This is a genomic window from Mesorhizobium sp. WSM2240 (assembly GCF_040438645.1).
In the GTDB taxonomy this organism is placed as follows: Bacteria; Pseudomonadota; Alphaproteobacteria; order Rhizobiales; family Rhizobiaceae; genus Allomesorhizobium.
The window spans coordinates 4,344,471-4,387,500 of the sequence record NZ_CP159253.1; the positions used below are offsets into that span (position 1 = coordinate 4,344,471).

Below are 43,030 nucleotides of genomic sequence, written 5' to 3' on the forward strand. Positions count from 1 at the left end.
TCGGACCGTGGATTCACAAATATCCTCACTTCGCGGTGCCAAATCCGGCCATCGGCTTTCTCCAGGAGGCGTTGCGATGGTGGGACCGCTGGCTGAAGGGCGTCGCGACCGGTGTAGAGAGCGACCCGGCGTTGCGGCTCTATCTGATGGATTCGGCGCCGCCGCGAGACTGGTATGAGGAGCGCCCGGGCCGCTGGATCGCCGAGCAAAACTGGCCTTCGCCCAACATCACTGCGCGCCGGATGCATCTCGGTGCAGACGGCGTACTCTCCGAAAGTACCGGTGCGCTGCCGGCTACCCCAGTATCCACACCGCAGGATTGCGGCATGGCCGGCGGCGAATACTGCGCCATCTGGCTCGGGCCTGAACTGCCGGGCGACCAGCGCGTCGACGACGAGAAGTCCATCTGTTTCGACACCGCTCCGCTCGCCGAGCATACCGACATCGTCGGCGCGCCGGTGCTTCGCCTTAGACTGTCCGCCGACCGCCCGCGCGCTATGGTGGCGATCAGGCTTTGCGACGTGCAGCCCGACGGCGCCTCGACGCGCATCACTTACGGCGTCCTCAATCTCTGCCATCGCAACGGCCACGAATTTCCGAAGGACATCGTTCCCGGTGACGCGATGGACATCGCACTCAGGCTGGACGACATCGCCTATTCGATCAAACCGGGCCACCGTCTGCGGGTGGCTGTCTCGTCGACCTACTGGCCACTGGTGTGGCCGTCGCCGGAAAAGGTCACGCTGACCGTGCATGAAGGTGTGCTGGAACTGCCGGTCCGACCGTCGGGCGCCGGCAACGAGGTCTCGTTCGAGGAGCCCGAGGCGGCCGCTCCCTGGCAGACCGAAACGTTGCGGCAAAGCTCCAACAGCCGCATCGTTGAACGTGATCCCGCCACCGGAAAGGTCTCGTTGAATATCGTCGATGATTTTGGTGAGAAGCGCGACAACGACCATGGCCTGGTCACCGGCGGGATCGCCCGTGAAACCTGGACCATCGATCCTGACGATCCGCTTTCCGCCCATGGCCAAACGCATTGGACGGAGAGCTTGTCGCGAAATGAATGGTCGGTCAGGACCGAAACATTCACCTCCATGCGCTCCGACGCGGAGAATTTCCATCTTACCGGGCGAATCGAAGCCTATGAGGGGGCAAAACTGGTGTTCGAGCGCGATTTCGAGGAGAAAATCCGCCGCGGCCACATCTGAGCGCCCAACATGGTTGATCCAGAAACGACATGCCATTTACGCCACGTCATGTCGCATTTTGCCTTGCGCCAGCAGCGGTGTTGCGGCCAATATTCAACACACAAAATATACAAAAATGATGTCGGCAAAACCGCCTGAGTGAGGAACCTCAAATGTCTAACGAACTCGATTTCCTGAGCCGTCACGTTGTCGCCGGTCGGCTGAGCCGGCGCGATTTCCTCGGTCGCGCCGCAGCCCTCGGCGTCACCGCGACCTTCGCCAATTCGCTGCTCGCCGGCGCGGCGCGCGCGCAAAGCCCTGTCAGGGGCGGCACATTGAAGGCCGGTCTGGTTGGCGGTGAGTCCACCAACAGTCTCGACCCGGCGAGTTTCCTCACTCAAGTGCCGTTCCTGTTCGGCAAGTGTTGGGGCGAATACCTGCTCGGCACCAATCCCGATGGCACCCTCAGGCACTGCATCGCCGAAGAATACGGCGCGTCCGACGACGCCAAGGTCTGGACCTTCAAGATCCGCCAGGGGATGGAGTTTCACAACGCCAAGACCGTCACCGCGGAAGACGTCGTGGCGACGCTGGAGCGCCACTCCAACGAGGACTCCAAGTCCGGCGCGCTCGGCATCATGCGCGGCATCGAATCCATGAAGGCAAGCGGCAACGAGGTGATCGTGACGCTCAAGGAGCCGAACGCCGACCTGCCCTATTTGATGACCGATTATCACCTGATCATCCAGCCGAACGGGGGCAAGGACAATCCGGCCGAAGGCGTCAGCGCCGGCCCCTACAAGGTGGTCGTCGACGAGCCGGGCGTGCGCCATGGCGGCGAGCGTTTCGCCAATTACTGGGACGCAGACACAATGGGCTTCGCCGACCAGGTGGAAGTCATCGTCGTCAACGACTCAACGGCCCGCACCTCCGCGCTGCAGGGCGGCCAGGTCCACATGATCAACCGCGTCGAGCCCAAGATCGTCGAACTGGTCAAGCGCATTGCGGGTGTCAAGATCGAAAACACCAAAGGACCGGCGCACTATGTCTTCGTCGCCCATTGCAACACCGCGCCGTTCGACAACAACGACCTGCGCATGGCTTTGAAGCTGGCGATGGACCGGCAGGAGATGCTCGACAAGATCCTGCTCGGCTACGGCTCCGTCGGTAACGATTTCCCGATCAATTCCGCCTATCCGCTCTTCCCAGAGGGCATTGAACAGCGCACTTTTGATCCCGACAAGGCCAAGTTCCACTACCAGAAGTCGGGCCATGACGGGCCGATCCTGCTTCGCACTTCGGATGCCGCCTTCCCCGGCGCGGTTGATGCCGCCCAGCTTTACCAGCAGAGCTGCGCCAAGGCCGGCATCCAGATCGAGATCAAGCGCGAACCGGCCGACGGCTACTGGACCGAAGTCTGGAACAAGCAGCCGTTCTGCACCTCCTATTGGGGCGGGCGTCCGACGCAGGATTCCATGTATTCAACCGCCTATACAAGCGACGCGGACTGGAACGACACGCGCTTCTTCAACGAGAAGTTCGACAAGATGGTCATCGCCGCGCGAGCAGAACTCGACGAAACCAAGCGCAAGCAGATGTATCGCGACATGGCGCTCATCGTGCGGGACGAGGGCGGCCTGATCCTGCCGATGTTCAACGACCTGATCGATGCGGTCAGCGACAAGGTCGGCGGCTTCGTGACCGGCAAGACCCACGAGCTATCGGACGGCTACGCCCTGGCCAAATGCTGGCTGAACGCCTGAACGGGGCGTCGCCGTCATGGGCGGACCCATCCTGAAACTCGTCGCCCAGCGCATCGCGCTGGGCGTCGTTCTGCTTTTCGCGGTGTCGGCGCTGATCTTCGCCGGCACCCAGATCCTGCCCGGCGACGTCGCCCAGACCATTCTGGGCCAGAACGCGACGCCCGAAGCGGTCGCCAATTTGCGCGAGGAACTCGGCCTCAACGACCCTGCCATAATCCGCTACTTCCGCTGGCTCGGCGGCGTTCTGACCGGTGATCTCGGAACCGCGCTCTCCAACGGCCAGGACATCGCCACCTCGCTCGGCGGTCGGCTCTGGAACACGCTCTTCCTCGCTTTTTGGGCCGCAGCCGTCTCTGTCCCGCTCGCCGTCATCCTGGGCCTGCTTGCGGTGCGCTACCGCAACGGCGCGGTCGACAAGACGATATCGGGCCTCGCGCTCGCCTCCACCTCGCTGCCGGAGTTCTTCATCGGCTACATCCTGGTCTTCATATTCGCGGTGAAGCTGCAATGGTTTCCGGGCATCTCGACCGTTTATGAGGGCATGCCCTTCGCCGATCGCATGAAAGCAGTGGCGCTGCCCGCAACGGCGCTGACGCTGGTCGTGCTCGCCCATATGATGCGGATGACGCGCGCCGCGATCCTCAATGTCATGCAATCGGCCTATATCGAGACGGCCGAGCTCAAGGGGCTCGCGCCTTTCGACATTATCCGCAAGCACGCCTTCCCCAATGCCATTGCGCCGATCATCAATGTGGTCATGCTGAACCTCGCCTTCCTCATCGTCGGCGTCGTCGTGATCGAGGTCATCTTCGTCTATCCCGGCATGGGGCAATATCTGGTCGACCACGTCTCCAAGCGCGACGTGCCGGTGGTGCAGGCGGTTGGGCTGATCTTCGCCGCGGTCTATATCGGCATGAACATCGTCGCCGACATCGCCGCAATCATCGCCAATCCGCGCCTGAGGCATCCGAAATGACCGCCGCCGCGCTTCAATCCATCCGCCGCATCCCGATCGGCGCGCTGATCGGCCTGATCCTGACCGCGACATTCCTGTTCATCGCCATCTTCGCGCAATGGATCGCACCCTACGGCCTCGGCGAGATCGTCGGCGGCGTCTGGGAGCCGATGTCGGAAAAATTCTGGCTCGGAACCGACAATCTCGGCCGCGATCTCCTGTCGCGCATGATCTATGGCGGCCAGACCACGATCCTGATCGCCGCGCTGGCAACGGCTTTGTCCTTCTCCCTCGGCTCCGTGCTCGGCTTCACGGCGGCCGTCGTCGGCGGCTGGTTCGACACCCTGATGTCGCGCTTCGTCGACCTCCTGATGTCGATCCCGACGCTGATCTTCGGTCTGGTCGTGCTCTCGGTGCTCCCCACCACCCTGGTCACGCTGATCCTTGTCATGGGCATCCTCGATTCCACCCGCGTCTATCGCCTCTCGCGCGCGGTCGCCGTTGACATCAACGTCATGGACTTCGTCGAGGCGGCCAAACTGCGCGGCGAGGGAACGCGCTGGATCATCTTCCGCGAGATCCTGCCCAACGCGCTTTCGCCGCTGGTAGCCGAACTCGGGCTGCGCTTCATCTTTGCCGTGCTCTTTCTCTCCGCCCTTTCCTTCCTCGGCCTCGGCGTTCAGCCGCCCGCCGCGGACTGGGGCGGCATGGTCAAGGAAAACAAGGAAGGCATCGTCTTCGGCATTCCGGCGGCGCTCATCCCGGCCGCGGCGATTGCCGCACTCGCTATCTCGGTCAATCTCGTCGCCGACTGGATCCTGAACCGAACCTCGGACCTGAAGGGAGGGCGCGGCAATGGCTGATATTCTGGCGCGTCCTTCCGTTGAAGTGGAGCCGCAGCGGCCCCTGCTCGACATCCGCAATCTGCGCATTGAGGCGCGCGTCTATCCGCCCGGCGAAGATCCGCGCAACATCGTCATCGTCGACGACGTTTCGCTGAAGCTCGAGCGCGGCCGCGTGCTGGGCCTTATAGGCGAATCCGGAGCCGGCAAATCGACGATCGGCCTCTCCGCCATGGGCTATGGCCGTGGCGGCGTGCGTATCACCGGCGGCGAGATCCTGCTCAATGGGCGCGACATCCGCAAGGGCGGCGCGCAAGGCCTGCGCAAACTGCGCGGCCGCGAGGTCTGCTACGTCGCGCAATCGGCTGCCGCCGCCTTCAACCCGGCGCACCGACTGATGGACCAGGTGGTGGAATCCGCGCTGCTGCATGGCACGGCTTCGCGCGCCGAAGCCGAAAAGCGCGCCGTCGCGCTGTTCAGGAAGCTAAGCCTGCCGGACCCGGAAAACATCGGCCGGCGCTTTCCGCACCAGGTTTCCGGCGGCCAGTTGCAGCGCGTGATGACGGCGATGGCGCTGTGCTCGGAGCCGGACCTGATCGTCTTCGACGAGCCGACCACTGCGCTCGACGTGACCACACAGATCGATGTCTTGGCGGCGATCAAGGACGCGATCCGCGACACCGGCGTCGCCGCGCTCTATATCACCCACGATCTGGCTGTGGTGGCGCAGGTCTCCGACGAGATCATGGTTCTGCGCCACGGCAAGCTGGTGGAATGGGGCGGCACGCGTCAGATCATCAAGGATCCGCGGCAGGAATACACCAGTGCGCTGGTCTCGGTGCATGAGATCGAGCATCAGGAGAAGAAGCCCGGCGCGACCCCCTTCCTGTCGGTGAAGAACATCACCGCCGCCTATGGCGGAGGCACGGTGAAGGTTCTGAAGAACGTCACCGTCGACATATCTCCCGGCCAGACGCTTGCGGTGGTCGGTGAGTCCGGTTCGGGCAAGTCCACCCTGGCGCGGGCGATCACCGGTCTGCTGCCGCCGATGGAAGGCAGCATCACCTTCTCCGGGCGAAAGCTCGCCAATCGCTTGGCCGACCGCAGCAAGGAAGATCTGCGCCAGTTGCAGATGATCTACCAGATGGCGGACGTCGCCATGAACCCGCGCCAGACTGTGGGCACCATCATCGGCCGGCCTCTGGAGTTCTATTTCGGCATGCGCGGCAAGGAACGCGACCGCCGCGTCGCCGAACTGCTCGAGAAGATCGAGATGGGCAAAGGCTTCATCGACCGTTATCCGGCCGAGCTCTCCGGCGGCCAGAAGCAACGCGTCTGCATCGCCCGCTCGCTCGCCGCCAAGCCGAGCCTGATCATCTGCGACGAGGTGACGAGCGCGCTCGACCCGCTGGTCGCCAACGGCATCCTCAAGCTCCTGCTCGACCTGCAGAAGGAGGAGGACGTCGCCTATTTGTTTATCACCCACGATCTGGCGACCGTCAAATCGATCGCCGATTCCATCGCTGTCATGTATCGCGGCGAAGTCGTGCGCTACGGCCCGAAAAGCCAGGTGCTGACGCCGCCCTTCGATGACTACACCGACCTGCTGCTTTCATCCGTTCCGGAGATGGAGATCGGCTGGCTGGAAAAGGCGATCAAGGGAAGACGGATGGAGAGCGCCGGGAATTGAGGTTCGTTGCCAGCGATACCTTTTTGGTAAACTGCCCCGCATGAACAAGAACACATCCATTTCCCTTGGCCCGCACTTCACTGAGTTCGTCGACCGGCAGGTCGAAGACGGCCGCTTCGCATCCGCCAGCGAGGTCGTCCGCGCCGGGCTGCGGCTGCTGGAAGAACATGAAGCCTATGTTGCGTTCGTGAGGGCCGCCTTGATTGAAGGCGAGCAAAGTGGTGAACCGCAGCCGTTTGACCTTCAGGAGTTTCTCTCCGAGATGCATCGCGAAAGAGCAAAATGAGTGGATTCCGGCTCTCGCCTTCGGCGCGTGCCGATGTCCGCGAAATTTGGTTCGATACGTCGGACACCTGGAGCGAGGCGCAGGCTGATCGGTACATGGCCCATATTGAATCGACTTGCGCCAAGCTCGCCGCCGGCGAACTTACCGGACGATCCGCCGGAGAATTCCGAAAGACTATTTTAAGATCGCGGTGGAGTCTCACTTCGCCTTCTACAAATCGTGGGACCGGACAAGCAAATTGACGTGATGCGCATCCTTCATCAGAAAATGAATTTCCCGGCGCGCCTTCGCCGTCATTAGAACCATTTGGCCTCGACATGCCCCTCCGCACCAAACTCCTCCTCATCGTCCTCGACGGCCTGCCTTGGCGCAATTGGCGCAGATTCATGGGCAATCTCGAAGGCTGGGTGCAGTCGGGCGAGGCGCGCGTCTGGAAGATGCGCTCCGTCCTGCCCTCGACCTCGGCCTCCTGCTACGCGTCGATCCACACCGGCGTGGCGCCGCAGGTGCATGGCGTGGTGTCGAACGAGACGCTGTTTCGGGTCGAGCAGCCGGACATCTTTTCCGAGGTGACGAAGGCCGGCGGCAGGACCGGCGCGGTGACGCATTCCTTCTGGTCGGTCTTCTTCAACCGCGCGCCCTTCGATATCGTGCGCGACATCGAATATGACGAGCCGGGCGGGCCTATCACCCATGGCCGCTTCCACACGATGACCGGCTACAATCACAAGAACCAGATGACGCCGAGCGACATCGACCTGTTCGCTACGCTCACCATGCTGACGGAACGCCACGGCATCGACTACGGCATCCTGCACACGTGCACGCTCGACTCCATGGGCCACCGCTACGGCCACGATTGCGGCGAAATGGACCAGGCGCTGTTCGTCATGGACGCGCAGCTCGCCGCCTTCCTGCCGCGCTGGCGCAACGCCGGCTACGAGGTGATCGTGACAGCCGATCACGGCCAGACCGGTCGCGGCCACCATGGCGGCCATGACGACGAGATGCAGGATTTCGCGCTCTACTATTTCGGCAGGGGCGCAGGGCCGAATGAGGATGTTCTGCTCGACCAGTTGCAGCTGGCGCCGACAGTGCTTTCACGCCTGGGCGTGCGCATCCCGGAGACGATGCGGGCAAAACCCTTCCTGGACTGAATGCGATCATTCAGCGCCCGCCAAGCGGCGGATGCTCCTCTTCGCTTCTCAGGCGAGCCAATCCAGTTCGTAGGCGCGGATGTAGTCGATCTGCATCTCGGCAGGCGTGGCCAGCCCGTCGGCCGGCTCTCCTGCCACCCCTCCGACGGCCAGATTGGCCAACATGTACATAGGTTCGTGCAAATCGTCCGGCGTGTCGGTGCGAAAAACCTCGACATCGTCGAAATACCAGACGAGTTCCTCCTCGGTCCAAAGCACGCCATAGGTATGAAAGCCTTCAGTGTCAGGCACATTGACCGCCGAGGATACCGTGGTCCGGCTCCCCGTCTCGTTCGAATGCACCGACACCTGGAGGGTGCCCGGGTCCTGTCCGCGCATTTCCACGACATCGATCTCGGGCGGCCAGGATCCGTCCGCCGGCAGCAGCCAGAAGGCCGGCCAGGTTCCGTGATTGTCCGGCATGTCGGCGCGCATCTCGAAATAGCCGTAGGTCTGCGAGAAGGACTCGTAGGTCGTAATCAGCCCGGACGTGTATTCGTAATTGTTGATTTCCGGCTTGATCGCTTCCGGCGTCTGCGCGGCGGTGATGGTGAGAACGCCGTCGTCGACGCTGAACGGGTTCACGGAACTCGTTGGGCCGTAATCGTGATCGATATACCACTGCCTCTCGCCGTTACCCGGCAGCGTGCTTCCGTTCGGCTGGCCCCACCAGAAATTCGAGTCCCAGGTGCCGCTCTCGCCGTCCCATAGGCTGAGCGTGTCGAACTCGTCCGAAAAGGACAGGCGCATCTCCGATTTGTCGAGGCTGAGCTTGAACTGCGCTGGGTGGAACTCATCAATGCTGGTGTCAGCGAAAACCAGGATCTCGCCGTCGCCGAGATCGAGCCGCGTGTCGGCGCCGGTCTGGGTCATGTTCGCACGCACGGCGTCGAAGGAGATGAATCCGTAGCCGTCGAGGCGCACCTGATCCGGTGCTCCGAAATCGAGAACCAGGTCGCTTCCGTTGCCCTCCGAGACGATGAAGATGTCCGCACCTGATCCGCCCTTCAGCACATCGTCGCCCGCGCCGCCGTCGAGCGTCTGCCGGCCGGAACCGCCGGTGATTATGTTGTCGCCCGAATTTCCGAAGGCATAGCGCCCATTGCCGGTAACTGTCAGGTTCTCGATATTGTCGGGCAGTGTATAGCTCATCCAGGTGTTGATGGTGTCCACGCCTTCGCCGGCTCTTTCGAAGGCGCTGTTGCGGGTGGAATAGAGATAATAGATGTCATCACCCGATCCTGCCGACATGACCACGCTTACGGAACTGTCGCCCCACATCGAATCGTTGCTGGAACTACCGTAGAGCCGCGGGCCGGAATTTGTCGCCGAGAAGTGATTGACCGAAGATCCGCTGTAGGGAAGGGCAACGCCTTTGGCGTTGAGCACGGTAGCCATATGGCCTCCTGTTTCTGCGTTTTATCCTCCCCGCGGCAGGCTAACATCCATATCCCACCGGCGCGACCAGGTTCGCGCTAAAATTGTGCAACACCGGGTAACCAGAATTGCGCTCCAGGCTTCGATCGATCTCTGGTTTTGTCTTTCTGGTCATGTGTCGGTCTTTCCTTGTTTGAGGCCAAGCGGATGCGTTCCCGCGCTTCTTGTCGAAGCCGGGGGCGTGGGGAGCGGCGCATGGCAGCGACGCCTAATCAATTTAATTAGTTGACGCGCTGCCATGCGCCGCCGGCGTTTTCTCCCCTGATCGCCGTCCGGCCCATCGCCCTACCCCGGTATGCCTGGGAATAGAGCGCGGGCGCACAGGCGCGACCCGGGGCCGGAGAGACCCGCGCGACCCAGCAGGTATCGTCTCCGGCGCCACACTTGCCTGGATGCCGGTCGTGTACACCCGTCCCCACCAGCAAGCTGCCGGGACTGAGTATGATGGAGGCGCCAGGCGTGTGGATGAATCGGGAGCGAGAAAGCGAAGAAATCTTACAAGCTATTGATTTCAGGACGTAAAAATATTTTCCGGGGCAGGATTCTATTCACTGGCAGCGCTTGGCCGGCAGAAATTTCGCTGGGTCAGCGCCAGCGCCTCACCAAACCCATTCCCCCTTGCCGAGCACAACTACCGCCTCGATGATCCGGGCAAAGCTGGCGCGTGCCCGCGAAGCCATATGCCGCCCACGCAGATAGCCATGCACGAGTCCCGGCTCCTCGTGCCACCAGGCCTTCCCTCCCGCCGCGACCACGCGGCTGCCATAGGCCGCGCCGTCGGAGGACAGCGGATCGCATTCGGCGGTGATGATCACGGTCGGCGGCAGATTGGCGAAATCCGCGTCGGCGAGCGGCGTAAGCGTGATGTCGCCGGTGCGGTCGATTCCGCCGGTGCGGATATGCTTGTAGAATTCCAGGTCGCGCGCCGTCAGCATCGGCGCCTCGGCATGAGCAATATACGAGCCCTTCGAAGCATCGCCGCCGAGCCCCGGATAGATCAGCACCTGTCCGATCGGGTGGCGCTTATGGCCGCGCGTCGCATGGCTGACCGCGGCCGCGAGATTGCCCCCGGCCGAATCCCCGCATAGAAGGATCGGCCGCTTGTAAGTTGTCGCCGCCCATTCGAAAGCGCTCATCGCATCGTCGAACGCTGCTGGATAGACGTGCTCGGGCGCCAGCCGGTAATCGACCGAGACCACCTCATAGCCACTGCCCGCGCACAATTCGGCGCAGACATCGTCATGGCTGTCGAGCCCGCCGAGGATGAAGCCGCCGCCGTGAAAGTAGAGCACCATGGCCGAGGCTTCGGGAGCGGCGGTGCGGTAGATGCGGATTGGAATGGCATGCGTGGGCGTGCTGATCGTCGAATCCTCAGCGGCCACGCCTTCGGGATAGCCAGCGTGAAAAGCGCGGCACATCCGGTTGTAAATCTCGCGCTGCTGTCCGATCGTGTAATCGACGGTGTCGGGCGGGTAAAAGCTGGCGGTCTTCTCGATGAAGGCCCAGGTCTCGGCGTCGATCAGCTTTTCATAATCGGCCATTTTCTCTCCTGGCGGAGCTACCTGCCCTTCCAGACCGGATCGCGCTTCTCGGCAAACGCGCGAAAGCCCTCCTGGTTGTCTTCGGAAGCATAAAGTTCGTCCACGGTGCGGAATTTGCGCTTGGTGATCCAGTTCATCGCATCCTGGAATTCCATCGCCTCGGCGCGACGCGCAACCTCCTTGATCGCTGCGAAAACCAGCGGCGGCCCACCGGCGAGCAGGCGGGCGATCTCCCACACGCGGTCCTCGAGCTTCTCTTTCGGCAGCACCTCATTGACCAGTCCCCAGCGATGCGCCTCCTGCACATCCATCCAGCGCCCGGTGAACAGCAAATCCATCGCGACATGATAGGGAATGCGCTTCGGCAGCTTCACCGTCGCCGCGTCGGCCAGCGTACCGGCGCGGATTTCAGGCAGGGCGAAGCTCGAATGGTCCGAGGCGTAGATCAGGTCGCACGACAGCGCGAGTTCGAAGCCGCCGCCGACCGCCATGCCGTTGACGCAGGCAATCACCGGCTTGTTCATGTCGCGCAGTTCCTGCAAGCCGCCGAAACCGCCGACGCCGTAGTCGCCGTCGACCGCATCGCCGCCGGCTGCCGCCTTCAGATCCCAGCCGGCGCAGAAGAACTTGTCGCCCGCTGTTTTCACGATGGCGACGCGAAGTTCCGGATCGTCGCGGAAGGCCTGGAACGTCTCGCCGAGCTTTCGCGACGTTGCGAGGTCGATGGCGTTGGCCTTTGGCCGATCGAGGGTCACTTCGAAGACGCCGCCCTCGCGGCGGGTAGTGATGACTTCGGGCATCAAATTTTCTCCTTGGCGCCGGCTTGCGAGACTCCCTCCCCCTTGCGGGGAGGGTGGCCCGGAGGGCCGGGTGGGGGTGGCGCAGAACCGAACGCTTGGTCTCCCTCGGTCGCCTTCGGCGCCCTCCTCCCCGCAAAGGGGAGGAGGGCGTGTTCTTTGTCACCATCAGCGCATCGGCGATCCAGGCGCCCCGGCGCTCGCCACAGACGATCAGCGGGTTGATGTCGAGTTCCTCGATGCTGTCGGCGTTGTCCGCCACGAAGGCGGCAATGCTCAGAATCGCGTTGATTGCCGCATCGAGATCGGCCTTCGGCCGGCCGCGATAACCATCGAGCAACGGAAACAGTTTTAGCCCGCACAGCTCCGTTTCGATCTCGTCACGTGTTGCAGGTAGCATCAGCGTGGCTGAGTCCTTCAGCAGTTCGACCAGCACGCCGCCCGTGCCGAGTGTCATCACCGGCCCGAACAGCGGATCGCGCGTGAAGCCGACAATGAGTTCGGCGACGCCGCCCTGCACCATCCGCTCGACATAAAGGCCGGTTCCGAGCGGCAACAGCGCCACGGCAGCCGCCTGTACCTCTTCGGCAGATTTCAAATTGAGCCTGACCGCGCCAAACTCGCTCTTGTGGGCAACGCCCAGAGCCTTCAGCGCCACCGGAAAACCAAGTTGCTCGGCGGCGGCGACGGCATCGTCGGGGTTGGATGCGCGGCGGCCAGCCGGGACGGGCAGGTTTGCCTTGGCAAGCAAGGCTTTCGCCTCGGCCTCGTCCAGCGCCAAGGAACTCCCCACCGGCTCGGGCTCTGCCCGAGTCGCCTCACCCCACGAGGGAGAGATGGCGGGCGCAGCGAACGAGTGAGAGTTCCATGCACCTAAAGACGCCGCCATCGGACGCTTCCACGCCTCACCGACAAACGCCGCCGCTTCGATGGCGTCCATCGCCTCTTCTATCCCGTAAAGGGGCACGATGCCGCGCCTCATCAGGTCGGCGCAATATTCCTCCGGCAGGTTCTCGGGCAGTGAGGCGAGGATGCCCCCCTTGGCGTCGTTGGTCTTCAGCGCGGCCTCGAAGGCGCGCAGCGTCGCCCACCAGTCGTCGTCCGAGCAGCGGTCCTTGCGCGGGAAGTCGATGACGAGAACGTTGAAGTCGTAGCCGCCGGAGACCATCGCCGTGAAAGTCGCGGTCATCGCCGGCTCGTTGTTCCAGATGAAGGTGTGGTAGTCGAGCGGGTTGGCAACAGCCACCAGAGGCCCCAGCGTTGCCTTGACGCGCTTCCAGTGCTCCTCAGTCACGGTCGGGAAGTGGACCTTGCGGCCCTCGGCGCTGTCGGCCATCACCGAGGCCTCGCCGCCCGAGCAGCTCATCGAGGAGATGGCGTAGCCGTCGAGCGGCCCCGCCGCGTGCATAAGCTTGAGCGCTTCAAGAAAAGACTGGATCGAATTGACACGCGGGATGCCGAGGCGCCTGAGGAACGCGTCAGACGCCGCATCGGATCCGGCAAGCGAAGCGGTATGCGAAACGGTCGCCTTGCGCGCCTGTTCGGAGCGGCCGACCTTCATCGCCACGACCGGTTTGCCGAGCTCGCGGGCGCGCGCTGCCAGCCGCTCGAAGCCGGCGACTGAATCGAAGCCCTCTATGTGGAGACCGAGCGCGGAGACGCGGTCGTCCTCGATCAGGCCGAGGGCCATCTCTGAGAGGCCCGTCTGCGCCTGGTTGCCCGCTGTCATCATGAAGGCGACCGGCAGGCCGCGCTTCTGCATGGTCATGTTGATGGCGATGTTCGACGACTGTGTGATGATCGCAACGCCACGCTCTCCGGCCGTCAGGCGCTCGCCGCCATGCTGGTCGGGCCACAGCAGCGCGCCGTCGGCATAGTTGATGAGGCCGTAGCAGTTCGGCCCGATGATCGGCATGTCGCCGGCTGCCTCGACCAGCTCGCGCTGCAGCCGCTCGCCGTCCTCGTCGTAGTCGCCCGTCTCCAGGAACCCCGACGCGAAGCAGATCGCGCCGCCCGCTCCCTTCTCGCGCAGTGCCTTGACCATTTCGACGGTGAGGTGGCGATTGACGCCGATGAAGGTGGCGTCCGGCGCGCCGGGCAGGTCGGCGACGGTCCTGTAGGCCTTGACCCCTTCGACAGTGTCCTTGGTCGGATGCACCGGCCAGATGTCGCCGACAAACCCCATCTTCAGCGACTGCTTCACCACGCTCGTGCCGAACGCTCCGCCGCCGATGACGGCAATGGATTTCGGGCGCAGCATGCGTTCGAGTTTATGCATGTTGGCCGTTCAGCCCCCAACCGCCCGCAGCAGCGCGCGCGAAATGATATGCCGCTGGATCTCGCTCGTTCCTTCCCAGATCCGCTCCACCCGCGCGTCGCGCCAGATGCGCTCCAGCGGCAGATCGTCCATCAGGCCCATGCCGCCGTGGATCTGGATCGCCTCGTCTGCGACGAAGGCCAGCATCTCCGTCGCCTTGAGCTTGGCCATCGCCATGTCTTGGTCGGTGACCGTGCCCTGGTCGTATTTCCAGCCGGCCTCGAACACCATCAGATCGGCGGCCTTCAGTTCGGTCGCCATGTCGGCGAGCTTGAACGAGACGCCTTGGAACTTGCCGATCTGCTGACCGAACTGTTCGCGCTGCGCGGCATATTCGATGGCGTGGCCGAGCGCCCGTTCGGCGCGGCCGAGGCAAGTCGCGGCAACCTGCAGCCGCGTCGCGCCGAGCCATGAATTGGCGACCTCGAAGCCCTTGTGGACCTCGCCGAGCACCTGTTCCTTGGGCAGGCGGCAATTGTCGAATTCGAGGATCGAATTGGTGTAGCCGCGATGCGAGACGTTGCGGTAGCCGTCGCGCACCGTGAAACCCGGCGTGCCCTTGTCGACGAAAAATGCAGTGATCTTCTTGCGCTTGCCGCGCGGCGAATCCTCCTCGCCCGAGGCCATGAACACGATGGCGAAATCGGCGATGTCGGCGTGCGAGATAAAGTGCTTGGTGCCGTTGAGCACCCAGTCGTCCCTGTCCTGGACAGCCGTCGCCTTCATGCCGCGCAGATCGGAGCCGGCGCCCGGCTCGGTCATCGCCAGGCAGTCGGACTTTTCGCCGCGAATGCATGGGAACAGGTATTTCTCGCGCTGTTCCGGCGTGCCGGCCAGAAGAATGTTCGACGGCCGGGCCACGCAGGTCCAATGCAGCGCGTAATTCGCCCGGCCAAGCTCCTTCTCGTAGAGCAGCCAGGTCACCGTATCGAGCCCCGCGCCGCCGACATCTTCCGGCATGTTGGCTGCGTAGAGCCCGGCCTCGCTCGCCTTGGCCTTAAGCTCCTCAATCAGTTCGCGCCGAAGATGCCCGGTGCGCTCGACCTCCGCCTCATGCGGATAGAGCTCGTTCTCGACAAAGGCCCGGGTCGTATCGACGATCAGGCGCTGTTCTTCGGTAAGGCCGAAATTCATGTTCACATCACCTGTTGCAAGGCTGACCGTCTCTTTGTGCGTCCTTCGACAAGCTCAGGATGAGGCGGGTTGCGCCAACCCTCAAAAATGCGGGGCCAGCACCAACGGCCCTCATCCTGAGCTTGTTGAAGGACGCACAACCCAAGTTCACCGCATCACCCCTTCTTCTTTCTCGGTTTGCCCGCCTTCGCCTTCTCGGCGGCCTTCGAAACCGGCTTCTTTGCTGCCAGCTTGGACAGCCGCTTGGTGTAATCGTTGTGCAGCGCGCCGGCGCCCCAGCCCTTGCCCTTGTTCTGCTTGCCCAGCGCTTCCATTATCGCGACAAGATTGTCGTCGCGGATCTTTTCGAGCTCGCGGATCGACAGGCCGTGCGCCTGTTCATCGGACTGCGTGGCGATCAGGTCGACCAGTTCGTCATTGAACTCCGGTACGTCCATCAGCTTGGTCCACGGCCATTTCAGGCAAGGCCCGAACTGAGCCATGAAGTGGCGCATGCCGGCCTCGCCTCCGGCGACGCGATAAACCTGGAACATGCCCATCTGCGCCCAACGAAGGCCGAAGGAGTAGCGCATGATGTCGTCGAGTTCCTCGACGGTGCAGATGCCGTCCTTGATCAGCCACAGCGCCTCGCGCCAAGCGGCTTCGAGCAGGCGGTCGCCGACGAATGCCTCGATCTCCTTACGGATGACCACCGGCTTCATGCCGATCGAGGCATACATCTCCTTTGCGACCTCGATCGCTTCGGGCAGCGTGTCCTTGCCTCCAACGATTTCGACCAGCGGCAGGAGATAGACCGGATTGAACGGGTGGCCGACGACCAGCCGCTCCGGATGCTTCATGGCAGTCTGCATGTCGGACGGCTTGATGCCTGAGGTCGACGAACCGACGATGGCGTTCGCCGGCGCGTGCGCGTCTATCTCCGCCAGCACCTTGTGCTTCAGGTCCAGCCGCTCGGGCACGCTTTCCTGGACGAAGTCTGCGTCCGCCACTGCTTCCGCGATGGTTCTGGCGAAGGTCAGCTTGCCTTCTTTGGGCAGGCCGCCGGGCAGCATCTGTTTGTAGGCGCGGCGTGCGCCCTTCATCACCTCGCCGACCTTTCGCGACGCTTCTGGGTCGGGATCGAAGATCGAAACGTCGATGCCGTTGAGAAGCAGCCGCGCCACCCAGCCCGCGCCAATGACCCCGCCGCCAATGGCCGCGGCCTTGCTGATGATGCTCATACGGATGCTCTTTGCCTGGCCGTTTCGATGTTGATGAGGGCGACACGCTCACCCGCGCGGATGACGGCGGGATCGTAGGCCTTTCGCGAAAACACTTCGGTCACGAACGGCCGGAAGAACTCGATCGGCAAGGTGTCGTAATCCGGATCGAAGCTCGACTGGTCCCAGCGCTCGCAGAACTGGTCGCAATCGTCGAAATAAAGGTGGCCGGCGAACCGGTCGCGGGCATGCGGATTGCCGCCGAGATGATGCGCGTAATAGAGGCGTTGGAAGTCGCCATGCTTTTCCACGACCCAGGTGCACTGCTCGCGCACGAAGGGCTTCAGGATCGCGGCTGCGTATTCGTCATGATTGTAGGGTGCGTAGATGTCGCCGATATCATGCAGCAACGCGCAGGCGATCCAGTCTGAATCGGCCCCGTCGCGCCAGGCACGGGTCGCCGCCTGCAGCGAATGGCCGAGCCGCGTGATCTTGTAGCCGGAAAGTCCCTCGTCGAGTTGCACGAGGGCGTCGAGCAGCCGATCGCCGGTTTTCGCGGCGTACTCGATTTCATGCTCTGTCAGGAAAGCATAATCTTCCTTGTCGCCGTCCTTCATCGCCGTGAATTTGACGGTCTTCATCGGAGCTCTCCGCCCTACCAGCGCTTCTTGAGTTTCATCTTCTTGCGCACGTCCTCCGCGCTCATGATGCGCGATCCCATGTTTTCGGCGACTTTCACCGCACGCTCGACCAGCGCGCCGTTGGTTGCCAGAACGCCCTTGTCGAGCCAGATATTGTCTTCGAGGCCTACGCGGATGTTGCCGCCGGCAGCCAACGCCACCGCAGTGTAGGGCAACTGGTTGCGACCGATCGAGAAGGCCGAAAAGATCCAGTCGGACGGCAGGTTCGCGGTAAGCGCGTTCAGCGTGGCGAGGTCATCCGGCGCACCCCACGGAATGCCCATGCAGAGCTGCACCATGACCGGATCATCGAGCAGGCCCTGGCCGTGCAGCCATTTGGCCAGGAGCAGGTGGCCGGTGTCGAAGATCTCGACCTCCGGCTTCACGCCGGCCGCCTGTATCTGCGCTGCCATCGCCTTCAGCATCGGCGGCGTGTTGGTCATGACATAGTCCTGCTCGCCGAAATTCATCGTGCCGCAGTCGAGCGTGCAGATTTCGGGCAGGAGCTTGGTGACATGGGCCAGCCGCTCGGTCGCGCCGACCATGTCAGTGCCGGCAGGTGATGGCGGCAGCGGCTGCTCGGGGCTGCCCAGCGTCAGGTCGCCGCCCATGCCGGCGGTGAAGTTGATGACCATATCGACGCCCGACTGCTTGATTAGGTTCAGCACCTCCTCGTAGAGCGCGACGTCGCGTGCGCCCTTGCCGGTCTGGGGATTGCGCACATGGATATGGGCGATCGCCGCGCCTGCATTTGCGGCTTCGATCGACGCATCGGCGATCTGCCGCGGCGTGACCGGCACCTTATCCGAGCGGCCGGTCGTGTCACCGGAACCGGTGACGGCGCAGGTGATGAATACGTCGCGGCTCGGGTTCAGACCCATGGAAGCTCCTCCTCGATCTTCTTTACGCGCAATCGCCGCAAGGGCCGATGCTGCTTAGCTGACGCGATCATGACCGACTTGCGAAAAGCTGTTTTACATTTTACGAAGCCTGCATGACCAAAGACGAAAACCCGTCGATCTTTTCGCCCGAGCGTACAACGCTCAAGGTGACTTTCCTGGTCCTCTCGGGCTCTTCGATCATGTGCGTCGCCTCGGCCGTCGATCCGCTGCGCGCCGCCAACCGCATTTGCGGCGAAACGCTCTTCGACTGGAAGATCGTATCCGCCGATGGCGAGGCGCCAGTCACCACCTCCGGGCTTCCGGTCGCCGTCAGCGACCGCTTCGACCCGGCTGAAAAGACCGACGTGCTGATCGTCGTCGGCGGCTTCGGCTCCAGAACCGAGGGCGGTCAGAAACTGGTGTCGGGCATCCGTCGGACGGCGCGCGCCGCCCGCGCCTGCGGCGGCGTCGAGGCCGGCACGTGGCTGCTCGCCCGCGCCGGCCTGCTGGAAGGCCGCGCCGCAACGACCCATTGGGAAGACATGGAGGATTTTGCCGCCGCCTTTCCCGGCGCGGATGTGCGACCGGATCGCTATGTCATTGACGGCCCCGTCTTCACGACTGGCGGCGCATCGCCGACCTTCGACCTCATGCTGCATCTCGTCCGCACCCGGCTTGGCATGGCGGTGGCGCTCGATGTGGCGAGCGTCTTCATCTACGACCAGGCGCGCGCCGCGACTGACGCGCAGCCGCTCGTCTCGCTCGGCCGGCTCGACGGATACGACCCGCGGCTGGCGCAGGCGATAAGGCTGATGGAATCGCATGTCGACCGCCCCCTGACGATCGCGGCAATCGCCCGGCGCGTCGGCGTCACCGCCCGCACGCTGGAGAGTGTCTTCGGCAGATCCATCGGCGAAACGCCCGGCGCATACTATCTCAGGCTGCGCCTCAACGCCGCCCGCCGGCTGGTGCTCGACACGCGGTTGGCTATGGCCGATATCGCCGAGCGCAGCGGCTTTTCAAGCGCCGCCGGCTTCTCGCGGGCGTTTTCGAAGAGCTTCGGCGAAGCGCCCGCCAGAATGCGGCGCGGCTGACAGCCGTATTGTGTGGGGACCTGCCAAGGCCGGCTGTCGGATCTGACTCCGTGCGCCTCGACACTATGAACTACGCGCGTCGCCGCTCCGGCTCACCTTCGATCATTTCGCGCATCGTCGCGGCCAGCCTCCTTTCGAACCGGCGCGCCACGGCGGCATCCCATTCGGGCGCTTCGCGACCTTCGCCAGTCGGGGCAGGCATCGCCAGCAGCCGGTCGACGATGGAAGCCTGATCCTGGACCTGATCGAGCAGCGCACCGATCTGCGCGTCGAAACCGCTGCCCGGATGTGCGTTTTGCCAGTTCTTTTCCATGCCCGAAAGCATAGCGGTGTTGCATGACGGTCAGAAGGCAAGGACGTGACGGGAATGCGACGATGTCCGCGCTCATGGTTTAAGCCCTGCCGCCGGCGGAGAAAATTTTTGCCCGCCGGCGTGCGGCCGGGCGTCAGACGTAGCGGTTGACGATGTTCTCCAGATACTCCTGGCGGCCGGACTTCGGCTCGGGGTTGATGTCCCGCTTCTCGACATGTTGGGCGATTTCCTCGAGCGAATAGCCGCCGCCGAGCACCTTTTTCGCTTCCGCGTCGTTCCAGCCGGCATAGCGGTCCTCCAGCGGGCCGGACAGCGCCTTGTCCTCGATCATCCGCGCCGCCGCCTTCAGCCCGCGCGCGCAGCAATCCATGCCGCCAATATGGGCGATCAGCAGATCCTGCGGATCGAGCGACTGGCGCCTGAGCTTGGCGTCGAAATTGGTGCCGCCCGTCTTGAAACCGCCGCCGGCGAGCACCTGGTAGTATGCCAGCGCCATTTCCGGCACGTTGTTGGGGAACTGGTCGGTATCCCAGCCCGACTGGTAGTCGTTGCGATTCATGTCGATGGAACCGAAGATTCCGAGCGCATTCGCCAGAGCAAGCTCATGCTCGAACGAATGGCCGGCGAGGATCGCGTGACCCTGCTCGATATTGACCTTTACCTCGTTTTCCAGCCCGTATTTCTTCAGGAACCCGTAAACGGTGGCCACGTCGTAATCGTACTGGTGCTTGGTCGGCTCCTGCGGCTTCGGCTCGATCAGGATCGTGCCCTTGAAGCCGATCTTATGCTTGTAGTCGACGACGAGGTTGAGGAACCGGCCCGCTTGGTCCATCTCGCGGCGCAGATCCGTATTGAGCAGGGTCTCATAACCCTCGCGCCCGCCCCACAGCACGTAATTCTCGCCGCCGAGCCTTTGGGTTACGTCGATGCACTTCTTCACTGTCGCTGCGGCGAAGAGAAACACGTCCGGATCGGGATTGGTCGCGGCGCCCGCCATAAAGCGGCGATGCGAGAACAGGTTCGCCGTGCCCCACAGCAGCTTTGTCCCGGTCTCCTGCATCTTGCCGGCGAAATAATCGGCGATCTCGTCGAGGCGGGCTGCACTTTCGGCAAAGTTGCCGCCTTCGGGCCGCACATCGGCGTCGTGGAAGCAGAAATAGGGCACGCCAAGCAGCGAGAACATCTCGAACGCCACGTCGGCCTTCAGTTTCGCCAGCTCCATCGTGTCGCCGAACCACGGCCGCTCGAAGGTCTGGCCGCCGAACGGATCGCCGCCCGGCCAGGCAAAGGAATGCCAGTAGGCGACGGCAAAGCGGAGATGATCTTCCATTCGCTTGCCGTGCACGACCTCGTCGGGATTGTAGTGACGATAGGCGAGCGGATTGGTCGAATCCGGCCCTTCATACTTCACTTTGCTGATGTCGCCGAAGAAACCAGTGGTCATCACGAAACTCCTTTGATGGCTGGATAGAGCGCCCGATAGCGCTCATAGGCTTGCGCATAGGGGCTGCCGAGTTTGGCGTCGGGTTCGATCGTTTCGGCGGTGGCGGGCGCGGTGCAGACCTCATAGGGATCGGCATTTTCCGCGGCGATCAGGCCCAGCCGAGCCGCGCCGAAAGCCGCGCCGAAGTCTCCATCCGCCGGAATGTCGACGGGAATCTGCAGTGCGGTGGCGACGGCCTTCAGCCAATAGCGCGAGCGCGAGCCGCCGCCGATCGCGGTCACGCGACCGAGTTCGGTGCCAGCCTGGTGCAGCGCCTGCTGACTGTCGCGGAAGGCGAATGCCACGCCCTCCACGACGGCCTGCGCCAGTACCGCCCGGCTCGATTGATGGCCGAGGCCCGCGAAAACGCCGCGGATCGCAGCGTCGTTGTGCGGCGTCCGCTCGCCAGAAAGATAGGGCAGGAACGTGACGCCGGTAGGCGCCTTCAGCGTCTCGCCGAGTTCGCCGGTCAGGTCGCTCGCCTCTTTGCCGGTTATCTCGGAGAGCCAGTTCAGCGAATCCGTCGCCGACAGAATGACGCCCATCTGGTGCCAGGCATTGGGCAGCGCATGGCAGAAAGTATGGACCGCGCTTTCGGGATTCGGCAGGTACGAGCCGTTGGCAGCAAACAGCACGCCCGAGGTGCCGAGCGAGACGAAGGCATGGCCGGGCCGCACCGTGCCCATGCCGCAGGCCGACGCGGCATTGTCGCCGGCGCCGCCCGCAACGACCACGCCGGCGTTCATTCCCCATCGGCCCGCAAGTTCGGGCCGCAGCGAGCCCGCCTGCTCCGTGCCTTCGACCAGGCCGGGCATCTGCCGCTCGTCGAGATCGGTCGCGGCCAGCAGTTCCGGCGACCATTCGCGAGCCGCCACATCGAGCCATGAAGTGCCGGCCGAATCCGACATTTCCGACATGTGCTCACCGGTCAGCCACAGCCGCAGGTAATCCTTGGGCAGCAGCACCCAGCGAACCTTGGCAAAGACCGCCGGTTCGTTGTTCTTGACCCAGGCGAGCTTCGGCGCGGTGAAGCCGGGAAACACGATATTGCCGGTGATCTTCCTGAAGCGCGGATCGGCGTCGAGCTTTGCCGCTTCGGCATGGCTACGTGTGTCGTTCCAGAGAATGCACGGCCGCAGAACGTCGTCGTCGTTGCCGAGCAACGTCGCGCCATGCATCTGGCCGGAGAGGCCGATGCCTTTCACGGCGGCGAGTTCGGCCGCGTGCTGCGCCTTGAGTTCTCCGACAGCCTCTTCCGTGGCGCGGATCCAGTCGGCGGGATCCTGTTCGGACCAGCCCGAATGGGGACGCGAGACATCCAGCGCGCCATGGCCGGAGCCGATGACCTTCTGTTCACCGTCCATCAGCAGCGCCTTGACGCCCGACGTTCCCAGATCGAGGCCCAGATACATGACATTTCCTCCCGGTCAGGCCGGTTTGCCGATCGCCCGCGCTCTGTTCCTCCCGCAAGCTTCCACTGTCATAGCAAAAAAACCGGCGCTGAAAACCGGCTGCGACAGAATTTTTTCGCGGCCCGCAAAAATTCTGTTCGGGCCAGCAGCGCTGCTTGCCTTCAGTTGTCGGAAAGGCCCGCGGCGCGGCGCGAGAACAGCGCGGAAAGCGGGCTGGCAGGACGCGCCAGCGCCCGCTCGGTGGCAAGCTCCGTCGCCAGCTTCTTCTGACCCGCACGAAGCGCCGCCTCGATCAGCGTCAGGTCGATGACGTCGCGTTGGGCATGGCTGCCGCCGAAGCGATGCGCGATTTTCCGGATTGGCGTGAGCAGCTGCACGGCCTCCGAATAATTGCGCTCACCGAAAGCCCTGATCGCCAGCGCCACCGGGTGACCGACATCGCGGGTGAAGGCGGCGTTGTCGCCGTTGCCGAGCATGGCTTCGCGCTGCGCCTCCAGGAGCGTCATAGCCGGCGCATCCAAACCCGCACCGACGAAGGCCATCATGGCGTGGATGTCGTTGAAGGCGTAGTTGCCCGCCCTTGCCTTGGGCGCCCATGCCTCGGCAAGTGCAGCCCAGCGGTCGCCGACGTCGACACCGGCGAGATGCAGCCGCCACAGGATAGCCGACGCATCGACCATGTTGAGTGAGAGCGAGGAGCGCGCGCCGTAGATCGGGCCGTCGTAAAGCGCCAGAACCTCGTCGACCTCGCCGAGGTCATAATGAAAGAGCGCGAGGTGCCACCAATTGTGCACCTGCAGGAAGCTCTCGCGCGTCCATGCCTCGGCATTGCCGCGCATCCACAAAATGCCGTCGTGCTGGCGGCTCTGCATTTCCATGACATGGGCGACCGCATGCTGCGCCCAGCCGTCGCGCGGCTCGAGTTCAATCGCGGAGCGGCCGAGCGCCTCGGCAACCGCATATTCGCCCATCTCCTCATGGCCGAAGGCCTGCATGCCGAGCATCGCGTGATAGCCGGGCATGCCCGGCGGCCATGACGGCATGGCCTTGGCCAGCCGGTCGCGCAGCATCGGCGCGTTGCCGGTGAAGAAGTCGATCTGGTGGCCGGCCTGCAAGGCGAGAGCGTCGCGCGGCTCTTCCACCGTGAGGCCGGCGAGCACCCGGCCGGCTTCGTGCCAGCGGCCAAGGGCGAGATGGCCCAGGGCGGCGACATGCGCCTGCTCGCGTTCCGTCGCGGACAGTTTCGAGGCCGCATCGTGGCAGGCCTTCGCAACCGCCATCGCCTCGCGCTCGGTGGAAAGGCCGAACAGATAACCCTTGAGTACGTGCGCCATGACGAAGTCGGGGTCTTCGGCAAGTGCAGCATCGACGGAGCCGACCGGATCGCCGATGAAGCATTGAAGCTGGTGCAAGGCGAGGCTGTAATGCGAAAGGCTCGCATCGCCCGCTCCCGTCAGGCCCAGGCCGAGTTGGTCGCAAACGGCCACGAAATACCTCCCGCAGCAGCCGTCAGTTGCCGGACCGCATGGCGACTGTTGCGACGCCCGCGCCGATCAGTAGCGATCCGCCGGCCCTGTTGAAGATGCCGATCGCTTTCGGATTGTGAACGAGGCTACGCGCCCGCGCCGCCACCAGCGCATAGCCGAAGGCGTTCACGAAGGCCAGGACCAGAAAAGTCGCCTCGAAGATCAGCATCTGGGCGAAGAAATCCGCGTCCCGGTTCAGGAACTGCGGCAGGAACGCCACGAAGAAGGTGATGCTCTTGGGATTGAGCGCGGTCACCAGCCATGCATGGCCGATCATTTTCGCCGCGGACACGGCATCGGTGCGCGGATCGGCCTGCAGGGCGCCGCCAGCCCTGAACAGCTTCAAGCCGAGATAGATGAGGTAGGCTGCACCGATCCACTTCAGGATGGTGAACACGGTCGCCGACGCAGCCAGCAAGGCGCCGATGCCCAGCATCGACAGGGTCATGGCGGTGAAGTCGCCGAGCGCCACGCCGACCGCCACCGGCAGCGCCGTCCGCCAGCCCTGCCCGAGCGCGTAGGAGACGACCAGCAATATGGTCGGACCCGGTATGATCAGGAGGACGGATGTTGCCGCGGCGAAGGCTGCCCAGGTTTCAAACGGCATGGAAATCTCCTTTGCTCAAAGGAAAGGATAAATCCCTGCCATCGCGGCGAAGTAAAGCGGGAAGTTTGCGCGTCGGTTCGGTGCGAGCGTTGCATCAGAAAGCCCTCGCGATCACGTCCACCACCTGAGCGATGCTGAGATCGGCTCCAAGCACGCATGCAGCCGCCAGGAAAGCGGCGCAAACGAGCGCCAAGTCGGTCTTCAACGTCGCGCCCATGGTCCCCTCGCGGTCAGGCAGCCACGGTAAAAACGGCTCTTGCCGAGATTGTGTCGGGATGGAGGTCTTGCTGTGTCGCGGGCTGCCGCTTGGCCGGTTCTCGCAATTCAATTTTCGGCAACATATTGAAAAGGAAAGAACTTTCTGATTCACGGTTTCTCAACCATGATTGTCGAAAATGCGGGATAGCTTGGATCGCGGTTTTTCTGCGAACGCCAAAGCGCGTGTTCAAAATCGTGGAAGTTGCCCCGTGTCCGAGTCGCCCGCGTCGCCGAAACCCGCTATCCCGTCACACCCTGAATCCGATCGCTTGTCCCGCCGCACGGCGATGCTCGGACTTGGCTCCGCCGCCGCCCTGATGGCAGCAGGCTGTTCGCGCTCGCTCGATCTTGCGGCCATCGAAGTGGATGAGTTCACGACGGGGACGATCCGCCCGCGCATCAGCGTCGACAGGCAGGTGACGCGCCCGGAACTGATGTATGCCTCTATCACGGACGAGGGATACGTCCTTCCGGAAATTCCATTCCAGAAGGTCGATCCGAAGTTCCGCCGTCAGATCGTCATCGATCCGACCGGCGAGCAGCCCGGCACGATCGTGGTTCACTTGCAGGAGCGCCATCTCTATTGGGTTCAGCCGGGCGGCGACGCCATCCGCTACGGCGTTGGCATCGGCAAGGACGGCTTCGTCTGGTCGGGCAGGGCCAACATTCAGTACGGCAAGAAATGGCCCACCTGGACGCCGCCACCGGAAATGATCGCGCGCAAGCCCGAACTGGAGAAATGGCGCGGGGGCCAGCCCGGCGGGCTGGAAAACCCACTCGGCGCGCGCGCACTCTACATATTCAAGGACGGCCGGGACACGGGATTCCGCGTCCACGGCTCGCCGGAATGGTGGACCATCGGGCAGGCCATGTCGTCAGGCTGCGTGCGCATGATCAACCAGGACGTGATCGACCTCTACAATCGCGTGTCGGGCAAAACGCCGATCGTGGTAGTTTGAGGTTCGCTTAGCCGTTCGCGGCAACCAGGGCCTTCTCCAGCCTTCCCATACCTTCGGCGAGAATTGCGTCCGATATGGTCAGCGGCATCAGGATGCGGATCGTGTTGGCGTTCACGCCGCATGAGAGCAGCACCAGCCCTTCGGCGAGCGCGGTCTGTGTCACGCGCTTCGTCGCGTCGGCGTCGGGCTCGGCGCTGCCACGATCCTTGACGATGTCGAACGCCACCATGGCCCCTGGCCCGCGGATTGCCGCCATCGGAACCGTGTCGTTGCGCTGAGCCATGCGGGACAGATCGCCCTTAATCCGCTCGCCCAGCACATTGGCCCGGTCGATCAGGCGCTCCTCGGCAATGACGTCGAGAACGGCGAGCGCCGCCGCGCAGGCGATCGGGTTGCCGGCATAGGTTCCGCCCAGGCCGCCGGGTTCCGGACCGTCCATGACCGCGGCGCGGCCTACGACGCCCGAAAGCGGAAAACCGCCGGCAAGCGACTTGGCGATGGTGACCAGATCGGGCTCTACCCCGCTGTTTTCAATGCAGAACATCTTGCCGGTGCGCGCAAAGCCGGTCTGGATTTCGTCCGCAATGAGCAGGATGCCGTGCTCGTCGCAAACCTTGCGCAGCGCCTGCAACAGTTCGGTGGGCGCGGGGTGAAAACCGCCCTCGCCCTGTACCGGTTCGATGATGATGGCGGCCACATGAGCCGGCTCGATGTCGGCGCGGAAGAGCAGATCCAGCGCCCGCATCGTATCCGCGACGGTGACACCGTCCTGCGGGATCGGGAACGGCAGATGATAGACGCCGCCGGGCATCGGGCCGAACTTCTTCTTGTAGGGCGCGACCTTGCCGGTCAGCGCCATGGTCATCATGGTGCGGCCGTGGAAGCCTCCGCCGAAGGCGATGATGCCGGGGCGGCCGGTCGCCGCGCGTGCGATTTTCACCGCGTTTTCAACGGCTTCGGCGCCGGTCGAGAACAGGATGGTCTTCGCCTCGCCCGAGAATGGAGCAAGCCCGTTCAGCCGTTCGCAGATCGCGATATATGGCTCGTAGGGAACGATCTGAAACGCTGTATGGGTGTAGCTGTCGAGTTGCTCGCGCACCGCCGCAATCACCTTCGGATGGCGGTGGCCGGTATTCAGAACGGCGATGCCGCCGGCGAAATCGATGTAGCGGTTGCCGTCGACGTCCCAAAGTTCCGAACCCTCGGCGCGGCTTGCGAACACCGGGTAGGCGGTGCCCACCCCGCGCGGCACGGCGGCGACCCGGCGCGCCTGAAGCGATGAATTGTTCGTCATTTCAACCTCTTGAATGAAATCGTGCCACGGTTGGCCACAACGCGCCGCTCAGCCGTCGTGTAGGATAAACGTCGACCCTGTCCGTGTATATGACACGGAAAACTTTGAATGGGCCCAGCCGGATAGCGCGGCAGGCCTGGCCAGACCGCGCAGAATTTGTTCACAAGGTTGCGCAAGGCCCTCGGAAGCGCCAATGATAGGCGCAAACAAGCGGGGAAAACGCGATATGGCCGCAAAATTCGTGATCGCCCAGGGCGGCGGGCCAACCGCCGTGATCAACCAGACTGTGGTGGGAGCCGCCCTCGAAATACGCCGCCGCCATCCCGGCGCAAAAGTGCTCGGCTCGCGCCACGGCGTTCGCGGCATCAGGGATGGCGACTACGTCGACCTTTCGGACATTCCGGAGGAGCAGTTGAGGCTCGTCGGCGCGACGCCGGGCGCAGCCCTCGGCTCGACACGCGACAAGCCGGACGCCGCCTATTGCGATCTGGTGCTGGCCGGGCTGAAGAAGGAAGGCGCCGACGCCTTCATCTATATCGGCGGCAACGACACGTCCGGCACGCAGCAGATCCTGACCGACGCGTCCGGCGGCTCGATCGCTTTTGTGCATGCGCCCAAGACCATTGACAACGACCTGATGGAGAACGACCACACGCCGGGCTTCATTTCGGCAGGCGAATTCGTGGCCGGCGCGTTCCTCAGCGTCGATTTGGATTTCCGCGCCTTGCCGGGCATTTATGTCGGCATCGTCATGGGCCGGCATGCCGGCTTCCTGACCGCTTCGGCGGCGGCCTGGCGCGCCGATGAAGATAGCGGTCCGCATCTGGTCTATGTGCCCGAGCGCGCTTTCTCCGTTCCGCGATTCATCGACGATGTGCGCAAGACGCTCGACCGCCACAAGCGCTGCATCGTCGCCGTTTCCGAAGGCGTGACGACCGAAGACGGCCGCGCGCTGGTCGAGAGCCTGGTCCCGCCCGACCGGCTGGAGCGCGACGCGCACGGCAACATCAAGCTGTCCGGCAGCGATCTCAACATGGCCTTCGAGCACGCCCTGCGCGAAGGGTTGCCCGGCAAGCGGGCACGGGTCGACGCGCTGGGCTACATTCCGCGCGGCTATGTCGGCGCGATCAACAACGCGGACTCGAGCGAAGCGTTCGAGGCTGGCGTCTTCGCCGTCGAAGTGGCTGCGCGCGGGGGCGGCTCGGTGGCGCTGAAACATGAAGACGGCAAGACCGTGATGCGGCAGGTGCCGCTGGATGCGGTCGCGGGCAAGACCCGCCACATGCCCGACGATTTCATGCAGCCCGACGCCAACCAGCTTTCCGAGACCGGCATGGCCTATCTGAAGCGACTCATCCCGGAAAAATACCAGATCGGCAAACCGTTCGTTTAGGCCGCCAGTTTCATGAGCGATATTTCGGTCCAGGAATTCGCCGGCCCGCGCAAATGGCTGTACCGCAACCTCCAGCCGTCCGCCTGGCACAAGACAGGGCTGTCGCCGATCAACCGCTTCATCGTGGTGGTGATCTGCCTGGCCGTGGCGGTGGCTGTGTTCGAAAGCGAGCCGACCATTCATCAGGGCCGGGAGAAATGGTTTTTCGCCGCCGAAATGGGGTTTGGCTTCGTATTCCTGATGGAGTATCTGGTTCGGGTTTGGACCTCGGCGGAAAACCCCGCCTATGGCGGCGGGCTGCGCGGCTATCTCCGCTACATGGTTTCGCTGCCGGCGATCATCGACCTGCTGGCAATGTCGACCTTGTTCCTGACCTTCTTCGGCAACGAGACGTCGATCCTGCGGCTGTTCCGGCTGATCCGTATCCTCTCGCTGGCCAAGCTCGGGCGCTATTCCTCGGCGATCCGGGCGATGGCCGAGGCGGTGAAGTCGCGCCGCTATGAGCTTCTGATGAGCCTGGCGACAGCCGGCATGCTGCTTTTGACTTCGTCGACGCTGCTTTACATCGTCGAAGGCGACGCCCAGCCGACCGTATTCGGCAGCATCCCACGGGCGATGTGGTGGTCGATCGCGACGCTGACCACCGTCGGCTATGGCGACGTTATCCCGATGACGGTGATCGGCAAGGTACTGGCCGGCCTGACCGCGATCACCGGCATCGGGCTCATCGCCATGCCGACCGGCATTCTCGCCGCCGCCTTCAGCGACGCCATCCAGCGGCAGAGGGAAGCGAGAAAGCGCAAGGAGACGGTTGGGTGAGGCTGATGTGCTGGCCGAACTGTGGATAGGTTTACCCCACACTAACCCCTCCCTTGCATCAAGGGGAGCGTAAGAGGGCTGGCCCCAAACCCCGTGGTTCGACAGGCTCACCATGAGGGGGGTTGGAGCTCGCCGCGCCTTTTCCTGCGGTGTGGGTTGGGTGTGCGGCGCTCCAGTGGCCATCATGAGGGCCGGCGCTTCATCCTGACGCTGGTGGTTGGCGAACTGGCGTTCCAGTAGCCCTCATGGTGAGCCTGTCGAACCACGAGGGCGGTTGGCGGGTAAGAGGCCGGCGCAGAAACTCCCAGCGATCACTTGGCGCGTGCGGCCAGCCAGGTCTCGAGTTGCTTGATCTCGCGCTCCTGCGCTTCGATGATGTCTTCGGCGAGCTTGCGAATCTCGGAATCCTTGCCATGCTCCAGCACGATGCGGGCCATGTCGATCGCTGCCTGGTGGTGCGGGATCATGCCGCGCGCGAAATCGATGTCGGCCTCGCCGCTATACTCCAGCGAGGACATCGCGCCGTGCATGATATCCATTGCCGCCCTGAAGGCGGCCGCCGCGTCCGTGGCCAGTTCGGCCGCCTGGCCGGTCGTTGAATGCCCGCTATGATCGGTCTGGGCGATTGCCGGGCCGGACAGTGCGAGAGCGATGAACGCGGCGGACAGAACTGAGAAAATTCTGGTCATGAAGGTTCCTTTTTGTGGTCGGGTCTTTTCGCGACGACTGACGCGCCGGGCCACGGTTCAGTGCGTGGTCGATTGGTTGGCGAGCTGGTCTTCCTGGCCGGACAGGCCGTCGAGGATCGGGCATTCCGGGCGGTTGTCGCCGTGGCAATGGTCGATGAGATGCCTCAGCGTCTCGCGCAGGCCGACAAGTTCGGCGATCTTGCGGTCGATCTCGCCGAGCTTGACCTCGGCGATGGCCTTAACGTCGGCGCTCTCGCGGTGGCTGTCGCCGTAAAGCGAGAGAAGCTGCCGGCACTCCTCGACCGAGAAGCCGAGGCTGCGCGAACGCTGCAGGAATTTCAGCCGGTGTACATCGGCGGTCGAATAGTCGCGATAGCCGTTGCCGGAGCGGCCGGGCTTCAGGAGCCCGATTTCCTCGTAGTAGCGGATCGTCTTGGCCGGCAGGCCCGAACGTTCCGATGCGTCGCCTATGTTCATGGTCGCTTCCTTCGAATTTAGAGCTTGATGGTGCGGAGCCTGAGCGCATTTCCGATGACGGAAACCGATGACAGGCTCATCGCGGCGGCAGCGATCATCGGCGAAAGGAGCGTGCCGAAGACCGGATAGAGCACGCCTGCCGCGATCGGCACGCCGACCGCGTTGTAGACGAAGGCCAGGAAAAGGTTCTGCTTGATGTTGCGGATCGTGCCCTGAGCGAGCGTCCGGGCCCGGACGATGCCGTTGAGATCGCCCTTGACCAGCGTGATGCCGGCGCTTTCGACCGCAACATCGGCGCCTGTGCCCATGGCGATGCCGACATCGGCGGCGGCCAGCGCGGGCGCATCATTGACGCCGTCGCCCGCCATGGCGATGCGCGCGCCTGAGGCCCGCAGCTCATCGATCAGCGCCTTCTTGCCTTCAGGCAATATGTCGGCGCGCACTTCGTCAATGCCGAGCTTTGCCGCAACTGCGCGCGCCGTACGCTCATTGTCGCCCGTGGCCATGATGATCTTCAGCCCGCTCCTGTGGAGTGCTTCGATCGCCTCGCCCGTGGTCTGCTTGACCGGATCGGCGACCGCGACGATGCCGGCGAGCCGTCCGCCGACAGCGACGAACATCGCCGTCTTGCCATCCACGCGCAACGCGTCGGCGCGGTCGGTCAGGGCGGCATCGTCGATGCCATCCTCCCGCATCATCATCGCATTGCCGAGGCTCACTGCCTTGTCGGAGACTGTGCCCTTGACGCCCTTGCCGGTGACCGCGTCGAATTCGGTGGCTTCGGCAGGCTTCACGCCGCGCGACCTTGAGCCTTCGACGATCGCTTCGGCGAGCGGATGCTCCGACGCTTTTTCGAGGCCGGCGGCGAGCGCCAGGACTTCGTTTTCGTCAAAGCCTTCCGCGGCGATGACATCGGTCAGCACCGGACGGCCTTCGGTCAGCGTGCCGGTCTTGTCGACGATCAGCGTGTCGACCTTGGCGAAACGCTCGAGCGCTTCGGCGTCCTTGATCAGCACGCCGGCCTGCGCGCCCCTGCCGGTTGCGGTCATGATCGACATCGGCGTCGCCAGGCCGAGCGCGCAGGGACAGGCGATGATGAGCACGGAGACCGCCGAGACCAGCGCGAAGACCATGCTCGGCTCGGGTCCGAAGATCGCCCAGACTATGAAGGAGACGATCGCGACCAGAACCACCGCCGGCACGAAATAGAACGAGACCTGGTCGGCGAGGCCCTGGATGGGCGCCCGGCTGCGCTGCGCCTTGGCTACGAGTTCGACGATCTGCGAAAGCACTGTGTCCGCGCCGACTTTTTCGGCGCGCATGACCAGCGTGCCGTTCTTGTTGAGTGTGCCGCCGGTCAGGCGGTCGCCGGCGGTCTTCTCGACCGGAACGGCTTCGCCGGTGATCATGGATTCGTCGACCGATGAGCGGCCTTCGCTGACCGTGCCGTCGACGGGTACGCTGTCGCCGGGGCGGATGCGCAAGAGGTCGCCCGCATGGACCTCGTCCAGCGGCACGTCGGTTTCAGAGCCGTCCTTGCCGATGCGGCGGGCGGTTTTCGGGGCAAGGTCGAGCAGCGCGCGGATGGCCGAGCCGGTGCGCTCGCGCGCCTTGAGCTCCAGTACCTGGCCGAGGAAGACCAGCGCGACGATGACGCTCGCCGCCTCGAAATAGACCGGCACCGCGCCGCCATGACCACGGAAGGAGTGCGGAAACGCATCCGGGAACAGTGTCGCGACGACGCTGTAGCCATAGGCCGCGCCGACGCCGAGCGAGATCAGCGTCCACATATTGGGGCTGCGGTTGACGATCGATTCGAAGCCGCGGTGGAAGAACGGCAATGCCGCCCACAGGACCACCGGCGTCGCCAGCGCAAGTTCGATCCAGACCGCCACCCGCTCGCCGAACAGGACGCGGACCGGAAGCCCGAGCATCGGCCCCATGGCGAGAATGAGAAGCGGGATCGACAAGGCGGCGCTGACCCAGAAGCGCCTGGTGAAATCGATCAGTTCGGGATTGGGTCCTTCCTCGCCGGTCGGCACGCCCATCGGCTCCAGCGCCATGCCGCATTTCGGGCAGGAGCCGGGCTTGTCGCGCACGATCTCCGGATGCATGGGGCAGGTATATTGCGTGCCGGCCGGCATCGGCTCGGGCGCCGGACGGTCGCCGAGATAGGTCTCCGGCGAGGCTTCGAATTTCTTCTGGCACCCTGCAGAGCAGAAATAGTAGCCCTTGCCTTCATGGCGTGTGAAATACCTGGCCGTGGAGCGGTCGACCTTCATGCCGCATACCGGGTCCGTCGCCTCCAGGTACGATTCCGGCGACTTGACGAATTTTTCCCGGCAGGAGGCGCTGCAGAAATGGTAGACATGACCGCCATGTTGCGCTGACGGCTTGCCGGCTTCAGGATCGACGGTCATTCCACAGACCGGATCGCGGGTCGGCGCATCCGGCGTATCGTGGGAATGATCGTGATGGGTGTGGCCGTGATCCATGCTGCTTCCTCAGGTCCTTCGAATGTAGTGGCCGCAAGGTAGGGCTTCCAGTGACTGGAAGGTCAAGAGGCATCGTCGACATTCTGGGAAAAGGAAAAATTTCGCGGATGGCCGGCCTCTCCAGCAAGTGGCAGCAACCTGTCGGTTGTGGTGATCAGTTCAAAAAGATTGATTTGTGCGGTGCACACCCGCTACCTAGATGTTACGGACTTCACGTGAACGAACCAATTACGAGGGGTAACCATGGTTCAAACTGCACGTCTCCGCCGCGATTCTCTGGCCGCCCCCTCCAGTAGAAACGTCCTTTCAAAACTGTTTGCCGCCGCGATTTTCGCCTTGGCGGCTTCGCTCGCCGCGCCTCCCGCACAGGCGCAGGAAGCGCCTCCCGCTCCCGTCGTAACGGTCGCCAAGCCGGTGGTGCGCCAAATCGTCGAAGACGACGAATTCGTCGGGCGCTTCGAAGCGGTCGACCAGGTTTCGCTGCGCTCCCGCGTCGGCGGCTACCTTGAACAGGTCCATTTCCAGGACGGCACGCTGGTGAAGAAGGGCGACCTCCTGTTCACCATCGACCAGCGGCCGTTCAGGGCGGCGCTGAACCAGGCGCAGGCGCAGGTGGATTCCGCGAAGACCCTTGTCGAATTTGCCAAGACGCAATTCGAGCGCGCCGAGACCCTGTCGCGCGAAGGCAACATACCGGTTTCGACGCTGGACGACCGCCGGCGTGAATTCTTGTCCGCGCAGGCGCAACTGGACGGCGCCGAGGCCGCACTTACCAATGCCCGCCTCGACCTCGAATTCACCGAGATCAAAGCGCCGTTTTCCGGCCGTGTCGACCGCCGGCTCGTTTCGCCGGGCAATCTGGTGCAGGCCGACCAGACCGTGCTGACAACCATCGTCTCGATCGATCCGATCGACTTCTACTTCGACATCGATGAGCGGGCCTATTTCGCTTATGCGCGCGACGCACGCACGCGCGGCGGAGTCATGCAGGAGGGCGCCGGCGGCGTCGATGTGGTCGTCCGTGTCGCCGATCGCAATGAAGCGGTATTCAAGGGCAAGCTCGATTTCGCCGAGAACCGCTTGGACGAAGCGACCGGCACGATGCGGGTCAGGGCGCGTTTCGACAACAAGGACGGCGTGTTGCAGCCCGGCATGTTCGGCCGCATCAATGTGCCCGGTTCGCTGCCGCATCCGGGCGTGCTTCTGCCCGACGAGGCGATCGGCGCCGACCAGAACCGCCGCATCGTCTTCGTTGTCGACGAGGCAGGCCTGGTCTCGGCCAAGCCGGTGCGTACCGGCCCACGCATCGACGGCTATCGCGTCATCCGCGAGGGACTCACCGGCGAGGAGACGGTGGTTGTCAACGGACTGGTGCGTGTGCGACCGGGCGTCACCGTCAAGCCCGAGATGACCACCTTGCCGCCTACGGCCGAGACCGAAGAAGGGCAGACGCAATGAATTTCGCCCATTTCTTCGTCAACCGCCCGATCTTCGCGGCGGTGCTGTCGATCGTGCTCGTGCTCGTCGGCGGCATCGCCTACACGCAGCTTCCGGTCGCGCAGTATCCCGAGATCGCACCGCCGACCATCGTGGTGCGCGCTTCCTATCCGGGCGCCGACGCCGAGACGGTCGCCGCGACCGTGGCGACGCCGATCGAACAGGAAATCAACGGCGTCGAGCACATGCTCTACATGTCGTCATATTCCTCCGGCGAAGGCTCGATGTCGCTCACCGTCACCTTCCGCCCCGGCACCGATCTCGATGCTGCGCAGGTGCTGGTCCAGAATCGCGTCTCGATCGCGGAACCGCGCCTGCCCGAAGAGGTGCGCCGGCTCGGCATCACCACGGCAAAGAGCTCGCCCGACCTGATGATGGTCATCCACCTGCTATCGCCCGACGACACCTATGACCAGCTTTACGTCTCGAATTATGCGCGTTCGCGAGTTCGCGACGTCCTGCTGAGACTCGACGGCGTCGGCGACGTGCAGATCTTCGGCGAGCGCGAATATTCGCTGCGCGTCTGGCTCGACCCGGAAAAGCTGTCCGCCTACGGCATGACCGCCGGCGACGTGGTCCAGGCGCTGCGAGATCAGAACGTGCAGGTGTCAGGCGGCTCGATCGGCGCGCCGCCTGTCGGCGACGGCTCGGCCTTCCAGTATACGGTCACCACGCAAGGGCGCTTCAACGACGCTCGCGACTTCCGCTACGTCATCGTCAAGTCGACCGAGGACGGCCGCCTGATATCCCTGCAAGACGTGGCACGCATAGAACTCGGCGCCAAGGACTACGTCACCAATTCGTACCTCAACAACAAGGCGGCGGTGGCGCTCGGCATCTTCCAGCGGCCAGGCACCAACGCGCTGGCCTCGGCGGAGGAGATCCAGAAGACGATCGCGGAACTTTCGGAGGATTTCCCGAAAGGATTGGCCTACGAGATCATCTACAATCCCACCGAGTTCATCGCCGAATCGATCAACGAGGTCTATGTCACCATCGCCGAGGCAATCCTGCTGGTGGTGATCGTCATCATCGTCTTCCTGCAATCGTGGCGCATGGCGATTGTGCCGATCGTCGCGATACCGGTTTCGCTGATCGGCACGCTTGCCGTGCTGCTCGCCTTCGGCTTCTCGCTCAATATGCTCACTTTGTTCGGGCTGGTGCTGGCGGTCGGCATCGTTGTCGACGACGCCATCGTGGTGGTGGAAAACATCGAACGCAACATCAGGCTGGGGCTCGCTCCGCGCGCCGCTGCGCACAGAACGATGGACGAGGTGGGGACTGCGGTCCTCGCGATTTCGCTGGTTCTGATCTCCGTCTTCGTTCCCGCGGCTTTCATTCCCGGAATTTCCGGTCAGTTCTACCTGCAGTTCGCTATCACCATCGCGGTCTCCACCGCGATCTCGGCATTCAACTCGCTGACGCTGTCGCCAGCGCTGGCCGGCGTCCTGTTCAAGCCGCACAGCGAGCAACATTCGAACTTCTTCCTGGCACGGTTCGGCCGCGCTCTGGCGAACGGGTTCAACAACGGATTCGACAAGCTGGCGGACGGCTATGCGTGGTTGGTCCACAGACTGGTCGGCACAACGCTGGCGCTTGCCGCCATGCTGCTTGTCTTCGCCGGGCTGCTCTACGCGACCTATCACATGCTGCAGACGGTGCCGCGCGGCTTCATTCCGACCATGGACCAAGGCTATGCGATCGTCGTCGTGCAATTGCCGGAAGGCTCTTCGCTCCAGCGCACCGACGCAGTGATCCAGAAAGCTTCCGACATTATCCGCGAGACGCCGGGCGTCGCCAACGCCGTCGCCTTCGCCGGATTCAACGGCGCGACCTTCACCAACGCCAGCAATGCCGGCGTAATCTTCGCACCGTTCACGAGTTTCGAGGAGCGGCTCGAGAGCGGCGAGACTTCCGACAAGATCATCGGCACGCTGTTCGGCAGCCTGCAAAGCATCCAGGAAGCGTTCATCATCGCGCTGCCGCCGCCGCCCGTGCGCGGCATCGGCAATTCCGGCGGCTTCAAGATGATGCTCCAGGAGCGCAACAGCGCCGACATGCGGCCGATTCTGGCGCTGGCCAATGAGATCGCCGCCAAGGCCAACCAGACGCCAGGGCTGATGGGCGTCTTCACCACCTTCTCGGCCTCCAGCCCGCAATTCTTCCTGCAGATCGACCGCGACAAGGCGCGCATGCTGAACGTGCCGATCCCCAACATCTTCGAGACGCTGTCGATCAATCTCGGCACCGCCTACGTCAACGACTTCAACGCCTTCGGCCGCGTCTATCAGGTACGGGCGCAAGCCGACCAGGCTTTCCGCGTCGACCGCGACGACATATTGAAGCTGAAGGTACGTTCGGCGGCCGGCGACCTGGTGCCGCTCGGCACGCTGGTCGAGATCCGTGACGTCACCGGTCCGTCGCTCGTGCAGCGCTACAACATGTATGTATCCGTGCCGCTGCAGGGCAATGCCGCACCCGGTGTCGCCACGGGCACGGCGCTCGACCTGATGGAGGGGATCGCAGCCGAATCGCTGCCGCAGGGCACCTCCTTCGAATGGACTGAACTCGCCTTCCAGGAGCGGCAGACCGGCAATACGGCGGTCTTCATCTTCGGCCTGTCGGTTCTGTTCGTCTTCCTGGCGCTCGCTGCACTGTACGAAAGCTGGATTACACCCTTCGCCATCGTGCTCATCGTCCCGCTCAGCGTGCTGGGTGCCCTGCTGGGCGTCGCCTTCCGCGGGCTCGACAACAACATCCTCGTGCAGATCGGGTTGATCGTGCTCATCGGCCTGGCGGCGAAGAACGCGATCCTGATCGTCGAGTTCGCACGTCAGGGCGAGGAACGCGGCCTGTCCGCCGTCGAGGCAGCCGTCGAGGCCTGCCGGCTGCGGCTGCGACCGATCCTGATGACGGCATTCGCCTTCATCCTGGGCGTGGTGCCGCTGGTGATCGCCAGCGGGCCTGGCGCGGAAATGCGCCAGTCGCTGGGCACGGCCGTCTTCTCCGGCATGCTGGGCGTGACGCTGTTCGGCCTGTTCCTGACGCCCGTCTTCTACGTCGCCCTGCGCAGGACGTTCCGGCGCAGGCGGCCTGAGGCCGAGCCGGCGCTGGCTTCGGAGGGCAGCGCGGCCGAGTAGACGCCGAGCTGGATACGGGCCGGATTCAGGCTGAAGCCGAATCGCCGGGTGCCCGGCTCACGCGGAGGGATGGATCGGCGATCCATCCCTCGAGCGGATCGAGATCTTCCGGCGCGCCGCATCGCTCGCTTCGCATCGACCATGCCCAGGCGGCCTGGATCGCGCAGAGGAGCGCATCGAGCCGATCGCCGCTCGGGTCGTCGGCCAATTCGCGCGCGGCCTTGACCCTTACCGCATGGCTGCGCTCCAACCTCCCGTCCAGTATCAACGCCAGCAGGCGATGGCGCGTCGCGAACTGCAATTCCGTCTGCTTGCCGCGGCTGTCGTTCTTGTAGCCGGTTCGAGAAATCAATTGCCGCGCCAACACGCCGGGATAGGCCTCGACGACGATCCGTTCCGGGTCACCCTGCTGGAGGCCCGGGATCGTGACGCCAGCCTCCACTAGCCGCCGCGCGCCCTCGAAGAACATCAGTGCCACCGGAACGCCATGGAGCTTCTGAGGACTGATCGAAGATGCCGCGACATCTGTCTTGCGTCGATGCTCCTTGTCACCGAAAGGCCGGGCCGCGCTGTAGTTCTTCAGCGTCGCACGAAATTCGGCACGGCCGAGCGAGCCTGCCAAGGTTGCATAGTCGGCCCAGTTGCCCGGCCAACCGATATTCTCGATAAACTTTCGAGACTGCCCGAACGGGAAGTCGATGCCGGCGATCCACGGTCCCGGCCTTCGAAGGGCCTGCTCCAGAAGTTCGAAACTGGCCCATTCCTCGAGTTCGCCAGCCACCAACACTCCGTCTTCGAGCGTGCAATGGAGGCAGGTAAGCGGCTTGCACCGGCGCGGGCTGGACGTGAAGTCGATTCCCAGGATGTCCATACGCCATCTCCAGTTCACGCCGGTTCGTCCAGCCGAGACAGGATCAGCTCGGGCCGGAATCGGATGAAAATCGTACCTTGATCATACCGCGCCGCACGCCTCCAAACGCGAAAAAGGCCCACACATGGCAGGCCGCTTTCAGTTGGTTGCAGCGCAACCGCCTTGTTCTGCAAGGCGGAAGCGAAAACGCCGACCGGATTTTGGACGGCCGATCTCGTTCAGCAAGTGGTTGCGGGGGCTCGCAACCACCTTAACCTGCTCTTCGACGCCCCCGGGGCTCGGGACTGTGCAGGGGAAGAGAAGGTTGGAGTAGCGGATGGGCGATGACACCTAATCAGGAGGTTCGGTCTGAAGATTCCGAACAGCATCGGTCAAGCGCCGCGTCCTCACCCGCGAGCATCGCTTCGATGATCCGGCAATTCCTCAATTCTGCATCGCCGCAGACTTCAATCGCCGTGGCGAGATTCCGCTGGATCCTTTCAAGCTCTTCGATTTTGCTCCCGATGGCGGCGGCGCGTTCGACCAACAGGGTCTTTACGCTCCTGCAACTGTAAGAGTTGTGCTCGACACCCGCCAGGATCTCGCGGGCCTGGTCCAGACTCATACCCAGCATCCGGCTGCGCCGGATGAATGTCAGTCGCCTGATATGCTCGCCATCATAGACCTTGTACCCGCCGGATGTACGCCGCACCTCCGGCATCAGGCCGATATGCTCGTAATACCGGATCGTATCGACGCTGCATCCGGTATGCCGCGCGAGCGCACCTATCGCGAGTTGTTCTGATGGTGCAGCTGTCAATTGTGCCCTGCTTACTCGGAACCTGAAGCCGCTCCAGATTCGTTGGTGATAACAACGCCGGAGCGACGGAGAAGTTTCTTTTTGACCGGAAAAACTCCGGATCGATCAACTTCCAACGCATGGAGGAAACCATGCAGATTCACAAGCTAGAGCATCTTCAATGAACGCGGAGTCGGTTTGAGGATTCACGCGGTCGGGTTTGTCTGATTCACTGCTCTTGGTGATTTGCAGGAGGTTGTGATGACGAGGAGCCTTAGCGGCGACCTTCGCGGTCGGGTGATTGCTGCGATTGAAGACGGGGTTTCGACGCGGGAGGCGGCGCGGCGCTTTCGGATCGGGATCTCGACGGCGGGGGCCTGGCATCGCCGCTATCGCGAGACCGGCGAGATGCAAGCACGCAAGCAAGGCCAGCCGTCGCGCTCGAAGCTCGATACGCACGAGGCTTTCATTCTCGCCCTGATCGAGGATGCGCCGGACATCACGCTTGCCGAGATCGGGGAGCGCCTTGCCGCCGAACTCGGCGTGCGTGCGGCACCCTCGACGGTTTGGCTGTTCCTCGACCGGCGCGGCATCACGTTCAAAAAAAGACGGCGCACGCCTCAGAGCAGCAGCGCCCCGATGTCCTGCGCCGCCGCATTGCCTGGTTCGACGGTCAGCTCGACCTCGACCCCGAAAGACTGATCTTCATCGATGAGACCGCGGCGTCCACGAAAATGGCCCGGTTACGTGGCAGGGCGCCATGTGGCGAGCGATGCCGGGCGGCCGTTCCACACGGCCATTGGAAGACAACCACGTTCACCGCCGGTCTGCGGCTGGACGGCATGGCCGCGCCGATGCTGCTCGACGGCCCGATGAACGGTCCGGCGTTCCTGGCCTACGCCGAGCAAGTTCTCGCGCCCGAGCTTCGCCCCGACGATATCGTGATCATGGATAATTTGCCGGCCCACAGGATCAGCGGCGTGCGCGAGGCCATCGAGAAGGTCGGGGCGCGGCTCCTGTTCCTGCCGCCATACTCGCCGGACTTCAACCCGATCGAGATGGCCTTCTCCAAGCTCAAGGCCCTGCTCAGAAAGGCCGCTGCCAGAACCGTCGACGAACTCTGGTCCGTTGTCGCCGATTGCCTCGCAGCGTTCACCGCCCAGGAATGCCGGCACTACTTCGAGGCAGCAGGATATGACCCGGATTAAGTCGAATCTGCTCTAAGCCCCGGGGAATGGGGCAAAACCATTGGAATCGGGATTGCGGTCGCAATCCTCACCGGCGCGATCATGTTCGCGGGCCTGAAGACGGGTATTTCCCCGCTTCCCAAACCGCTCGCCCTTGCCTTTGCCGAAACCATCTTTGGAACCAATCTCCCCCTCCCCGTGGGCATGATGTTCCATCTCGTCTGGGTAACTTTCTTCTCGGCGCTTTATGTGGTGCTCTTCCGGGACGCGCTCACATTCATGCGGGCCTTCTGGCTCGCCTTCGCGCTCTGGATTTCGGTGCTCGTGGTCTTTTTCCCGATCGTCGGCTGGGGCTTTCTCGGACTTGCCGTCACGCCCAAGCTGATCGCCGCCTCGGCCGTGTCGCACCTTCTCTTCGCCATTTTCCTGTGGGGCCTGTGCAAGATGAGCTTTAGAGAACGCGAAGAGACAGGCTTCAGGCACGGATCGCATGGCCACCCGGCGGGATAGATACCGTTCGCAGCACGGCAGCACGGAGATTTGAGCCTTACCGCCACCGTGAATCCCGGGGCGAATGACTCGTCACCGACTTTATGCCGGCCGGCCGCAACGTCCCGCAGGGCTTCATTTCTTTGTCATCGCGGGTTGGATCGGCGGCGAGCCACAGATCCCCGCTTCTCCAAACGCAAAAACGGCCCGCACATGGCGGGCCGTTTTCAAATTTGGTTGCGGGGACAGGATTTGAACCTGTGACCTTCAGGTTATGAGCCTGACGAGCTACCGGGCTGCTCCACCCCGCGCCACCTTTTTCACGAGATGAACCCGCGAAACATCGACCGGCCAAAACAAAGGGGCCGCATTGAGCGGCCCGAAGTCCCGTTTTGGCGGGCCGCATCGGAAAGAGAAGATTTCAACATGCGCTTGGCAGACCTGGCAGCGACTTACTCTCCCGCGTCTTGAGACGAAGTACCATCAGCGCTGGAACGTTTCACGGCCGAGTTCGGAATGGGATCGGGTGCAGCCGCTCCGCCATAACCACCAGGTCGGCAAAGAGCATGTTGTTTCGAGAAGCTGTTCTTGCGCCATCCGCCGGCTTTCCGGCGGGAACCATCGCATTCGCGATAGGCATTCGAAATGAGAACGATCAAGCCAATCGAGCTATTAGTACCGGTAAACTTCATGCATTGCTGCACTTCCATACCCGGCCTATCAACGTGGTCGTCTTCCACGGCTCTCAGGGAATACTCGTTTTAAGGTGGGTTTCCCGCTTAGATGCCTTCAGCGGTTATCCCGTCCGGATATAGCTACCCTGCTATGCGGCTGGCGCCACAACAGGTCCACCAGAGATCCGTCCATCCCGGTCCTCTCGTACTAGGGACAGATCCTTTCAATATTCCTACACCCACGGCAGATAGGGACCGAACTGTCTCACGACGTTCTGAACCCAACTCACGTACCGCTTTAAATGGCGAACAGCCATACCCTTGGGACCTGCTCCAGCCCCAGGATGCGATGAGTCGACATCGAGGTGCCAAACAACCCCGTCGATATGGACTCTTGGGGGTCATCAGCCTGTTATCCCCGGCGTACCTTTTATCCGTTGAGCGATGGCCCTTCCACGCGGGACCACCGGATCACTATGACCGACTTTCGTCTCTGCTCGACTTGTCAGTCTCGCAGTCAGGCAGGCTTATGCCATTGCACTCAGCGAACGATTTCCGACCGTTCTGAGCCCACCATCGCGCGCCTCCGTTACTCTTTAGGAGGCGACCGCCCCAGTCAAACTACCCACCATACATTGTCCCGGACCCGGATAACGGGCCGCGGTTAGACATCCATAGTGATAAGGGTGGTATTTCAAGGGTGGCTCCACCCGAGCTGGCGCCCGGGCTTCAAAGCCTACCACCTATCCTACACATGCCACTACGAATGCCAATGTAAAGCTATAGTAAAGGTGCACGGGGTCTTTCCGTCTAACCGCAGGAACCCCGCATCTTCACGGGGAATTCAATTTCACTGAGCCTATGCTGGAGACAGCGGGGAAGTCGTTACGCCATTCGTGCAGGTCGGAACTTACCCGACAAGGAATTTCGCTACCTTAGGACCGTTATAGTTACGGCCGCCGTTTACTGGGGCTTCGATTCAGAGCTTGCACCCCTCCTCTTAACCTTCCAGCACCGGGCAGGCGTCAGACCCTATACGTCGTCTTGCGACTTCGCAGAGCCCTGTGTTTTTGATAAACAGTCGCTACCCCCTGGTCTGTGCCACCCTCCTACGGTTGCCCGCAAAAGGGTCACGCTTCTTCCGAAGTTACGCGTGCAATTTGCCGAGTTCCTTCAGCATAGTTCTCTCAAGCGCCTTGGTATACTCTACCAGTCCACCAGTGTCGGTTTCGGGTACGGTCTATAAGTGGGAGCTATTTCCTGGAACCACTTCGCTGCCAAATCAATCCAATAAGATCTGACAACACACGTGATCCGTCACTACCCACAGGCCCACGAATATTAACGTGGTTCCCATCGTCTACGCATTTCTGCCTCGACTTAGGGGCCGGCTAACCCTGCTCAGATTAGCTTTAAGCAGGAACCCTTGGACTTTCGGCGGGGGAGTCTCTCACTCCCCTTACGTTACTCATGTCAGCATTCGCACTTCTGATACCTCCACCACCCCTCACAGGTATGGCTTCATCGGCCTACAGAACGCTCCGCTACCGCTCGACCCTTGCGGATCGAACCCTAAGCTTCGGTGTATGGCTTTAGCCCCGTTACATTTTCGGCGCAAAGACCCTTATTTAGACCAGTGAGCTGTTACGCTTTCTTTAAATGATGGCTGC

Annotated in this window: 35 protein-coding genes, 1 tRNA gene, 2 rRNA genes and 1 pseudogene (2 of these 39 only partly in view); 16 read left to right on the plus strand and 23 right to left on the minus strand. The window is 63.1% G+C overall.

Annotated features, from left to right (window positions below; all coding sequences use genetic code 11):
* The 8 genes from ABVK50_RS21445 to ABVK50_RS21480 form a co-directional block, all read left to right on the plus strand.
* Positions 1-1,208 carry the 3' portion of a CocE/NonD family hydrolase gene (locus ABVK50_RS21445; protein ID WP_353644656.1) on the plus strand. It extends 799 nt beyond the left edge of the window, so the window shows 1,208 of its 2,007 coding nt (coding positions 800-2,007); its start codon lies beyond the left edge, outside the window; its stop codon occupies positions 1,206-1,208.
* A gap of 152 nt (positions 1,209-1,360) precedes the next feature.
* Positions 1,361-2,950: an ABC transporter substrate-binding protein gene (locus tag ABVK50_RS21450; protein WP_353644655.1), complete on the plus strand. Its 1,590-nt coding sequence runs from the start codon at positions 1,361-1,363 to the stop codon at positions 2,948-2,950.
* A gap of 16 nt (positions 2,951-2,966) precedes the next feature.
* Positions 2,967-3,926, plus strand: a complete 960-nt coding sequence (locus ABVK50_RS21455; protein WP_353644654.1) for an ABC transporter permease — start codon at positions 2,967-2,969, stop codon at positions 3,924-3,926.
* On the plus strand, positions 3,923-4,768 hold the full coding sequence (locus tag ABVK50_RS21460; RefSeq protein ID WP_353644653.1) for an ABC transporter permease: 846 nt from the start codon (positions 3,923-3,925) through the stop codon (positions 4,766-4,768). Before ABVK50_RS21455 ends, ABVK50_RS21460 begins: the two co-directional genes overlap by 4 nt.
* On the plus strand, positions 4,761-6,437 hold the full coding sequence (locus ABVK50_RS21465) for an ABC transporter ATP-binding protein (RefSeq protein WP_353644652.1): 1,677 nt from the start codon (positions 4,761-4,763) through the stop codon (positions 6,435-6,437). Before ABVK50_RS21460 ends, ABVK50_RS21465 begins: the two co-directional genes overlap by 8 nt.
* Before the next feature lie 40 nt (positions 6,438-6,477).
* Positions 6,478-6,723 (plus strand): type II toxin-antitoxin system ParD family antitoxin, encoded by a 246-nt coding sequence (locus tag ABVK50_RS21470; protein ID WP_353644651.1) that lies wholly within the window; start codon positions 6,478-6,480, stop codon positions 6,721-6,723.
* On the plus strand, positions 6,720-6,965 hold the full coding sequence (locus tag ABVK50_RS21475; RefSeq protein ID WP_353644650.1) for a type II toxin-antitoxin system RelE/ParE family toxin: 246 nt from the start codon (positions 6,720-6,722) through the stop codon (positions 6,963-6,965). Before ABVK50_RS21470 ends, ABVK50_RS21475 begins: the two co-directional genes overlap by 4 nt.
* A gap of 75 nt (positions 6,966-7,040) precedes the next feature.
* Positions 7,041-7,880, plus strand: coding sequence for an alkaline phosphatase family protein (locus ABVK50_RS21480; RefSeq protein ID WP_353644649.1), 840 nt, complete (start codon positions 7,041-7,043; stop codon positions 7,878-7,880).
* A 48-nt stretch (positions 7,881-7,928) separates the two neighbouring features.
* On the opposite strand, the gene ABVK50_RS21485 is transcribed toward ABVK50_RS21480, so the two are convergent.
* From ABVK50_RS21485 to ABVK50_RS21520, 8 genes and pseudogenes are all read right to left on the minus strand, one after another.
* Positions 7,929-9,317 (minus strand): family 16 glycosylhydrolase, encoded by a 1,389-nt coding sequence (locus tag ABVK50_RS21485; protein ID WP_353644648.1) that lies wholly within the window; start codon positions 9,315-9,317, stop codon positions 7,929-7,931.
* A gap of 638 nt (positions 9,318-9,955) precedes the next feature.
* Positions 9,956-10,897 carry an alpha/beta hydrolase gene (locus ABVK50_RS21490; protein WP_353644647.1) on the minus strand — a complete coding sequence of 314 codons (942 nt, stop codon included), beginning with the start codon at positions 10,895-10,897 and terminating at the stop codon, positions 9,956-9,958.
* Positions 10,898-10,914: 17 nt separating this feature from the next.
* A complete protein-coding gene (locus ABVK50_RS21495) occupies positions 10,915-11,697 on the minus strand; it encodes a carnitinyl-CoA dehydratase (protein ID WP_353644646.1) in 783 nt (260 codons plus the stop codon).
* A gap of 160 nt (positions 11,698-11,857) precedes the next feature.
* Positions 11,858-13,972, minus strand: a pseudogene (locus tag ABVK50_RS21500) (acetate--CoA ligase family protein); the annotation flags it as partial.
* A gap of 9 nt (positions 13,973-13,981) precedes the next feature.
* Positions 13,982-15,145 carry an acyl-CoA dehydrogenase family protein gene (locus ABVK50_RS21505; protein ID WP_353644644.1) on the minus strand — a complete coding sequence of 388 codons (1,164 nt, stop codon included), beginning with the start codon at positions 15,143-15,145 and terminating at the stop codon, positions 13,982-13,984.
* Between the two features lie 155 nt (positions 15,146-15,300).
* On the minus strand, positions 15,301-16,365 hold the full coding sequence (locus ABVK50_RS21510; protein ID WP_353644643.1) for a carnitine 3-dehydrogenase: 1,065 nt from the start codon (positions 16,363-16,365) through the stop codon (positions 15,301-15,303).
* Complete coding sequence (locus ABVK50_RS21515) at positions 16,362-16,985, minus strand: peptidase (RefSeq protein WP_353644642.1); 624 nt, start codon at positions 16,983-16,985, stop codon at positions 16,362-16,364. Before ABVK50_RS21515 ends, ABVK50_RS21510 begins: the two co-directional genes overlap by 4 nt.
* Before the next feature lie 14 nt (positions 16,986-16,999).
* Entirely contained in the window at positions 17,000-17,905 is a 906-nt protein-coding gene (locus ABVK50_RS21520) for a 3-keto-5-aminohexanoate cleavage protein (RefSeq protein ID WP_353644641.1), read from the minus strand.
* A gap of 113 nt (positions 17,906-18,018) precedes the next feature.
* Here ABVK50_RS21520 and ABVK50_RS21525 point away from each other — a divergent pair, with 113 nt between their 5' ends.
* Positions 18,019-18,999 (plus strand): GlxA family transcriptional regulator, encoded by a 981-nt coding sequence (locus ABVK50_RS21525; RefSeq protein WP_353644640.1) that lies wholly within the window; start codon positions 18,019-18,021, stop codon positions 18,997-18,999.
* Between the two features lie 70 nt (positions 19,000-19,069).
* Here the strand turns inward: ABVK50_RS21525 and ABVK50_RS21530 are convergent, their stop codons facing one another.
* The 6 genes from ABVK50_RS21530 to ABVK50_RS21555 form a co-directional block, all read right to left on the minus strand.
* Positions 19,070-19,324 (minus strand): hypothetical protein, encoded by a 255-nt coding sequence (locus ABVK50_RS21530; protein ID WP_353646966.1) that lies wholly within the window; start codon positions 19,322-19,324, stop codon positions 19,070-19,072.
* A 121-nt stretch (positions 19,325-19,445) separates the two neighbouring features.
* On the minus strand, positions 19,446-20,756 hold the full coding sequence (xylA, locus tag ABVK50_RS21535) for a xylose isomerase (RefSeq protein ID WP_353644638.1): 1,311 nt from the start codon (positions 20,754-20,756) through the stop codon (positions 19,446-19,448).
* Entirely contained in the window at positions 20,756-22,207 is a 1,452-nt protein-coding gene (xylB, locus tag ABVK50_RS21540) for a xylulokinase (RefSeq protein ID WP_353644637.1), read from the minus strand. Before xylB ends, xylA begins: the two co-directional genes overlap by 1 nt.
* A gap of 161 nt (positions 22,208-22,368) precedes the next feature.
* Positions 22,369-23,694, minus strand: a complete 1,326-nt coding sequence (locus tag ABVK50_RS21545; protein ID WP_353644636.1) for a tetratricopeptide repeat protein — start codon at positions 23,692-23,694, stop codon at positions 22,369-22,371.
* A gap of 22 nt (positions 23,695-23,716) precedes the next feature.
* On the minus strand, positions 23,717-24,340 hold the full coding sequence (locus ABVK50_RS21550; protein ID WP_353644635.1) for a LysE family translocator: 624 nt from the start codon (positions 24,338-24,340) through the stop codon (positions 23,717-23,719).
* A gap of 94 nt (positions 24,341-24,434) precedes the next feature.
* On the minus strand, positions 24,435-24,557 hold the full coding sequence (locus tag ABVK50_RS21555) for a hypothetical protein (protein WP_353644634.1): 123 nt from the start codon (positions 24,555-24,557) through the stop codon (positions 24,435-24,437).
* Positions 24,558-24,807: 250 nt separating this feature from the next.
* Between ABVK50_RS21555 and ABVK50_RS21560 the strand changes: the two genes are divergently transcribed.
* Positions 24,808-25,557, plus strand: a complete 750-nt coding sequence (locus tag ABVK50_RS21560) for a L,D-transpeptidase (protein WP_353644633.1) — start codon at positions 24,808-24,810, stop codon at positions 25,555-25,557.
* 7 nt (positions 25,558-25,564) lie between these two features.
* Here the strand turns inward: ABVK50_RS21560 and gabT are convergent, their stop codons facing one another.
* Entirely contained in the window at positions 25,565-26,851 is a 1,287-nt protein-coding gene (gene gabT, locus ABVK50_RS21565; protein WP_353644632.1) for a 4-aminobutyrate--2-oxoglutarate transaminase, read from the minus strand.
* Between the two features lie 226 nt (positions 26,852-27,077).
* On the opposite strand from gabT, the gene ABVK50_RS21570 reads away from it, so the two are divergent.
* Both ABVK50_RS21570 and ABVK50_RS21575 read left to right on the plus strand, forming a co-directional pair.
* Positions 27,078-28,244, plus strand: a complete 1,167-nt coding sequence (locus ABVK50_RS21570) for a diphosphate--fructose-6-phosphate 1-phosphotransferase (RefSeq protein ID WP_353644631.1) — start codon at positions 27,078-27,080, stop codon at positions 28,242-28,244.
* Positions 28,245-28,256: 12 nt separating this feature from the next.
* Positions 28,257-29,063 carry an ion transporter gene (locus ABVK50_RS21575; protein ID WP_353644630.1) on the plus strand — a complete coding sequence of 269 codons (807 nt, stop codon included), beginning with the start codon at positions 28,257-28,259 and terminating at the stop codon, positions 29,061-29,063.
* A 311-nt stretch (positions 29,064-29,374) separates the two neighbouring features.
* Here ABVK50_RS21575 and ABVK50_RS21580 read toward each other — a convergent pair whose 3' ends face one another.
* From ABVK50_RS21580 to ABVK50_RS21590, 3 genes are read right to left on the minus strand one after another with little or no spacing between them, the layout of a single operon-like run.
* Positions 29,375-29,752 (minus strand): DUF305 domain-containing protein, encoded by a 378-nt coding sequence (locus ABVK50_RS21580; protein WP_353644629.1) that lies wholly within the window; start codon positions 29,750-29,752, stop codon positions 29,375-29,377.
* A gap of 57 nt (positions 29,753-29,809) precedes the next feature.
* Positions 29,810-30,229 carry a Cu(I)-responsive transcriptional regulator gene (gene cueR / locus ABVK50_RS21585; RefSeq protein WP_353644628.1) on the minus strand — a complete coding sequence of 140 codons (420 nt, stop codon included), beginning with the start codon at positions 30,227-30,229 and terminating at the stop codon, positions 29,810-29,812.
* A gap of 17 nt (positions 30,230-30,246) precedes the next feature.
* Positions 30,247-32,724 carry a heavy metal translocating P-type ATPase gene (locus ABVK50_RS21590; RefSeq protein WP_353644627.1) on the minus strand — a complete coding sequence of 826 codons (2,478 nt, stop codon included), beginning with the start codon at positions 32,722-32,724 and terminating at the stop codon, positions 30,247-30,249.
* A 243-nt stretch (positions 32,725-32,967) separates the two neighbouring features.
* On the opposite strand from ABVK50_RS21590, the gene ABVK50_RS21595 reads away from it, so the two are divergent.
* Both ABVK50_RS21595 and ABVK50_RS21600 read left to right on the plus strand, forming a co-directional pair.
* A complete protein-coding gene (locus ABVK50_RS21595) occupies positions 32,968-34,182 on the plus strand; it encodes an efflux RND transporter periplasmic adaptor subunit (protein ID WP_353644626.1) in 1,215 nt (404 codons plus the stop codon).
* Positions 34,179-37,361, plus strand: a complete 3,183-nt coding sequence (locus ABVK50_RS21600) for a multidrug efflux RND transporter permease subunit (RefSeq protein WP_353644625.1) — start codon at positions 34,179-34,181, stop codon at positions 37,359-37,361. The genes ABVK50_RS21595 and ABVK50_RS21600 overlap by 4 nt, the downstream gene beginning before the upstream one ends.
* A gap of 25 nt (positions 37,362-37,386) precedes the next feature.
* On the opposite strand, the gene ABVK50_RS21605 is transcribed toward ABVK50_RS21600, so the two are convergent.
* Both ABVK50_RS21605 and ABVK50_RS21610 read right to left on the minus strand, forming a co-directional pair.
* The gene (locus tag ABVK50_RS21605) at positions 37,387-38,232 is read right to left on the minus strand and encodes a DUF429 domain-containing protein (protein WP_353644624.1); all 846 of its coding nucleotides are present in this window, start codon (positions 38,230-38,232) and stop codon (positions 37,387-37,389) included.
* 334 nt (positions 38,233-38,566) lie between these two features.
* Positions 38,567-39,031, minus strand: coding sequence for a MerR family transcriptional regulator (locus ABVK50_RS21610; RefSeq protein WP_353644623.1), 465 nt, complete (start codon positions 39,029-39,031; stop codon positions 38,567-38,569).
* Positions 39,032-39,271: 240 nt separating this feature from the next.
* Here ABVK50_RS21610 and ABVK50_RS21615 point away from each other — a divergent pair.
* A protein-coding gene (locus ABVK50_RS21615) for an IS630 family transposase (protein ID WP_353642267.1) occupies positions 39,272-40,218 on the plus strand; the annotation gives its coding sequence in 2 pieces (ribosomal slippage) (positions 39,272-39,611 and positions 39,611-40,218; 948 coding nt in all).
* Positions 40,219-40,299: 81 nt separating this feature from the next.
* The gene (locus ABVK50_RS21620) at positions 40,300-40,707 is read left to right on the plus strand and encodes a hypothetical protein (RefSeq protein ID WP_353644622.1); all 408 of its coding nucleotides are present in this window, start codon (positions 40,300-40,302) and stop codon (positions 40,705-40,707) included.
* 213 nt (positions 40,708-40,920) lie between these two features.
* Here ABVK50_RS21620 and ABVK50_RS21625 read toward each other — a convergent pair.
* The 3 genes from ABVK50_RS21625 to ABVK50_RS21635 form a co-directional block, all read right to left on the minus strand.
* A tRNA-Met gene (locus ABVK50_RS21625) sits at positions 40,921-40,997 on the minus strand.
* 128 nt (positions 40,998-41,125) lie between these two features.
* Positions 41,126-41,240, minus strand: a 5S ribosomal RNA gene (gene rrf / locus ABVK50_RS21630).
* A gap of 97 nt (positions 41,241-41,337) precedes the next feature.
* A 23S ribosomal RNA gene (locus ABVK50_RS21635) occupies positions 41,338-43,030 on the minus strand; it runs 1,107 nt beyond the window's last position.

Coding starts and splice junctions, on each gene's coding strand:
- ABVK50_RS21450 (WP_353644655.1), top strand. CDS start 1,361: ATGTCTAACGAACTCGATTTCCTGAGCCGTCACGTTGTCGCCGGTCGG.
- ABVK50_RS21455 (WP_353644654.1), top strand. CDS start 2,967: ATGGGCGGACCCATCCTGAAACTCGTCGCCCAGCGCATCGCGCTGGGC.
- ABVK50_RS21460 (WP_353644653.1), top strand. CDS start 3,923: ATGACCGCCGCCGCGCTTCAATCCATCCGCCGCATCCCGATCGGCGCG.
- ABVK50_RS21465 (WP_353644652.1), top strand. CDS start 4,761: ATGGCTGATATTCTGGCGCGTCCTTCCGTTGAAGTGGAGCCGCAGCGG.
- ABVK50_RS21470 (WP_353644651.1), top strand. CDS start 6,478: ATGAACAAGAACACATCCATTTCCCTTGGCCCGCACTTCACTGAGTTC.
- ABVK50_RS21475 (WP_353644650.1), top strand. CDS start 6,720: ATGAGTGGATTCCGGCTCTCGCCTTCGGCGCGTGCCGATGTCCGCGAA.
- ABVK50_RS21480 (WP_353644649.1), top strand. CDS start 7,041: ATGCCCCTCCGCACCAAACTCCTCCTCATCGTCCTCGACGGCCTGCCT.
- ABVK50_RS21485 (WP_353644648.1), bottom strand. CDS start 9,317: ATGGCTACCGTGCTCAACGCCAAAGGCGTTGCCCTTCCCTACAGCGGA.
- ABVK50_RS21490 (WP_353644647.1), bottom strand. CDS start 10,897: ATGGCCGATTATGAAAAGCTGATCGACGCCGAGACCTGGGCCTTCATC.
- ABVK50_RS21495 (WP_353644646.1), bottom strand. CDS start 11,697: ATGCCCGAAGTCATCACTACCCGCCGCGAGGGCGGCGTCTTCGAAGTG.
- ABVK50_RS21505 (WP_353644644.1), bottom strand. CDS start 15,145: ATGAATTTCGGCCTTACCGAAGAACAGCGCCTGATCGTCGATACGACC.
- ABVK50_RS21510 (WP_353644643.1), bottom strand. CDS start 16,365: ATGAGCATCATCAGCAAGGCCGCGGCCATTGGCGGCGGGGTCATTGGC.
- ABVK50_RS21515 (WP_353644642.1), bottom strand. CDS start 16,985: ATGAAGACCGTCAAATTCACGGCGATGAAGGACGGCGACAAGGAAGAT.
- ABVK50_RS21520 (WP_353644641.1), bottom strand. CDS start 17,905: ATGGGTCTGAACCCGAGCCGCGACGTATTCATCACCTGCGCCGTCACC.
- ABVK50_RS21525 (WP_353644640.1), top strand. CDS start 18,019: ATGACCAAAGACGAAAACCCGTCGATCTTTTCGCCCGAGCGTACAACG.
- ABVK50_RS21530 (WP_353646966.1), bottom strand. CDS start 19,324: ATGCTTTCGGGCATGGAAAAGAACTGGCAAAACGCACATCCGGGCAGC.
- xylA (WP_353644638.1), bottom strand. CDS start 20,756: ATGACCACTGGTTTCTTCGGCGACATCAGCAAAGTGAAGTATGAAGGG.
- xylB (WP_353644637.1), bottom strand. CDS start 22,207: ATGTATCTGGGCCTCGATCTGGGAACGTCGGGCGTCAAGGCGCTGCTG.
- ABVK50_RS21550 (WP_353644635.1), bottom strand. CDS start 24,340: ATGCCGTTTGAAACCTGGGCAGCCTTCGCCGCGGCAACATCCGTCCTC.
- ABVK50_RS21555 (WP_353644634.1), bottom strand. CDS start 24,557: ATGGGCGCGACGTTGAAGACCGACTTGGCGCTCGTTTGCGCCGCTTTC.
- gabT (WP_353644632.1), bottom strand. CDS start 26,851: ATGACGAACAATTCATCGCTTCAGGCGCGCCGGGTCGCCGCCGTGCCG.
- ABVK50_RS21570 (WP_353644631.1), top strand. CDS start 27,078: ATGGCCGCAAAATTCGTGATCGCCCAGGGCGGCGGGCCAACCGCCGTG.
- ABVK50_RS21575 (WP_353644630.1), top strand. CDS start 28,257: ATGAGCGATATTTCGGTCCAGGAATTCGCCGGCCCGCGCAAATGGCTG.
- ABVK50_RS21580 (WP_353644629.1), bottom strand. CDS start 29,752: ATGACCAGAATTTTCTCAGTTCTGTCCGCCGCGTTCATCGCTCTCGCA.
- cueR (WP_353644628.1), bottom strand. CDS start 30,229: ATGAACATAGGCGACGCATCGGAACGTTCGGGCCTGCCGGCCAAGACG.
- ABVK50_RS21590 (WP_353644627.1), bottom strand. CDS start 32,724: ATGGATCACGGCCACACCCATCACGATCATTCCCACGATACGCCGGAT.
- ABVK50_RS21595 (WP_353644626.1), top strand. CDS start 32,968: ATGGTTCAAACTGCACGTCTCCGCCGCGATTCTCTGGCCGCCCCCTCC.
- ABVK50_RS21600 (WP_353644625.1), top strand. CDS start 34,179: ATGAATTTCGCCCATTTCTTCGTCAACCGCCCGATCTTCGCGGCGGTG.
- ABVK50_RS21605 (WP_353644624.1), bottom strand. CDS start 38,232: ATGGACATCCTGGGAATCGACTTCACGTCCAGCCCGCGCCGGTGCAAG.
- ABVK50_RS21620 (WP_353644622.1), top strand. CDS start 40,300: ATGTTCGCGGGCCTGAAGACGGGTATTTCCCCGCTTCCCAAACCGCTC.